Raw genomic sequence first — 40,665 nt, 5'->3', positions numbered from 1 at the left:
TGATCACGACCATGGCGCTCTGGTCGGGGTTGTAGGGTTTGAAACGGGGCTTGGCTTTGGGCATCTGACGACTCCTTGTCCGTTTGCCTGATCCTATCAAAACCTGAGCGAATATCGGGGTTTTTCTACAGCCTCAACGCTGAAATAAGCGGCGCCCGACTAGGGCGTCCGGTGGAGGCCGAAGGCCGGAACGTACTTAATTGACTGGTTATGAGTATCCCCATTTCAGTCTAAACACGACCGCTTGAGTTCCAACGCCCGCTTTGCGATGCGCTGACTACCAGGTGCATCTGGATTTAAGCCCATATATTCGGTCACTTTAGACAAATATCTGGCTATCGGCTCCGGCTCACAGTGATCCAAACAGAGCTGAAAAACCACAGGCAGATAAGAGTAATACTCGTCTCGGCATCCTTCCATTGATGAAACCCCGATTGGGTCCCAATCGAAGAACAAAAGCTCGTCTAGAGACTGGTATAACTTGAGCTGATTTGGCGGAAGCTTCTTACCCATGATTACTCATAACGCTGAGGTAACCGGCGCCGGAGCGACAGCGGAGGGAACCAAAAGCGGTACGCTTTTGGCGTCCGGTTGACCGGATTGTTAAAACCGCTTAGCACCCAGAATACCGTTGAATTATTGAATGGCTGTACCGATTCCTTGAAGGGTGAAACCACCAACCAAGAAAAACAGGCCTATCGCCATGACAATGTGTTTACGCTTCTCCCATTTTCGATACTCCGACGTGAGTACCGGTCTGGAGAAATCCAAATCTTCCATCTTCTGGCTTTGCTCAACTACCTGGCCTTTGAAACGGTTGATCACTTCAAAGGCAACGAGCACGCACCCGATTACATCGCAAACCAAGCCTGCGATGACAACATACTGTGAAACGGATAAATCCATTGGGGGACCACTTTCTCCCTAAAGTTTTAACGCTGAGGTAACCGGCGCCGGAGCGCAGCGGAGGGAACCAAAAGCGCCACGCTTTTGGCGTCCGGTTGACCGACTGGTTAAGGGCCGGTTACCCGATTACTTATTTTGGCACCCAATGCTGAATGCCCACTCCCGACACCTTGCACGAGGCTGACCCATGGCGCCAGGAACCAGAACACCGAATGCGCGAAAACCACCCAATGAATACGCCGGATTGCCCCGCGACCTGAACTCCCGATTGGCCGCTGTCAACACCCTTGCCAGACTGAAGGCGGTTTTCTGCCTGCCGGCAACCACCTAAACCGCGCCCAAACACCAGACCAAAAAGCACCGGAGTAAGGCCTTTAACGCTGAGGTAACCGGCGCCGCAGCGAAGCGGAGGGGACCAAAAGCGCCACGCTTTTGGCGTCCGGTTGACCGACTGGTTAAGGGCCGGTTACCCGTTGTTTTGTATTGGCACCCAATGCTGAATGCCGACTCCCGATACCTTGCACCAGCGCGACCCATGGCGCCAGGAACCAGAACACCGAATGCGCGAAAACCACCCGATGAATACGCCGGATTGCCCCGCGACCTGAACTCCCGATTGGCCGCTGTCAACACCCTTGCCAGACCGAAGGCGGTTTTCTGCCTGCCGGCACCCACTGAAATAGCAGCCAAACACCAAGCCAAAGAGCACCGGAGCCAGGCCTTTAACAGCTAATTCAACGACAAATGACATTTACCCAAAACGCGCCTATTTCCATACACCCCAGATGTCACTGACCATAATTTCTTTTATTTTCAATAAATTAAAATATTCAACAACTGACCAGTCTGAAAATAAGCGTCAATGGCCATATTTTACCCCAGTACGCCTGTTCGCTTATCTGAAATAGATCCTCAACGACTATTTCATATCTTTCATAGAGTTGTCAGCTCATTAGCTAAAAATTTACGTAGTTTTGCGACAATTGTCGTATATCCCCTCTTTTAACCGTGAAACAATCCGATAGCAGGCCTAAAATACTGTACAAACAAACAGCATGGAGGCTGAGCCTATGATTTTGGATGTCCCACCAGAGTTGCCAGACAACCCTACCCGCTTCATGGATCAGCTGCGCACACTGATTCGTAGCCGAAATATGGCTTACAAGACCGAACAGACGTACTGCCACTGGATCAAGCGCTTCATCCGTTTTCATGGTATGCGGCATCCTTCCACTTGTTCGGCAACAGAGGTGGAGCAATTTCTGTCGCACCTCGCAGTGCAGCGTAACAACAGTGTCAGTACGCAGCGGACTGCGCTGAATGCCATCGTTTTTCTCTTCCGCGAGTTTCTGGAGCAGCCCCTGGATGAACTATCGTTTGAAATGGCACGAAAACCCAGACGCTTACCCACCGTTTTTACCCATGATGAAGCCAAAGCCGTTATCAACGGCCTGGAAGGTGCTTCTCAGTTGGTTGCTCGCCTGATGTATGGCTCCGGCCTGCGAATCAACGAAGCCTTGAGACTTAGAGTGAAAGATGTAGATTTCGGGATGCAGCAAATCATCGTGCGCAGTGGAAAAGGCAATAAGGACAGAACAACCTTGCTCCCAAACTCACTGATAGAGCCATTGGCCCTACAAGTTGACGCTTGCTTGGTTCAGCACAAGAAAGACCTGGCTGGCGGTCATGGCGAAGTCTATATGCCCTTTTCTCTGAATCAAAAATACCCCAGCGGAGGCAAAGAACCTGCCTGGCAATATCTGTTTCCAGCCGCCAAGTTATCCATGGATCCGCGTAGCGGCGTCTTACGCCGGCACCATCTTCTGGATCGCGGTGTTCAACGGGCCATCGGTTTAGCTATTCGTGAGGCGGGAGTATACAAGCAGGCAAACAGCCACGCGTTTCGCCATAGCTTTGCCACTCGCCTACTGGAAAACGGATACGATATTCGCACCATTCAGAAGCTGCTGGGCCACGCCGACGTGCGCACCACTGAAATCTACACACATGTGGTTCGCAAGGGAGGCTTTGGAGTACGCAGCCCGATAGACGACGCCGTCTAACTTTCCCAGCGGCTTTCCGGAATACGCTGTACGTGAATATGTCCTATCAGGCGAATGGTGGGGCGAATCAGGAATTGAAAACTGCCGATAATGAACAGCCAGATAGCTGCCTTCTCGTGTTCGGGAAACAGAAACAGGACGCTGCCCACCAGAAACCAGATCGCAATCAGGAAATCATTGATGATGCTGAGCACTTCGTAACGGCGCCGTATAACCAGTTCTTCATGGCCTAACCGAAGGGTTAGTGGGTTATCTGTACGGTCCTCAGCCATTACACATCCTGTTTCCGGTGGGTTTGGTGAATTATTGCATATCTTTGTAGGCTGCGTCGGTGCGCGCCGCCATGATGTAGTCGTTTTTGTGCAGGCCGCCGATCTTGTGGGTCCACCAGCGTACAGTGACTTTACCGTATTCCAGCAGGATGGCGGGGTGGTGTCCTTCCTCTTCGGCCAAATCGCCCACCTTGTTAGTGAATGCCTGGGCCTGGGCGAAATTCTTGAGCTTGAACACTCGCTGTAGCTGTTCTTCCCCATCCAGTTCAACTAACTGCCAGTCTGGTATGTCCTTTCCCAGTGTTTGCTTCTGGTCAGCAGTGGCTTTGGGTGCATCTGTGCTGCAGGCTTCGCAGCTTTGTTTCATCAGTTCACTCATTTCAACCTCCATGGTTGATGGCTGTACTACTAAGCGTGGGTTCGTTCCGCCACATTATCAACCCACTGCTTGAAATCCTGCTTTTTTCAGAATACTGTATATTTAAACAGTATTAAGAGAACTTTCCATGAGCGAGATTTTGAACACGCTGATGCAGGACGCCCGTGTGTGGCAGGGTCAGCATCATATCCGCACCAGGCAGCTGGCGGAATCAACTGGTTACCAGGTGCTGGACAATCAGCTCGGCGGTACTGGCTGGCCCCGCGGGGCATTGAGTGAATGCCTGCTGGATGAGTCCGGCATTGGTGAGCTGCACCTGCTGCTGCCTCTAATACAACGGCTTTCTCAGGCAGGTAAGACTGTCTTCTGGCTGAACCCGCCCCATACACCCTACGCCCCTGCCCTGGCCCGTGAAGAGGTCAATCTGGATCAGGTCATACTGATCAACACCGAAGATGATGGCGACTTCCTGTGGACACTGGAAAACTGCCTGCGCTCACCAGTCACCGGGCTGGTGATGGCCTGGCCCGGAAAACTGGCCGCCCGTGACATACGACGCTTGCAACTGGCCGCGGAGGCCGGTAGCAATGTGTGCGTGCTGTTCCGCGAACGGCGTCATGCCGAACAAAATTCCCCGGCGGCGCTACGCCTGGATCTGACTGCAGGAAGCCAACAGGCGCTCAAGGTCAATGTTCTGAAACGTCGCGGCAGCTGGCCCGGCCAATGTTGCTCAGTAGCCATGGCTCGCCGGGCAGACCTGGCCTTCCGGGAAGCACCCCGGGTGGTCCAGGGCCCCTGGGCCGGGTAAGGCGTATCATGCTCTGGTTGTACCTGCATTTTCCTCACCTGTTGCTGGACCATATTCGCCGCTCCCGCGAAAACCAGGGGGCGCTGGCTGTTGTGGAAGGCTCCGGCCAGAAGATTATCCAGGCCTGCCCGGAAGCTTATGCCCAGGGAGTACGCGCTGGCATGCGTCTGAAAACCGCTATCAGCCTGGTGCCGGAACTGGGTATGCTCAGGGCGGACCACCAACAGGAAGCCCGGATACTGGAAGACCAGGCGCGCTGGCTATACCGGTACGCAGCTCATATCGTATTGGTACCCCCGAATGGCCTGTTGGCGGAAGTGGGCAGTCTGCAGAGACTTTATGGTGGGCTGGCTGCCGTCTGGCAGACTGTGGAACAGGGGCTGGATGAACGCCAGCTTAACGCCTGGATAGCCATTGGCCACACACCATTGGCCGCCCGACTGATTGCCCGGGCCGGCAAAGGCGAATGCACGACAGACAGAGGCCATATCCTGCGCACACTGGGGCAGATGCCCCTGCTGACTGCAGGGTTCGATGGCAAAACCTGTACACGCCTGCAACGAATTGGCCTTAACACCCTGGATGAGGTCTTCGCACTGCCTGCCGGTGAACTGGCCCGCCGCCTGTCGCCGGAAACCCTCGCGTATGTGCAGAAAATCCAGGGTAAACGCGCAGACCCACAAACACCCTGGCAACCGCCCCACTACTTTCGTCAGCAAGCGGATTTTGTGCAGGAGATTGAGCAGTCCCAGGGGCTGCTATTCCCCCTGCAGCGCATTCTGTCAGAGCTGGAGGAAGATCTGTGCTGGCGACAGCAGGATACCGACAGCCTGTTGCTGATCTTGCGGCACCGGCATCAGGAGCCTACCCGCATTCGGGTTCGCACCTCCGGCCCCGAGCATCGGGCCGAAGCATTTCTGAATCTTATCCGCCTACGATTTGAGCAGCACCCGTTAAGGGCTCCGGTGGTCTCATTAGTGCTGTCTGTTAAACGCTTCCTGGGGCGGGAAGCGGCCTCTGGCCAGGACCTCCTGGGTGAAACGCAGGATCTTAACGAAGCCTGGCATACTCTGATCAGTCGCTTGCAGGCACGGCTTGGCGGACATTCATTGCGGCAGTTATCGCCACAGGCGGATCACCGGCCCGAACGGGCATGGTCGGCCTCTGGCGTCCAACGAACAAACCGCGCCCGGCAACCAGAAACCGGCCAGTTACCCCGTCGTCCTTTATGGTTACTCAAAGGGCCACAAACGCTGGCCGAAGCTCCGACTATGTGGTTTTCGGGCCCGGAACGGATCAGTGGGGGCTGGTGGGATGGCCAGCGGGTTCACCGGGATTATTACATTGCCGAGCTGTCCACCGGCCAGCTTGCCTGGGTGTTCCGGGATGTGCGGGATGGCTGGTTTGTGCATGGGTGGTTTGGCTGATGGACGACTTCAGCTATGCCGAACTCTTCTGCTTTAGCAACTTCACTTTCCTGACCGGGGCCTCACACCCTCATGAATTGGCCGAGCGAGCTCTGGAGTCAGGCTATTCAGCGCTGGCAATCACCGATGCCTGTTCGGTGGCTGGCATTCCACGAGCCTGGGCCGCACTGAAGGACAGCCCGGTAAAACTGATCACCGGCAGCTGGTTTGAGCTTGAAGATGCGCCGTCCGGAGCAACCACTCCCCGCTTTATTCTGCTGGCCCGCACCCGCAAGGGTTATGGTCAGCTTTGTCAGTTGATCACCACCGGTCGCCGGCAGGCAGAGAAAGGCCAGTACCGGTTGTTCTTCAGGGATATTGAAACCCATTCACTGGACGATTGTGTGTGCCTGTGGTTGCCGCCCTCTCCCACCGTGGCTAATGCAGACCAGGCCCTGGCCTGTGGCGAATGGTTTCAGCGCCTGTTCGAGCAGAACCTCTGGATAGCCGCAGCCCGAACTCTTGAATCCGGAGAAGAACAGCAACTGGCCCGGGCACGGTGGCTGGCAAGCCATCTGCGTTGCCCGATAGCCGCTACCGGCGAGGTGCATATGCACAGCCGCGAGCGGCAACCATTGCAGGATGTGCTCACGGCCCTGCGCAATCACACCAGCCTGGAGAACGCCGGCCATTGCCTGTTCCAGAACGGGGAGCGCTACCTGCGGCCATTACCGGTTCTGCAGCGCCTGTTCCCGGAGGCCTGGCTCCGGGAGACCCTGGTGATTGCGCAGCAATGCACGTTCCAGCCCGGCAGCCTGCGATACGAATACCCGCCTGACCTGGTACCGGATAACGAATCACCAGCAGCCTACCTGCAACGGCTCACCCGGGAAGGCGAACGCCGGCGTTACCCCGCAGGCACACCGCTGAAGGTTCAGGGGCTGATTCGCAAGGAACTGGCACTGATCTCGGAAATGCAATACGAACACTACTTCCTCACTATTCAAGACATCGTCGCCTTTGCCCGCAGCCAGGGCATCCTGTGCCAGGGCCGGGGCTCCGCCGCCAACTCTGCTGTGTGCTACTGCCTGGGCATCACCGAGGTCAACCCGGCTCGAGTGGAATTGTTGTTCGAACGTTTTATTTCCAAAGACCGTGGCGAGCCACCCGATATCGATGTGGACTTTGAACACGAGCGCCGGGAAGAGGTTATCCAGTACATCTACCAGCGCTACAGCCGTGAACGCGCGGCCCTGGCCGCCACGGTCATCCGCTACCGGCCACGCAGCGCCATCCGGGATGTGGGCAAGGCTCTGGGCTTTGATCCCGCCATGGTGGAACAGCTATTGGAAGGCATCGATTGGCGGGACAAGGCCAGCAACTGGCGCCAGCAGATTCTCGACAAGCACCTCACCCGCAACCCGAAAGTGGCCGACCAGTTCTTTACCCTGGTAAATACCCTGCTCGGCTTTCCACGCCACCTGTCCCAGCATGTGGGCGGATTTGTTATCAGTGCCGGGCCATTGGCCGAACTGGTACCAGTGGAGAATGCCGCCATGGCGGACCGTACCGTCATACAGTGGGATAAAGACGATCTGGAAAGCCTGGGGCTGATGAAAGTGGATGTGCTTGCCCTGGGCATGCTCACGGCCATCCGCAAGGCTCTGGACCTGATCAGTAAGGAAAAGGGTGCCCCTTTTTCCATGCAGGATGTTCCCCTGGAAGATCCTGCCACTTATGCCATGTTGCAAAAAGGCGACAGTATCGGTGTTTTCCAGGTGGAATCCCGTGCCCAGATCAATATGTTGCCGCGCCTGAAACCGGAAACCTATTACGACCTGGTGATTGAGGTGGCCATCGTTCGCCCCGGCCCTATCCAGGGTGACATGGTTCACCCCTATCTGCGTCGCAAGCATGGCCTGGAGCCGGTTGACTATCCCAACGACGCTGTACGGAATGTTCTGGAGCGCACTCTGGGTGTGCCTATCTTCCAGGAGCAGGTGATCAAGCTGGCCATGGTAGCCGCTGGCTTCTCTGCCGGTGAAGCCGACCAGCTCCGCCGCGCTATGGCTGCCTGGAAATCCCACGGCGACCTGACGCCGTTTCGGGACAAGTTGATCAACGGCATGCTGGAACGCGGCCACGATGCCGATTTCGCCGAACGGTTATACCTGCAGATCTGTGGTTTCGGCGGTTATGGCTTTCCGGAATCCCACGCTGCCAGTTTTGCGTTGCTGGTGTATGTGTCCTCGTGGATTAAACGCCACTACCCGGCCGCTTTTTACTGCGCCCTGCTCAACAGCCAGCCCATGGGATTCTACTCACCGTCCCAGCTCGTCCAGGACGCCCGTCGTCATGACGTCACGGTACTATCACCGGATGTAAACCACAGCCAATGGAATCATACTCTGGAGCCGCCCAATCGGCATTTGCGTCTGGGGCTCAGGCTCATACAGGGCCTCTCTGCCAGCAGCGCCGAGAACCTGCACAACAATCGCCCGGCTGAAGGCTACCGATCCACCGCCGAACTACGTCACCTGGCCGGCCTGAACCAACGCGACATGGAACTGCTCGCAGGCGCTAACGCCATGCCAGCGTTTACCACTAACCGCCATCAGGCTTATTGGCAACTGCTTGAGCACGAACGGCCCGCAGAGCTCTTTGCCAAAGAGACAGCCGCTCATTACCAGCCAGAACACTGCTATCAGTTACCCGAACCCACAGAAGGCCAGAACGTACTGGCCGACTACGCCAGCCAGGGCCTGACCCTGCAGCGCCATCCCCTGACCCTGCTCCGGGAACAGGGTCACCTGAAGTTCTGTCTCCGCGCCGAACAACTCAAGAATATCCAGCCTGGCCGACCGGTTCAGGTTGCTGGCCTTGTTACAGGCCGCCAACGCCCCGGCTCCGCCTCCGGGGTCACCTTCGTTACCCTGGAAGACGAAACCGGTAACGTAAACGTAGTGGTCTGGCTGGAAACCGCACGGCGGCAGCGAAAGCCGTTAATAACGGCCCGGTTACTACATGTGAAGGGGGTTCTGGAAAGAGAGGGAGATATTGTTCACGTGATGGCAGGGAGGCTATCGGATTTGAGCCATTTGATTCAGGCGTTACCGGTTAATTCGCGGGATTTTCATTGATGAAGCACCATTGCGGAGGCCCTTTCCAGGAATGTCTCCGGCCATGGACGGCCGGAGTCAAGCGCACATGGATGTGCTCGTAGCGTTTCCTGGAAAGGGCCTCCGCAATGGTGCCACCACCCAAATCACAGGCTATTAAAACAAGAAAGCCCCGCAAAAGCGGGGCCTTCTCTTAGGTGCTGGAGTGAAACAATCAGCTAAGCAGCTTGATCATCACACCCGCAGCCACCGCAGAGCCGATAACGCCGGCCACGTTCGGCCCCATAGCGTGCATCAGCAGGAAGTTCTGCGGGTTGGCCTCAAGGCCGACCTTGTTGGATACCCTTGCAGCCATCGGGACCGCGGATACACCAGCGGAACCAATCAGCGGATTGATAGCCTCCTTGGTGAAGCGGTTCATCAGCTTCGCCATCAGAACGCCACACGCAGTACCCACAGCAAAGGCCACAATACCCAGACCCAGGATACCCAGCGTCTGCGCATCCAGGAACTTGTCAGCCATCAGCTTGGAGCCAACGGACAGGCCCAGGAAAATCGTTGTGATATTGATCAGTGCGTTCTGGGCAGTATCGCTCAGGCGCTCGACCACGCCACACTCGCGCATCAGATTACCAAAGCAGAACATACCCAGAAGCGGCGCAGCGTCCGGCAGGAACAGGACCACGGCAATCAGTACCACCAGCGGGAACACGATCTTCTCTTTCTTGCTCACCGGGCGAAGCTGGGACATCTTGATGGCCCGCTCTTTCTGGCTGGTCAGCGCCTTCATGATCGGCGGCTGAATCATCGGCACCATCGCCATATAAGCGTAGGCCGAAACTGCGATCGCCCCGAGCAGATGCGGTGCCAGAACACTGGACACATAAATGGAGGTAGGACCATCCGCACCACCGATAATACCGACTGCAGCGGCTTCAAGAATGGTGAAGTCCAGGATACCCAGCCAATCGAGCAATGCAGCCCCCAAAACGGTTCCGAAGATACCGAACTGGGCTGCAGCGCCAAGCAGCATTGTCTTGGGGTTCGCCAATAGCGGGCCAAAGTCCGTCATTGCGCCGACACCCATGAAAATCACCAGCGGACCAATGGTGCTACCGATAACCACAGAATAGAAGTTATACAGCATGCCGTTGCCATAGCCGAAGTCCTGGGCAATGGCATTTGCCATCGCCATGTCGGAGTAGCTGGCTTCTTTGACGGCCATCTTGAAGGCTTCTTTCAGCTCAGGGGTGATAGCCTGGCCGGCCTGATAGGCAACATCCAGCGGCGCAGCCAGTGCAGCCAGCACCTGCGTAGTGTCGCTCTTCAGGGCGAAATGAATCGCGTTCTCCGCCGCAGTCAGGGCAAGCCCTGCCTCCGGAATATTCGCCAGAATACCGCCAAACCCGATGGGCACCAGCAGCAGCGGCTCGAACCCCTTGCGAATCGCAAGGAACAGAAGAAGAAGGCCGATGGCGATCATGATCACCTGGCCAAGTTCCATATTGAACAGGCCACTACCTGTCCAGAGTGTCAGTAATTTATCCATGGAATGCTGGCCCTTATGCGATTGTCAGCATTTCATCATCAGGGGAGACGGCATCACCGACCTTGATGAAGACTTCGCCGATGGTACCGGCTTTCGGTGCCCGAACCTCGGTTTCCATTTTCATGGCTTCGAGAATGATCAGCACATCGCCCTCTTCCACGGCGTCGCCGGGAGATACCAGAACCTTGAAGATATTGCCGCCCAGAGGCGCGACCAGGGGCTCACCTTCACCCGCGGCCGGTGCAGGCGCGGAAGAGGAAGCAGCAGGTGCAGATGCAGCACCGCCTTCACCCTGAATCTGGCTGATTTCACCGCCTTCGGACACCGCAACAACATACTTCTTGCCATTAACATCGACAGTGTATGTTTCCGGGCCTCCAGCTTTCTTGGCAGGCGCTGCGTCTTCAGCGGTCGGAACCGGCTCAAACGCATCCGGGTTGTCGCGGTTTTCCAGGAACTTCAGGCCAATCTGCGGGAACAGTGCGTAGGTCAGCACGTCGTCCTCAACATTGTCGGCCAGTTTGATGCCCTTCTCGTCCGCCAGCTTCTTCAGCTCGTCGGTCAGCTTGTCCATTTCCGGCTCAAGCACATCGGCTGGACGACAGGTCATCACTTCCTTGCCATCCAGAACACGCTCCTGCAGTTCCTTGTTCATCGGCGCCGGTGCAGCACCGTACTCGCCTTTGAGGATCGCTGAGGTTTCCTTGGAGATGGATTTGTAACGCTCACCGGTCAGAACATTCAGTACCGCCTGGGTACCTACGATCTGGGAGGTCGGAGTGACGAGCGGGATAAAGCCCAGATCTTCCCGAACCTTGGGAATTTCATCCAGAACCTCGTCGAACTTGTCGCTCGCGTTCTGCTCTCGTAGCTGGTTTTCCATATTGGTCAGCATGCCGCCCGGTACCTGAGCAATCAGGATGCGGGAATCGGTGCCACGCAGGCTGCCTTCAAACTTCGCGTACTTCTTACGCACCTGGCGGAAATAGCTGGCGATTTCCTCGAGCAGGGTCAAGTCCAGGCCGGTGTCGCGGTCTGTGCCTTCCAGAATGGCAACAACCGCCTCGGTGGGCGAGTGGCCATAGGTCATGCTCATGGAGGAAATGGCGGTGTCCACGTTATCGATACCGGCTTCCGCGGCCTTGATGGCAGTAGCGGTAGACATGCCGGTGGTGGCGTGGCACTGCATGTGGATGGGAATATCCAGTTCTTTCTTCAGACGGCTGACCAGATCAAAAGCCACGTAAGGCTTGAGGATACCGGCCATGTCCTTGATGGCGATGGAGTCCGCGCCCATGTCGGCGACTTCTTTCGCCATTTCAACCCACATTTCGATGGTGTGCACGGGGCTGGTGGTGTAGGCGATGGTGCCCTGAGCATGCTTGCCCGTTTTACGAACGGCCTTGATGGCGCGATCCAGGTTACGCGGATCGTTCATGGCGTCGAAAATCCGGAACACGTCTACGCCGTTCTCGGCGGCACGCTCACAGAAACGGTCGACCACATCGTCCGCGTAATGACGGTAACCCAGCAGGTTCTGGCCACGCAGCAGCATTTGCTGTTGGGTGTTGGGCATGGCCTTTTTCAGTTCACGGATGCGTTCCCAGGGATCTTCGCCCAGGTAACGGATGCAGGAGTCGAAGGTAGCTCCGCCCCAGGATTCCAAAGACCAGAAACCAACCTTGTCGAGTTTCTCGGCAATGGGCAGCATGTCGTCAAGCCGCATGCGGGTGGCAAGCAGGGACTGGTGGGCGTCACGCAGGATAACGTCCGTAATCCCCAGCGGTTTCTTTGTGTCAGTCATCGTGTCAGCCTTCTGTTTAAAGGTTCTAATCTATCTGCCAGGTCACTTCTTGTGGCGTGACCGGTATTGTGCAATCGCTTTTTTAATCGCTTCAGCGGTGTCAGGATCAACCGACGATGGCGCCGAAGGCCTTGCACGTGGAGTACGGGCCGGTGCAGCGGGTTCAGGCGGGCCGAACCGATGGACCAGTTTTGACATGAGCAGGGTTGCAAACACCAATATGATCAGGAATACGAAGACAAACCCCATGCCTGCGACCATCAGATCGATGGCTTGTGACATTAGCTCACTCATAACAAATAGCTACCTGTATTGAGTTATTGATTTTCCCGAGCCGCTGGCCAGACCGCGCCAGGAGCGTGGCTTTACCTGCCATTCGGACAGTTCGGGGGGCAAAATCCCGCGTAATTTACCGTTTTCCGACTCACTGAGCAACCTAATTGCAGGTTTCAATAGGTGGTTTCCGAGCTCTCTGGCCCCTACTGACGGGTCTTGAGTGGGCAAAAATCATTCTCATTCATGCATAACGCACACGCATTTTTCGACCTTTTATGCGGCCCTGCTCCAACCTTTTCAGCGCCGTAGCTGCCGATGCCTTCTCCACCGCCACAAAACACTGAAAGTCAAAGAGGTCAATCTTGCCGACAACGTTACCGGGCAAGCCTGCCTCACCGGTCAGTGCGCCGAGTACATCTCCAGGCCTGACCTTGTCTTTGCGGCCGCCCGCAATGCACAGGGTTTTCATCGAAGGCTGCAAGGGGCGCAGCGCTGTTGCCAGTAAGCCGCCCGTGTCGCCCCAGGTCACAGCCTGCTTGCGCCCGGCCTCCAGCCGGTTAATCTTGTGTGCCTGGGATGGCGTACAGAAGGTCACCGCCAGCCCTTGCTCTCCAGCCCGGCCAGTTCGACCGACTCGATGAGTATGTACCTCAGGGTCCCTGGCCGGCTCCACATTGACCACCAACGGCAAAGACTTGATATCCAGCCCGCGGGCCGCCACATCGGTTGCCACAAGCACAGAGCAGCTCTGGTTGCCAAAGCGGACCAGAACACTGTCACGATCCCGCTGCTCCAGATCACCATGAAGCGGCAGCGCCGCAAACCCCAGGCCGTTCAGCTCTTTGGCAACGTCATCACATTGTTGTTTCGTGGTACAGAAAGCAATGCAGGACGCTGGCTGGTGCAACGACAACAACGCCGCAACGGCCTGAACCTGCTGTCCCGGCGCGATCTCGTAGAATCGTTCGGTAATATCAGACTCAACGGCCTGGCTCTCAATCCGGACATCCGCCGGCGCGTGCTGGTATTGCTCGCTCAGCTTGCGGATATTGTCGGGCCAGGTCGCCGAGAACATCAGGGTCTGCCGTTTTGCGGGCGCCTGGCTGATGATGTCTTCCACCGCGTCCTGGAATCCCATATCCAGCATCCGGTCCGCCTCATCCAGGATGAGGGTTGTGAGCTGGTCCAGCTTCAGAGTGCCCTTTCGCAAATGATCCTGAATGCGCCCTGGAGTACCCACCACAATATGAGCGCCATGGCTGAGGGAGCCAATCTGGGGACCAATAGCCACGCCACCACACAGTGACAGAATCTTTACGTTGTCACGGGCCCTTGCCAGCTCACGTAGCGACTTCGCCACTTGGTCCGCCAGTTCACGTGTGGGACAAAGTACCAGCCCCTGAACCATGAACCTGCGCGGTTGCAGCTTTTCCACCAGGGGAATCCCGAAAGCAGCCGTCTTGCCACTACCGGTCTGCGCCATGGCGATCAGGTCCTTACCTGCCAGAGAATGAGGCAAGGCGCCGGACTGAATCGGTGTCGGATTTTCGAAGCCAAGCCTCGACAGGTTCGCGAGCATTGGCTCGGACAGACCCAACTGACTGAATGACGGCATAAAGGAAATTCCCGGGGGTATATGGATAAATAAAGGATGGGTTCGACCAGCAGCGCTGCGGGCGTATACTTGGGGCCAAGTTTACCAGAAATTGCAGACACTCACGGAGCCGTTCATGCCATCACTACAGGATCAGTTGTTGAAAGCCGGCCTGGCCGACGAGAAAAAGGCCAAAGCCATTCGCAACGAGAAGCATAAAAAGCGCAAACAACAGCCCAAGGGAGCGGTTGAGGTCAATGAAGCGGAAATTCGTGCCCGCCAGGCACGGGAAGAGAAAGCAGAACGGGATCGGCAGTTGAACCTTGATCGCCAGAAGCAGGCTGAGAAAAAGGCCGTCCAGGCCCAGATCCGGCAATTGGTAGAAACCAACCGCCTTGATCGCTCGCAGGGTGAAACCTCTTACCAGTTTGTCCACGACAAGAAAATCAAGAAGCTCTTTGTCGACGACACCATGGTGGATCAACTGTCACGGGGAAGGCTGGCTATTGTCTTCGTGAACGACGCCTACGAAATTGTGGCCGAGGGCGTAGCCCGCAAGATCATGGAGCGGGACGAGCGGGCCGTTGTCGTCCTTCACGACCGCAGGAAAGACGATGCCGGTGACGATGACCCCTATGCAGGCTACGAGATCCCGGATGATCTGATGTGGTGATCAAACGACCTTATTTATGATAGCGATCACACTCTGTACTTTGTAATTCTGTGTCAGATCAAAACACGCAGTAATCATCTGTAACTGTAAAGTTCTGGAATATATTGCCGTAAACCGACTTAATATACGTCAAACAATATCCACCTTCGGTCTTCAATGCGTATCAGGAAAGCCTCCCGGCCGTTGACTCGAGCGCATGGATCAAAAGGTGGAGTCGGTACACCCTATATGCCAGAGAATACTAACAATGCGCATTCCAGAACTTTTCACCAACCTGACCATCCGCACCAGGTTGGCGGGCGGATTTACCATCTTACTGTCACTGACCATTCTGGTGGGTGTCGTTGGTGATCAGGCCCTGGACAGCTTCAGCCAGAGATCAAATATCGTTGCGATGCTCGGGCAGGTGAATACCGGCCTTACAGAAGCGCGCGTAGAGGAAAAGAACTTCCTTCTCACAGGCGACGTTGATGCCGTCACGAAAACTCAAGCTCAGGGTGATCGCGTTCTCGAGTTAACCAATGACATTAAACCCTTGCTGGCAATCACTGAGGATATCGACATCCTGGGCCGCATCCAGTCCGACGTAAAGCAGTATCAGCGATTGATGGGGGAAGTCGAGGAAAACATCAGTGAACGGGAAGAGGCCCTGGAACATCTGGAGACCGCCGCGCGCATCCTTGGATCCTCTCTGAAGGCCCATAGCTCCCTGTTTTTCGCCTCAGCTATGTTTGAGGATATGCGTCGGTCGGAACGAAAGTTTCTTATCGAGAGTGATGAAACCAGCGTGAAGACCTACTTTGACGACGCCAAGAGAATCCAGGCCCCACTGAAATCCGCCAGCATCAGCGATGAAGACAAAGCCGGGATCAACCAGGCACTGACCAACTACGTCAATGGTTTCCAGACGGTGGTGACACTGACCGAGTCGGGTAACCGGCTATCGGACGAAATGGTCAGTACTGCCAGAAATGCAATCGCATCAGCAGACCGGCTGCGGACACGTCAGTCTGAAAAAATGGGATCCGAGCGTCAGCGGGCATCCGGACTGATCACCGGTGCAACCGGGATCGCTCTGGCTCTTGGAATATTGATGGCCTATCTGATTACCCGCGCCATCGTCGCTCCAATCAATCAGGCAGTTACAGCAGCATCAGAGGTAGCGTCCGGCAATTTGACCGTCGATATCCGCGCTACGGGAACCAATGAAATCGGCCGCTTGATGGCCGCCCTCGCCACTATGGTAACGAGTCTGCGGGAACTGGTCAGGAGCATAAAATCCGGCTCGTCCGACATCGCGACTTCAGCAGAAGAGCTCTCAACCGTCACCAGCCAATCCAGCGATGGAATCAATCGCCAGAAACAGGAAACGGATCAGGTCGCGACTGCCATGAATGAAATGACTGCGACGGTTACTGAAATTGCGAAAAGCGCCGAGCAGGCACTTGGTGTGGCCACGGATGCTGCCAGCCAGGCAACCGATGGGGAACGGGAGGTGAGAGAAACCGTCGACCAGGTCAACAGTCTCGCCAGAGAAGTCAGCCAGAGCCTGGAAAAGATCGAAGGACTGCAGAAGGAAACGGCAAACATCGGAACGGTCCTGGACGTGATCAAGTCTGTTGCCGAACAAACCAACCTGCTGGCATTGAACGCAGCCATTGAGGCCGCCAGGGCTGGCGAGCAAGGTCGCGGATTCGCTGTGGTCGCCGATGAAGTCCGTTCCCTGGCTCAGCGCACCCAGGCGTCCGCCCAGGAAATCGAAACACTGGTAACTGCACTCCAGAACAGCGCAGGCAACTCAGTGTCTGCAATGAAATCCAGCACGACCATGGCCTCGAATACGCTGGAGAGGGCAGCGGCAACGGGCCAGACCATAGAGCGCATCGCGCTGGCCGTTGAAGACAGCAAGCAGTACAACAATCAGATTGCTACCGCGGCAGAGCAGCAGACATCGGTGGCTGAAGAAATCAGCCAGAACATTACACGCATCCGGGACGTGACAGACCAGTCCGCGACCTCATCGCGCCAGACTGCCAGTTCGAGCAACGAACTGGCCAGGCTTGGCAGTGAACTTCAGAGCCTCGTTTCACGCTTCAGATTATGAGGCGACCGGGCTCTTAAAACAAAAAACCCCGCACAAAGGCGGGGTTTTTTGTTTGATATGGCGCGGCTGGGAGGATTCGAACCTCCGACCGCCTGGTTCGTAGCCAGGTACTCTATCCAGCTGAGCTACAGCCGCTTGAAACCTTGTAGTCTGATCGAGATTGGCGCGGCTGGGAGGATTCGAACCTCCGACCGCCTGGTTCGTAGCCAGGTACTCTATCCAGCTGAGCTACAGCCGCGCATCGCAATATCTCAATTCACACTGTTCTCGATATCTCCGAAAAGAATGGCGGAGAGGGAGGGATTCGAACCCTCGATACGCGCAATGCGTATGGCTCCTTAGCAGGGAGCTGGTTTCAGCCACTCACCCACCTCTCCTTGAGAACGGGGCGTATACTACCATAATTTTTCTGATTTCATAGGGTTGACACGAGTTTTTTCAAACTGTGCTCTCACAGGCAAAAAAAACCGTTCGGGTTTCCCTCGAACGGCTTTTTTCACTCTCAGCTGTTGCCGGGCTCCGGCTCTTCAGAGCCTTTCTCGCTCTGAATTCGCTGATAGATTTCTTCGCGGTGAACCGCCACTTCTTTAGGGGCGTTTACACCAATGCGAACCTGGTTCCCCTTAACCCCCAGGACGGTTACGGTAATCTCATCACCGACCATCAGGGTTTCGCCAACACGGCGGGTCAATATCAACATGTCCTTTACTCCCTTATCCAGAGCTACCTGTTCCGACAAATGTATACTGCTTACTTTTATAGTGGGATCACTTGCCGATCACAAAAGACGCATATTCACTTATACGTACCTGTGAAAGCAGAAGCCTGCAAATGATGCCCTTTTTTATGGAAGTCCCCAGCGAACTGACTTAATAGTCCACGCGCGCTCAGGCCTCCTCTACCCCGGGCTTGTCCAGTTCGAACGCACTATGCAGTGCCCGAACGGCCAGCTCAAGATATTTTTCGTCAATCACCACGGAGATTTTAATCTCGGATGTGGAGATCATCAGAATATTGATTCCTTCGTTGGACAGCGCTGCAAACATTTTAGTTGCAACACCGGCATGAGACCGCATGCCAACACCCACGATACTGACCTTTGCAATCTTGCTGTCACCACTGACTTCGCGGGCACCAAGTTCATCCGAAACAGTCTGGAGAATAGCCTGGGCGCGCTTGAAGTCGTTGCGATGCACTGTAAAGGTGAAGTCCGTGCGGTTGTCCGCACCCACGTTCTGAACAATCATGTCGACTTCGACATTAGCATCACTGACAGGCTGAAGGATGCGCAATGCGCTGCCCGGCGTATCCGGCACACCGGCAATCGTCAGTTTGGCTTCATCACGGTTAAAGGCTATGCCGGAGACAACCGGTTGTTCCATGGCGTTTTCATCCTCAAGTGTGATCAGGGTGCCTTCGCCATCCTGGAAGCTGGAAAGCACCCTTAAAGGAACATTGTATTTACCTGCAAATTCCACAGAACGAATCTGAAGAATCTTGGAGCCCAGGCTGGCCATCTCAATCATTTCTTCAAAGGTAATCCGCTCCAGCCGGCGCGCACTGTCCACTACCCGTGGATCAGTGGTATAGACACCGTCTACATCAGTGTAGATCTGACACTCGTCAGCCTTCAATGCCGCAGCGAGGGCGACGGCGGTGGTGTCAGACCCTCCACGACCAAGGGTGGTGATACTGCCGTTCTCATCGATGCCCTGAAACCCTGCAACTACAACCACGCGACCTGCGTTAAGGTCTTCTCTCATGCGCTGCTCATCAATCTGCCTGATGCGCGCCTTGGTGTGACTGCTATCGGTCAGAATTCGAACCTGAGCACCGGTATAGGAGCGCGCATCGCAGCCGCGCTTTTGCAGCGCCATGGACAGCAGTGCAATCGTCACCTGCTCTCCGGTCGAGACCAGCACGTCCATTTCCCGAGGCGTGGGTTCTTCCATGATGTCATTGGCCAGACCGATAAGACGGTTGGTTTCCCCACTCATGGCAGACACCACAACCACTACATCATGACCTTCCTTGCGGAAGCGGCATACCTTCTCAGCAACCGCTTCAATCCGTTCTGTGGTGCCCACCGAAGTGCCACCAAATTTTTGAACCAAGAGCGCCATTTCTTTCCCGATACCAAACGTGGACAGACCGTGGGGCAGCGCCCCACCTCAGACGACCAAACGGGCGAGATTATATACATCTGCCCATTTTGGATACAGTTATCTATGCAATATTTTTCTCAACCCAGGCAGGAACGCCAGCCAGAGCATCCGCCAACTTTGATGGGTCGTTACCACCACCCTGGGCCATGTCAGGACGACCGCCGCCTTTGCCATCAACCTGGGCGGCCAGGTGCTTCATCAGGTCACCCGCCTTGATTTTGCCGGTCGCTGATTTGGTGACACCAGCCACCAGTGTCACTTTGCCGTCTTCAACACTGGCCAACACGACAACGCCCTCGCCCAGCTTATTCTTGAGTTGGTCGGCCGTTTCCATCAGCGCCTTGCGATCCGCGCCCTCCATTTCAGAGGCCACCACTTTAAGGCCAGCCACATCCACGGCAGAGCCGGCCAGGTCGGTTCCGGCAGAACTCGCCAGCTTCGCCTGAAGGGCACTGATGTCTTTTTCGAGCTGTCGGTTGCGATCCAGAGTCTGCTGAACTTTCTCGACCAGAGACTCACGCGAGCCTTTGACCAACTTTGCCGCCTCTCGCAGCGTTTGCTCCGTTTCCTCAACCCATTCCAGGGCGCCAAATCCGGTCACAGCCTCAATACGTCGAACACCCGAGGAAATGCCACTCTCCGATGTAATGCGAAACAGTCCGATGTCGCCGGTGCGCACGACGTGGGTACCACCACAGAGCTCCACGGAATAGGCATCGGACCCCATGCTCAGCACCCTCACGGTATCACCATACTTTTCACCGAACAGCGCCATGGCGCCTTTGGCCTGGGCCTGCTCCATATCGGTGATTTCGGTTTCGACCGGGGTGTTGTCCAGTATCTGTTCGTTAACCTCGCGCTCGATTTCCCGCAACTGTTCCGGTGTTACCGCCTCAAAATGGGAGAAGTCGAACCGCAACTTGTCGGGATCCACCAGCGAGCCTTTCTGTGTGACGTGCTCTCCCAGCACCTTGCGAAGCGCAGCATGCATCAGATGAGTGGCAGAGTGGTTCTTCTTGGTTCGCTCACGACGGGCGTGGTCGATACGGGCATCCACCTCAAGACCCGGGAACAATTCGCCTTCAATCACAGTACCGATATGCAGGTGATTGCAACCCTCTTTCTGGGTGTCAGTCACCTTGAAGCGGCCACCGCTCCAGGTCAGCAGGCCGGTATCGCCCACCTGACCACCAGACTCCGCGTAAAACGGCGTGCGCTCCAGCACCAGAATCGCTTCGTCCCCTGCCTGGGCGGTCTTCTCTTCACCACCGACGATCACGGTTCGAATGGTTTCATGGCCGTCGATGTGTTCGTAACCGGTAAACTCGGTAGACCCTTCAATGTTCAGGCCGGCTGCGTTGTAATCCATCCCGAACTTGCTGGCCGCGCGGGCGCGCTCGCGCTGACGTTCCATGGCTTTCTCGTAGCCGTCGTAGTCAAGGGTCAGTCCACGCTCACGGGCAATATCGTTGGTCAGGTCGACAGGAAACCCGTAGGTGTCGTAAAGGGTGAAAATGGTGTCGCCCGGAATCTCGGAACTCTTGAGCGCTGCAATGTCCTGCTCCAGCAGGCGCAGGCCTTTGTCCAGAGTCTTGGCAAACTGTTCCTCTTCCTGCAGCAACACTTTTTCAATCTGCTTGCGGCTACTGACCAGTTGGGGGAAGGCGTCGCCCATCAGCTCAACCAATGCGCCAGTCAGTCTGTGGAAGAAAGGCTGTGTGGCACCCAGTTTGTTGCCATGGCGCGCAGCCCGACGAATGATGCGGCGCAGTACAAAGCCACGTCCTTCGTTGGACGGCATCACGCCGTCGGAAATCAGGAAGGCACAGGAACGGATGTGATCCGCCACCACTCGTAATGAGGCCTCTGTTGTTTCAACGCCGCCGAGGATATCGGAGGCGGCACTGAGCAGATCCTGCATCAGGTCGATTTCATAGTTGCTGTGAACACCCTGCAACACCGCCGTGATGCGTTCCAGGCCCATCCCGGTATCCACCGAGGGCTTGGGCAGGGGCAGCATCTCACCGTCCGACTGTCGGTTGTACTGCATGAAAACCACGTTCCAGATTTCGATGTAGCGGTCCCCATCTTCTTCCGGGCTACCGGGAGGACCACCAGCTACATCGGGGCCGTGGTCGTAAAAGATTTCGGTACAGGGACCACAGGGACCGGTGTCACCCATCTGCCAGAAGTTGTCGGATGCGTATGGGGCACCCTTGTTGTCGCCAATCCGCACGATACGATCTGCAGGAACACCAATCTCCTGGTTCCAGATATCAAAGGCTTCGTCATCGGAGGCGTAAACGGTGACCCAAAGCTTTTCCTTAGGCAGCTTCAACCAGTCGTCGCCGGTCAGGAAGGTCCAGGCAAAATTGATGGCTTCACGCTTGAAGTAGTCGCCGAAGCTGAAGTTACCCAACATTTCGAAAAAGGTATGGTGGCGCGCGGTATAGCCTACGTTCTCAAGATCATTGTGCTTACCGCCTGCACGCACGCACTTCTGCGTGGTCGTCGCCCGGCTGTAATCGCGCTCTTCCCGACCCAGGAACAGGTCTTTGAACTGGTTCATTCCTGCGTTGGTAAACAACAGGGTTGGGTCGTCCGCCGGCACCAGTGAACTGCTCGGCACAATGGTATGGCCCTGCTGTTTGAAGTAATCGAGAAACGCCTGTCGCAACTCTGCGGTTTTCATAGCCCTTTGATACCCTTCTATAAACCCGTGCGGGTCCACGTTTAAAGACACATACTTACATGCGCTTGCAAATCCGCTACTCTAGCACACGCCGAGAACAGGAAAAACGTGAAACATCACAGGAGACGCCATGCCCCGCCGCTTTCATACCGCCGAGGAACTCCTTCCTCCCGCTGCATTCATCAAGCGATTGATGGCGGTGATTTACGATTCGTTGATCAGCATCGCGGTGCTACTGGTGACCACTTGGATGTATACCCTGGTGGCGGGTTGGGTCACCGGGTGGGATCAATATGAAGCGATGGCGGAAGCGGGTACCCTGCAGGCAGACCCGCTGCTCACGTTCGTACTGTTCCTGGCGCTGTATCTGTTCTTTGGTTACTTCTGGACCAACAATGGCCAGACATTGGGCATGCAGGTGTGGCGCATTCGCATTGAAAACCTGGATGGCACCTCCGTGTCATGGACACAGGCCCTGAAACGCTATGTGGCCGCTGCGGCGATCCTGTTCGTCGCTCTGCTGGGTGCCTATTACCTGAACGCAGCCACCCTGTTCCTGACCATCCCGGCGATTCTGGCGCTGTTCTACCCGATCAACGGCCTGTCGCTGACCGACCGTGCTTCCGGCAGTATCGTTGCCACGGTCCCCAAAGAGACCAAAAAGAAGTAACTAACCGGCCCTCTTCATCAGCACTGCACCAACCACCGCATTAATCGCGATTGGCAGGACGATTGCCAATACCGGGTTGAAGCCAAACACCAGGCTCATCGGGCCCAGCAGGTCCTGCATGTACTTGAACAACAGTCCCACAATCAGGCCCGTGAAAACCCGGAACCCCATGGTAACGGAGCGAAGCGGGCCGAAAACGAACGAGATGGCGACCAACACCATGACCGCCGTGCCTAGCGGCATCAGCACCTTCTTCCAGAACGCCAGCCAGTAGTTGGCGGCATTCAGCCCCTGCTCTCCCAGATAGCTCGCGTAGGTATAGAGGCCAGAGATCGCCAGGTCCTCCGGTTTTACAATCAGCACACTGAGAACGCTGGGCGACAGACCGGTTTCCCAGCGCAGTGCACGGTGTGTTTCCTGGGTGGTTTTTTCATCGCTCAGCCTGGTGGTGGCCACGTTTTCCAACAGCCAGTGATCGCCCTGATAAATCCCTCTTTCAGCGAAACTGGCGGACACCAGCCAGCGCTCTTCATCGAATCGGAACAGCGACACCCCGTGCAAGACGCCGTTGGGCTGAACGGCATTCAGGTGCATGAACACGTCACCTTCCCGGTGCCAGATACCCGAGGCAGAGGCAATGCTTTCACCCGCGCCCTGTGCCACGGTCTTCTGGCTCTGAGCCATCCGCTCAGCCGGCGGTGCAACGTACTCACCAATCAGCACACCAAGGACCACCACCACCAGTGTCGGCTTCATGGCTGACCAGACAATCCGCTTGAGAGAAACGCCCGCGGCCCTGATAACCGTGAGCTCCGACGAACTCGCCATGGTGCCGAGACCAACCAGGCATCCCATAAAGGCGCCAAGCGGGAGGTAGTCATAGATGCGCCGTGGCAATGTCATGAGCACATAGAGCAACGCCTGGAGCGTCTGGTAATCGTTTTCCGCGTCGTCCAACTCGGCGATAAACGCGAAGATCAGGTCCAGGGACAGCACCACCAACATCACCAGGAACATGGCGCCACCCACCGTGCTCATCACATAGCGATCGATCTTACGCATGCTGCCGTGCCTCCTTCAGCAGGCGCCGGCGGTAGAGCCAGGCAGGCCCGAACTGCAGCCATAATCCGAGGGCCAGAAACAGGGCGTGTACCCATAGCAATCCGATCCACTCGGGCACCTTGCCACCTTCGAGGGCATCACGGGCCACGATGAGCAGGCCAAGGTAAGTGATATAGACCAGCATGGCCGGCAACAAGTGGAAAAACCGCCCCTGCCGGGGATTCACCCGGCTCAGGCGCACGGCCAGGAGGGTGACAATCGGCACGATGAGCGGCAGGGTGAATCGCCAGTGCAGCATGGCGCGGTGCTCCGGATCATCCGACGCCATCAAGGCGGAGGTCGCAAGCCCTTCCTCGAGCTCTTTTTCGCCCGCACTGCCACTGCGGATCTTGAGCCCGTATGCTTCGAACCCGGTAACGTCGTACGCCAACTGCCCCGGCAACCCCTCAAAACGGGCACCATCTTCGAGCACCAGGAAGCGGCTGCCGGTTTCCTCATCAATAAACTGGGAACCTTCCCGGGCGGTAATGATGGTAAGACCCTTGCTGTCCTCACTGTGCTCGGCAATAAACACACCCTCGAGCCGACGCTTGTCTTCACTCAGCGCTTCCGTGTACGTCACACGTTCGCCAGATGACAACGACTGGAACCGACCCGGCGCCAACATTTCAAATTCCGTCGCCTGGCGTTGCTCGTTGAAGATTCCCTCGACCTTCTTCATGCCCCAGGGAGACACATAGAGGCTCATGGCCCCCACCACCAACATCACCGGGATACTGCCAAGAAGTGTTTTCATCAGCAGCTGCTTGTCGCTCACACCGCAGGCAAACAGCACCGTCATTTCACTTTCCAGGTACATGCGCCCGTACGCCAGCAGGATGCCGATGAAAAAGCCAAGCGGCAGGATCAGCTCCAGGAAGCCTGGAAAACGGTAGGCCATAATCTGGAACAATACGTCGCCGGCCAGCTCCCCGGCAGCAGCGTCAGCCAGATACTTGATGAACCGGCCGCTCATGAACACCAGCAGCAGAATGCCGGATACGGCAAGCATGCTGATGATCACCTGGCGGGTAAGGTATCGGAAAACGATGCTCAAATCGGTCTCTCAGAGCCGGATGCGACCGGAGTCGATGGAAATCGGGATTCGCCGTATTCTAAGTAACCTTGGTGCCGAATGACAGTGCACAGGCGTTAACAACCTGTCAGCGCTTGATAATTTACCCCCAAACCCCAATGCTATAGGCATTCGGACATTCAAGCCCGAGGCCGGGTCTGTCCTCCATCAGAATAACCAACGGGAGTTGCTATGAACTTTACTCTGAGCAGTAAGCCCATTTCCGATACCAAAGCGGATTGCCTGGTTGTCGCCCTGCCCGAAAAAGGCGACTGGCCCGCCTCAACCACACAAGCAAACGAAGCCCTGGGCGGACTGATCAAGACCCTTCAGAAGAACGGAGATGCTACCGGTAAGAACGCAACGACCCAACTGATTCCTCTCGAAGGCCAGCCGTGGGCCCGTCTTCTGCTGGTTGGCACCGGAATTGACAAGGACCGCACACCAGCCAATTATCGTAAAGCCCTGATTGCCGTGGCTGGGCAAATCAAGGACGGTCCTTCCAAGCACGTGTTGATTGGCTTGAGCGACACCGTCGTTACTGGCGAAGACGCCACCAGCTCGGAAGCAGCGCGCCTGAACCTGATCGGCCGCACTCTGGAGGAGCAGTTCTACCGTTTCAACGAGTTCAAGAGCGAAAAAGCGTCAGACCGCAAGCTTGGGAAAGTCACCGTTGCCGCTTCATCCGCCGGCAAGACTTTGAAGGATGCCTTCAATCTTGGCCTGGCTACGGGGCGCGGCATGAACTTCACCCGCGACCTGGGCAACACACCACCGAACATCTGCCATCCTACCTGGCTGGCCGAGCAGGCTGAGAAACTGGCCAAAGACAACGACGTTATCAAGACCGAAGTGCTGGACGAAAAGCAGATGCAAAAGCTGGGCATGCACAGCCTGCTGTCCGTGTCTGCGGGTAGCGCCCAACCCGCCAAACTGATCGTGATGGAATACCGTGGCGGTAAGGCGAAAGACAAGCCTTACGTCCTCGTGGGCAAAGGTATTACCTTTGACACCGGCGGCATCAGCCTCAAGCCCGGCGAAGGCATGGATGAAATGAAGTACGACATGGGTGGCGCTGCCGCCGTGTTCGGCGCCATGAAAACCATCGCCGAGACCAAACCGAAGATCAACGTGGTTGCCGTGATCGCCGCCGCCGAGAACATGCCCAGCGGCACTGCGACACGCCCGGGTGACATCGTTACCTCCATGTCTGGCCAGACCATCGAAATCCTCAACACCGACGCCGAAGGCCGTCTCGTACTGTGCGACGCCCTCACCTACGTCAAGAAATTCGACCCGGAAGTGGTCGTCGACATGGCCACGCTTACCGGTGCCTGCATCATTGCCCTGGGTAGCCATGCTACTGGCCTGCTTAGCAACAACGATGACCTGGCCAACGACTTGCTTGCTGCTGGCGAACGAGCGGGTGACCGCGCCTGGCGCTTGCCCCTTTGGGACGAGTACCAAAGCCAGCTGGACAGCAACTTTGCCGACATGCAAAACATCGGTGGTCGCCCGGCCGGCACCATCACGGCTGCCTGCTTCCTGTCCCGGTTCACCAAGGACTACCCCTGGGCCCACCTGGACATTGCCGGCACTGCCTGGCTCTCCGGCAAAGCCAAAGGCTCAACCGGCCGCCCGGTACCCATGCTGGTCGACTACCTGATGTCTCATGCAGGAAAGTAATCCGGGCTCACAGGATGAACGGAACCAGTCCTACTGGTTCCACATCCTCGCCCAGAACACCCCTGCCGCCCGCAATCTCCATACTGCCAAGCTGGTGGACAAAGCACGCCAGCAGGGAGACCGCGTGGGCGTCGTCTGCGACACCATGCAACAGGCTAAGGAACTGGACGACCTGCTCTGGAACTTCAGCCCCGACGCCTTTATCCCCCACAGCATCGTGCCCGACTCCGCCACGACCTGTACCGATCCCGTTGGGATACTGCTTTGCCAGCCAGTGGCGGAAGATTGGGACACCGTGATCATCCTCTCGGCCACCCTGCCGGCGGATGCGGACCGGTTTAAGCGGTTAGCTCTGGTGGCCCACAACGACGAGGCCGTTCTTGGTCAGGCGCGGTCGCATTTCAAGCAGTTGCGGGCGCTGGGAATTGAGCCTCGGGTGCATGACCAGAGGAAACGGTGAGACGTAAAACAGACTCACAATCAAACCCAGGCAAAACCATCGAACACAGTCGAGACAACTCGGACTCCATAAGGGTATGGGGGTGGTTTGAATTTCAGGCGAGAAAAGGTGTCTGAGCAAAACGAGTTCTTTTCCCGCCTGAAATTCAAACCATCCCCGTGCCCCTCCCCCCATGGTTCGCCGAGAACCCAAGGAGCATGTATAATCGAGCGTCTCAATTTTCCCTTGTGAATCAACCAAACGGTCACCAGCAGAAACCCATGGAAAAAACCTACCAGCCAGAAAACATCGAGCGCCAGTGGTACGAAAACTGGGAATCCAAAGGGTATTTCCGCCCGTCCGGCGAAGGCGAATCCTTCAGCATCGCCATCCCGCCACCCAATGTCACCGGCAGCCTCCACATGGGCCATGCGTTCCAGCACACCATCATGGACACGCTCACCCGCTTCAAACGCATGCAGGGCCGCAACGCCCTTTGGCAGGTAGGCACCGACCACGCCGGTATCGCCACCCAGATGGTGGTTGAACGCAAGCTCGCGGCGGAAGAAGACAAAACCCGTCATGACCTGGGTCGGGAAGAATTCATCAAGCGCATCTGGGACTGGAAGACACAATCCGGTGGCACCATCACCGGCCAGATCCGACGCCTGGGTAACTCAGTGGACTGGGACCATGAACGCTTCACCATGGACGACGGCTTCTACAAAGCCGTTCAGGAAGTGTTTATCCGCCTGTACGACGAAGGCCTGGTCTACCGTGGCAAGCGCCTGGTCAACTGGGACCCGAAGCTGCACACCGCCATTTCCGACCTCGAGGTCGAGAACAAGGAAGAGAAAGGCTTCTTCTGGCACCTTCGCTACCCGCTGGCTGACGGCGAAAAGACCCAGGACGGTAAGAGCTATCTGGTAGTAGCGACTACTCGCCCGGAAACCATGCTTGGCGATACCGCCGTTGCCGTGCACCCGGACGATGAGCGCTACCAGCACCTGATTGGCAAATTCGTTGACCTCCCGCTGGTAGGCCGACGCATTCCTATCCTCGCAGACACCCATGCCGACCCCGAGAAAGGCAGCGGTTGCGTCAAGATCACCCCCGCCCACGACTTTAACGACTACGCCGTGGGCAAGCGCAACAACCTGGTGATGATTAACGTCATGACCCAGGATGCCTGCATCCGAGATACGGCCGAAGTGGTCAACGCCGATGGCACTGAAAACACCGATGTGGACGGCAGCCTGCCGGCTGCGTACGCCGGCCTTACCCGCGAACAGGCCCGTAAGCAGATCGTGGCCGACATGGACGCCGAGGGCCTGGTACAGGAAGTGGAAGACCACGTGCTGAGTGTGCCAAGGGGCGATCGCTCCGGGCTGATCATTGAGCCCATGCTCACCGACCAATGGTTCGCCGACGCCAAAACCCTGGCCAAGCCGGCCATCGAAGCGGTGGAAGACGGTCGTATCCAGTTCGTGCCCAAGCAGTACGAGAACATGTACTTCGCCTGGATGCGGGATATCCAGGACTGGTGCATCTCCCGCCAGCTGTGGTGGGGCCATCGAATTCCTGCGTGGTACGACGCCGAAGGCAACATCTATGTCGGTCGCAGCGAGGACGAAGTCCGTCAGAAACACAACCTGGCGGCCGACCTGCAGCTAAATCAGGACGACGACGTGCTCGACACCTGGTTCAGTTCCGCACTGTGGACCTTCGGCACCCTGGGCTGGCCGGAAATCACCGAGCGGCTGAAAACATTCCACCCCACCAACGTTCTGGTGACCGGTTTTGACATCATCTTCTTCTGGGTTGCCCGGATGATCATGATGACCATGCACTTCATGAAAAATGAGGATGGCACGCCTCAGGTGCCTTTCAAGACCGTGTACGTGACCGGTCTGATCCGCGACGAGCATGGCGACAAGATGTCCAAGTCCAAAGGCAATGTCATCGACCCGCTGGACATGATTGACGGCATCGGGCTGGATGACCTGCTGGAGAAACGCACGGGCAACCTCATGCAGCCCAAACTCGCCGAAAAGATCGGCAAGCGTACCCAGAAGGAGTTCCCGGAGGGCATTACCGCTCATGGCACAGATGCCCTGCGCTTCACCCTCTCCGCCATGGCAACCACCGGTCGCGACATCAACTGGGACATGAAGCGCCTTGAAGGCTATCGTAACTTCTGCAACAAGCTGTGGAACGCTGCCCGCTACGTACTGATGAACACTGAGGGCGAGGATTGCGGCGTCAACGGGGAGGCCGTGGAACTGTCGCTGGCGGACCGCTGGATCATCAGCGAGCTGCAAACCTGCGAGCAGGACGTGATCCGCCATCTTGATCAGTACCGGTTCGATCTGGCCGCCTACGCCCTGTATGAGTTCATCTGGAACGAATACTGCGACTGGTACCTGGAACTCTCCAAGCCGGCACTGAACGACGACAACGCCAGTGCGGAAGCCAAACGTGGCACCCGTCGCACCCTGGTCCGGGTGCTGGAGGCGGTTCTGCGCCTGGCGCACCCGATCATGCCGTTTATTACCGAGGAAATCTGGCAGCGCATCGCGCCCCTGGCGGGCAAAACCGGTGACAGCATTATGCTTCAGCCCTTCCCCCAGCCAGACGCCAGCAAGCAGGATTTAGCGGTTGCCGCCGATATCGAGTGGCTGAAAGGCGTGATTGTCGCCGTTCGGAATATCCGTGGCGAGATGAACATCTCTCCGGCAAAAGCCATCCCGGTACTTCTGCGTGGCAAAAGCTCGGACGACAAGCGCCGTTTGGACGAGAATCGGCAGTTCCTGTCATCGCTGGCGCGCCTGGACAGCCTGGAGTGGTTCACCGAAGGCGAAGCCCCCATGTCGGCCACCCAATTGGTTGGCGAGATGGAAGTGCTGGTGCCCATGGCCGGCCTGATCGACAAGGATGCCGAACTCAAGCGACTGGACAAGGAGCTGGAGCGACTGCAAAAAGAAGTCGGCCGGCTGGAAGGAAAGCTTGGCAATGAAAAGTTCACCGCCAAGGCGCCCGCCGAGGTGGTGGAAAAAGAGAAGGAAAAGCTCAGCGATGCCCAGGGCAGCATGAGTCGGCTCAGTGAGCAGCGGGCCGCCATCGAGGCCATGTAAACCGTGGCAGCGCCAGGGAGGAATCAGGGGCTATCCGGGAATGGCACCATCGCCATTCTCGGAGCAGGCTCCATGGGCCAACTCTGGGCGGGCTACCTGCCCACTGGGACGGTTACGTTTGTCCCTCGTCGCGAGGTTACCCCAGAAACAGGTAAATCCGCGCTGAGTTACATGTTTCAGCCATTCGAAGGCCCCGAGGTAGTGGTTACTGTTCCCTACCTGCTCGCCACAGAGGCACGCCCTCCACTGTTGATGGTCACCACGAAAGCGGGCGATACGCTCGATGCCGTTGAATCCAACCTCCATTATGTGTCTCCGGACACCCCCATTGTCCTGTTCCAGAACGGTATGGGCTGCCAGCAAGCAGTCGCCGAACGTTGGCCACAACGACCGATCCTTGCCGCCAGCACCACGGAAGGGGCAAACCGCCCAACACCAGGCTGTACGGTTCACGCCGGCAAAGGCGAAACCTGGGTTGGTCCATTAACCGGGAGTGCGACGACGCATCTGAGGCAAGTCGTAACGGCGCTTGGCACCAGTGGATTAACGGTTCACGCGGCGCAAGACATTCATAGGCGGCTGTGGGACAAACTGATCATCAATGCAGGTATCAATGCCTTTACGGCAATCCTCGATTGTCCGAACGGTGATATCCTCACGGATCCGTTCTACCTGGAACACATCGATGAGCTCTGCGACGAAATTGCAAAGGTGATGAAGGGCGATACCGAGGAAGCCCTACCCTCAATCACGATCCGCGAACGCATTGAAATGATTGCCCGCAAAACGGCGCGGAATACCTCCTCCATGCGTAGCGACAGGCAGCGGGGCCGCCCCACCGAGATTGACTTTATCAATGGGTATATCGTCAGGCGCGGGCATGAGTTGGGCGTTGACGTTCCGACAAACCAGATGCTGACAAATCGTATTAAACAGCTATTGCCGTAGGTGTCAGGAGCACACACCCTTAAGACCCCGAATGTCAGACCCTGAATGCCTCCACGAGGCGCTGCAGGGACGCTGTCAGTTGTGACATTTCCCGCGACGACGCCAGGGTTTCCTCGGCGTTATCTGCCGTTTTCTCACCCAGGACACTGATCTGTTCAACGTTGGTATTGACGTTCTTCGCCACGGCAGACTGCTCCTCAGCCGCCTGTGCGATCTGGTGGCTCATATCAACAATGGTCGAAATACCCTGGGCAATCCGGTCCAGCGCTTCCGTCACTTCCGCCGATTTCTTGACCGTGGTTTCAGTCACGTCGTGGCTATTCGTCATGGCCGTAACGGCCTCTTTAACCCCACTCTGCAACCGAGTGATCATACCCTCGATTTCTTCTGTCGATTTGTGGGTACGCTGTGACAGGGAACGTACTTCGTCCGCCACTACTGCAAAGCCACGTCCCTGCTCGCCAGCGCGTGCAGCTTCGATGGCCGCATTCAATGCCAGGAGATTGGTCTGCTCCGCAATCGCCTTGATTTCGACCAGAACCTGACTGATGTTATCGCTATCGGCGTTTACCCGGTTGATAACCTCGACTGCACCGGATATTTCAGCGGCAAGACGGTTGATGGTGGCAACGGTATCCGCAACCACACCGCGGCCTCTCTCGGTATCCTCTTCAGCCGCGCCGGCGCTGTCAGACACGCGATGAGCACTCTCCGTGACCTCATTGACCGCTTCCACCATCTGGTTCATGGCTTCGTTGATCTGGCCTGACTCCTCCATTTGCCGCGCAACGGCTTCGCTATTCGCAGTGGCGGTATCGTTGACACGCGTGGCCTGCTGGTCCACATCCGAAGTGGTGCTACTCACCGAGCGGATCAATTCCGCAATCCGGTCCGTCATATTGTTGAACTCGGTGGTCAGCTCACCCAGTTCATCACGATTATCCAATTGGATGTGAGTCGTCATATCGCCTTCAGCCACGGATCTTGCTGCCGTGCTGAAACGGTTAATAGCCGTGCGTACCGACATGAAGAAGCCGACATAGAGGTAAACCACCACCAACAGAACAATCACCAGTGCGGCAATAATCAACTGCCGTTGCTGTAGTTCGCCCTCCAGTCGCGAGTTCAGGTTAGCGCCGACGACGTCGAAAATTCCGGCCTCGAGCGCATCGTAATGGGCAAGCTGATTCTCGATGGTACGGTTGAAATCCCGCCAGGGTAACTCCAGGCGCATAGGCGTAATGATATTGACATCCAGCTCGTCACGCACAACCACCAGACTCTCGAGAAGGCCGTCGACCGCGTCACCTGTCGTTTCCTCCAGGGTCGGCGATGCATCCATCGATACCGTTAATGCAGGCCCGAGCAACGAGGCGCGGTTGGTCAACTCATCATAAATCTCATTGAGGCCGTCACTGAGGTTGTACCCCACCTGCCCATCGAGGAGCGCAAATATACCGAAAGTCCTGGCCCGGCCAATGATGCTGCGGGCATCCGGCAACGACTCACGCAAGAGGCCCAGGAGCAGTAGGTTTTCACGTGAGGCGTCCTGCCCCAGGCCGGAAATTTCAATGGTCGCGGACAACAGCGCCCGCACTTTCTGGACGAATTCCTGATAGTACTTGAATTGGGGGTCGATATTGCCCTGATAACTGTCAGTCGATTTGAGCGTTTGCCACTCCTCCAACAGCATCGTTACCTGCCGGGACCAGTTACCGGAAGTATCAAAACGAGCCTCTGCGCTAACAAGCTCCTCAAGCAGCCCATCAATGGCTTCTGACGATTCGGATGATTTTGCAAGTAGCTCATTGTCATCCTTGATCTTGCCGGGTGCACGAAAATCCCGGTACGCCATGGATTCCGCCAGCAGCGTATCCACCTTTTCGAGTTGCTCCAACCCCTCAACGCCCCGGGTCATGGTATCAACCGACCGGTTCAGTTCACTGATGACCAACCAGGAAAGGGCAATAATGGGAAGCAGGAACAACACACTGATCAGGCTGAACTTGTAAAACATGGGCAGCCGATTCATCAGCGCTACTGCAGGCTTGATAAGCTGGTTCACGTGTACCCCCACAGAGAGCGTCGAAAGGATGGAACTTTATTCTATTTGTTTATATTGTCGACTAAAATACTACAAACTTGAGCGTTATTCGGCGTAAAAATGTAACTTTTGTGAAAACGTGGTCAGAGAACACCGGCAATGACCAGCAGCGCAAGGATGCAGATCCAGACCAGCATGCTTCGGTTCAGCAAATCCCGGACGGCCTCCAGGCTGCGACCGCCAAAACTGGCCCACTCTTCTGGATGAATCTTTGAGAACCGTTCCGGCTCCAACGCATAGCCCGTCAGTGCCGCGCTGGCGGCGCCCATCAATAGCTGGTTGGTTTTGAGGGTAAAATCACACAGCATCCGCTTTCCTTCTTTCATCCAGCCAGCGAGGTCACCGGCGACTCCGAACGTGAAGGACAGCAGTCGTGAGGGAAGCCAATTGAGTATTTCCGCCAGCAGAGAAAACCCTGGCCTTGCTGCCGTATGCGGCCAGTGATCCCTCAACGCGATAATCCCCCTCGCAAAGAAGGCTGCCGCAATACCGCCTACGGCATACCAGAAAGCGACCAGAAAAAAGCGCTCAAAGACGTTGACCAGCAGCGTACGTGACAATGCCAGATGCATCTCATCAGGCGACGTTGCCGCGCCCCGCTCCTCAGCCGGCAAACTATCCATAACGTGATGCCACGCGGACTGCATGTCGCCCCTCGCCCAGGATTGACTGTAAACCTCCAGGCGAGCACGCCAACCCGGTGCCCCCATCAACAACACCATCAACAGGAATTCCAGTGGATACGCGGCCATGCGCCAGCCAATGGTGTGCAGATAGTACTCCGCTGCCGCGAGCATCAGCGAGGGCACAAGAACAATAGACAGCCCCTTCCATCGGCCCGCGTCGTTACCAGACACCCCAGCACTTCCCCGCTTAAAAGCGGAACGCCACAATGCCTCCGAAGACCAGGCGCTGACTGCATCCAGCTTGCGTCTGACCAGGTAGGCCAACAGGAAAACCACCAATACCATCAGTTATCCGCTCCGTTGCCATGCCCTGTACCAAGCAGTTGCCGGTATCGGGGCCAGTCAAAAGCCGGGCCAGGATCGGTTTTGCGACCGGGTGCGATATCGCTGTGCCCGGTGATCCTCTCTGGCGTGATGGCTGGCCACGACTTCATGATCAATACCGACAATTCAGCAAGCACCTCATACTGAGCTGCGGTGTATGGAATGTCGTCTGCGCCTTCCAGCTCAATGCCGATTGAATAATCATTGCACTCTTCCAGGCCCTGAAAGCAGGACCGACCGGCATGCCACGCGCGCTCCAACAGGCTGACGAACTGAAGGCATTCGCCATTTCGGCGGATCAGCAGGTGTGACGAAACCTTCATTTCGGCGATGGTCTCGAAATAGGGATGCTCTGTGGGGGACAGTTGGTTGCAGAAAAACCGTTCGATGGCATCACCTCCGAACTGCCCGGGAGGAAGGCTGATGTTATGAACAACCAACAGGGATATCGCCGCACTTTCGGGGCGTTTGCCAAAATTTGGAGACGGACACCAACGGGCGCCAACTACCCGACCGGTCATCCGTAATCCGGCGACGGCCGGTGGCGACAGGTCAATGGAGTTGTGGGAAGGGATGGTTTCAGACAATGTGGTTCCAACAGGCCGGTGGCGAACGGTTCGGACAACCGGTGCGTTCGCCGTTGTTGCTTTGATGCTCCTGATTGAAGCACAAAGTCTCCGGTCTTGCTATACGGTCAGTCCTTGCGGCTGCTGCGAAGATTATCGATGATGGATTCCAGCGCCCGGTCGAATATCAGGCCATCATCCAACATGGAGATCTCTTCCGCTGCGAGAGCCCGTGCCAGGTTTTCACGTTGATATTCAGCCACTTTGGCACCACTGCGATTAACGAAAATGTATTTGCCCGTCGCCTTGATAAACGCCGCCAGCTTGCAGCGGGTTTTGTTGCCATCACGGGTCAGCTCGACCCAGGAACCAACACGAAGGCCGTCAGCCCGCTCCAGCCACTGAAGCTCGACGTTTGCGCCGGAGCTCTCCACCGATGCCTCTACGGCCGGTTCTTCAGGGCTTCCAGGCCCAACCGCAGCAGACGTAGCGACGTCCGAGGACTCTGAGGCGCCTGACACGACACCCTCAAAAGACGGCTCCGCTTTTTCCGGGGCTTTGGGCGCTGCATCTGCATTCGGCAGGCTCTTGGAGACCACAGTCGGTTTCGCCTTCACCTCTTCGGGTTCAGCCTGCGGTTCAGGTTCGGGCGCCACGGCAGGACGTGTCGTGGTGACAAGGCGCTGGAATACATCCACGTGTGCCAGCTCAAGGTCTCTTATGGCGGCGTCGGTCGCAAACGGGTCCCACGAAATCTCCTGCAGAGCATTTCTCAGACCGTCGACGATTCCCGGAATCGACCGTAGCAACGCGCTGCGGGTGTTGTCGTCGACGGGCCTGGGATCAACACTCCAGATGAGTTGCCGGGTAAGGTCACATGCCTGATCCCAGCGTTCACTGTCTTCACCCTCACGCAGCACGATCCACTGCAGATACTTGGACCACGCTTCATTCAATAGCGTGACAACCGGTGGAGACAGATCCCGACCGGTAATCTGTTCGTTCAGCAGGTTCTCAGATGCCTTGGATGCCCTCTCCTGCTTGGCCCTGCCTTCCTCGGCATCACGCAGACGCTGTTCTACAAGCTCCCTGCGACGCCGGTCCAGATCCATGAAATGGCCGAAATCGCTGAGTAGCTCACTGAAAATATCGACGTTGTCGGTGAATTCATTAAGCACGCGATCGACCACCGATTCGATCTTGTCTCGTAGCGGATCACGTTGGCCGGCTTTTTTCTCAGTCCAACCGATAGCAGACATGGCCAACTCATTCAGCAGCTTCCGTACCGGATGCCCACCCCGGTTAAAAAAATTGTTGTCGCTAAGAGCCACCTTGAGCACGGGAATCTGAAGGCGCCCAATCACGGCCTTCATTACCGGGTGTAGCTGACGGTCCTCCAGGATGAAATCAAACAACATGGACACCAGATTGATAACGTCGCTATCCACCTGGCCGACGTCATGTTTTCTCCCGGCGTCCGACCGGAATACCTGCTGTAGTTGTTCTGACAGAGGCACAACCTCACTCTGCCCCCAATGGACAGACTGGGACTGGATTTCGTGAAGCCGCGCCATCAGTGTGCGGGTATCGAGCGCGCCGGCGCTGGGCGGCCCACTGTTCTCTGTGCCGTACTCCGTCGAACTCTGTCCCTGGTGCAACAGGGCACTTAATTCAGAAAACGTTGCACGCACATCGTCAGACGGTGCAGTGAGCGGCCCCGACGCATCCGATTCCGAATGTGCTGACAGTGTCCCGGCGGTTCGCCCCCTGGCCGGGGTAGATATGCCAGATGCGCCCTGACCACCGACTGGCGGGCGACGCATATCGGGCAGTACCCCTTCGGCGATCAGTGTTTTGTTGGCATCCTTGTAAAAGTCGCCCAGCACACCCACCAACAAACGGTCGAACAGTTTAAGCACCACCAGCTTGGCACGGATATCGATATCCAGGTCGGAGCAGGCTTCCGCAACCCCTCCGCAAATCACCTCCGGGCTCAAGGGCATCTGGCTATCCTCCAGACGCATCGAGGGCAGCAAGTGAGTAACCCGCACATTCAACAGGCGTATAACCTCCGAATGCTGGTTTCGCAGCTTGTTGATCAGGTTGTCGATGGCGACCTGCTGCTCCAGATCGGAATGATCCAGCAACGCCAGCGAATCCTGGTCCACTTCGTCCAGGGTGCCACTGCCACCCCCTGGCTTGAACGAGCCAATGTCATTGAAAGCGCGGCTGACGTACTGCAGCACCGACACAGTCATGTTCTTGCGCCGCAGCCTCAACTCACGCATGGCGTCAAAGTAGGCGGTCTGATCCTGATTGGTTCCGGCTTTGTCAGCCAGCTCAAAAAGCGCGTCATCCGCCTTGTCAAAAAAACCGGACAGTACAGATTTCAGCGACTGACCCGATACGTCACGCAGGCGTACCAGAGAGCCCGGCAGGGAAAACCTGTCAGGAAGCTTCTGGCCTTTGAGACTTACAACCTTGTTATCCTGCGCCATTCGGCTGCTCCGGGTGGTAGCTGGAGAAATGTGTTATTGCACATCTTAGGCTTTACCCACGTCACCTTGTGTCAGAATTTGTCACCTTTTGTGATTAAGTGATGGTTGTCACAGTTTAGCAGCCCACCCTTCCACGTTTGGCGAATCTGGCTAAGGCCTATAGAATCACATCCGCACACCCAATGTGCCTCAAAACCGCCACTGAACGACCGGAACCTCTGCCATGATCCCAGCCGAACTGCTTCGTCAGTCCCGCATCGAAACTGTTGCACAAAGCCTGCGTGAAGACATTGGAGATGGCGACATTACTGCCATGCTGATTCCGCAGGCGCGCATCAGTCGCGGACATGTCATTACCCGTGATGCCGCAACCATTGCTGGGCGCGCATGGGTTGAGGAGGTGTTCAGGCAGGTAGATCCTGAGGTCACCCTGAACTGGCAGGTGCAGGACGGAGACGAGGCAAGCCCTGGGCAGTCGCTGTTTTCCATGGAAGGCCCAGCCCGCAGCCTGCTCACCGCCGAGCGCTCAGCCCTGAACTGGCTGCAGTTGCTGTCCGGCGTTGCCACCACGTGTGCTGGCCATGCCCGCCGTGTCGCCCATACTGGTGTCCAACTACTGGATACCCGCAAGACCCTGCCGGGCCTGCGGCTGGCGCAGAAATACGCGGTTACCTGTGGTGGCTGCCATAACCATCGCATTGGTCTGTGGGATGCCTTCCTGATCAAGGAAAACCACATTGCCGCCTGTGGCTCTATTGCCAATGCAGTCAGCGAGGCCCGCCGCATTGCCCCTGGCCGACCGGTGGAAGTGGAAACCGAAAACCTGGACGAACTGGATCAGGCCCTGGTCGCAGGCGCGGATATCATTATGCTGGATGAGTTCTCACTGGCGGACATGCGTCAGGCGGTTATCCACACGGCTGGCGCCGCAAAGCTGGAAGCGTCCGGCGGCATCAACAGCGAAACGCTGGTACCCATTGCCGAGACCGGTGTTGACTATATTTCTATCGGTGCATTGACCAAGGATGTCCGGGCGGTGGACCTGTCCATGCGCCTCGACTCCCACGACTGATTCGGTCAGAGCCCCGTTTGTGCGCCTAGGGCCGACCGGACAGCAGACGGTCCATTTCTTCCAGCTCGCTAATCAGGCCAGTCCCGGACTCTTCCCTGCCCCGAAAGTGCTCCTCTGCCATCGGTGCCATACCTGACACCTGAGGCAGGGGGTGACCGCCCTCAATTAACTCCTTCATCCGGCTGACAAAGACGAACTGCAACCACTGGGTAAACTCCAGCGTGTCCACGGCAAATGGCTGGGCGCTCTGCAGCGCCTCTGGCGATGGCGGCTCACTCTCCCATGCATCGATTCGACGCAACTCAATCTCTATCTGAAGCAGGCTGTCCGCAACACGGGTGGTATGGTCGGACGAATTCGCCATAGTTACGCTCACTCTCAATCTGCCAGGGGTTCCAGTTCAACGGTCTCGCCGTGAAGCACTCGGTAGAGGTCTTCATATTGCCGTGTAAGCGGGTGTTTTGGTGCCATATGAATCAACGGTTGCCGGCTCTGGTGCGACTCCTTCATCTTCACCGAACTGGACAACCTCACCGGTAATACCGGCAGACCCTCATCCATCAGCTCGCGCACCAGCTTCTTTGGCAGACTGGCGCGGGGCTGGAACTGGTTCGCGACAATACCTTCGACCACGAGGTCTTCGTTGTGGTCTTCCTGCAGCTCCTGGATCTCGTGAAGAATGCTGTAGAGGGCCTGACGGGAAAAATCATCGCAATCGAAAGGGATCAGGCAGCGCTGCGCCGCAATCAGTGCCGACCGGGTGTAGAAATTGAGTGCCGGCGCCGTATCTATGTAGATTTCGTCAAACGACTCTCCAAGTTTCTTCAGCGCTTCCCTCAGCTTGTAAATCTTGTGCTTGGCTTCCAGTTTGCGCTCCAGAAAATCCAGTTCCGGGCTGGAGGGCATAACAAACAGGTTGTCGAAGGGAGAGGCGTGGACAAATTCGTCAGCGCGCCGATTGAACACGGTAAACGCCACCGTCTGCTCAAGGTAGTCGGCGATGGTATCCTTAAGCTCGCCCGCAGGCTTGCCCAGCAGGTAGTGGGTGGAATTACCCTGGGGATCAAGATCGACAACCAGTGTTCGTTTGCCCCGGGCGGCGCTGATCGCGGCCAGGTTACAGGTGATACTGGACTTGCCGACGCCACCTTTCTGGTTAAACACTACTCGTCTCATGCTGCTTCCTCTGACAGTTTCCCTGCGAATATAACGCCCTACCAGCCCAACACCGACTTGACGAACGGGATCGTCAGCCGCCGCTGGGCGCGTAATGAGTTTTCATCCAGGCGATCCAGAATCGCCAGTAGATCAGCCAGTTTCCGGGGTGCTCGCCTGAGTATGAACACAGCTACATCGTCACTGAGGACAAGGCCACGCTGTTCCGCCCTCGCCATCAGTATCCTCAGGCGATCATCGTCGCGATGAATACCCAACTGAATGGTCAGACCATGACTCAACCGGGACACCAGGTCCTGCAACCCGAACGGCAGCGACGCCGGCAGCTCTGACAGGCTGACGACCATCAGATGGCCATGGTCATTCACCCGATTGTACAGATGGAAGATGGCCTCTTCCCAGTTTTCCTGGCCCGCAATGAGATCCAGGTCGTCCAGGCAGATGACGGACTGACCCTCAAGCCCTGAGAGCGAGTCAGGCCCCAGGGGCAACAGCTCCTCCATGCTGACACAAACCGCGCTCTGTTGGTTCTGCTCCGCCAGATGACAGGCCGCCTGCAACAGGTGGCTTTTGCCAGTATCAGCGTCTCCGCAGACGGCGATGACGGGCACAGCGACGGCCTGTTCACAGGCGGACTTAAGCCTCGCCGCGGCATCAGCATTCCGGCTACCATGAAAATTGTCAAAACGGGCGTCATCCCGAAGCTTTACCCCCAACACCAGCTGTGACGCACTCACTGCCTTTTTGCCCTCCATGCTCTCAGACTCCATACGCCGATATAGTGCGCACCACTGAAAATGGCTGACGCCGCCACCAGCAGAATGCCAACGTCCATAACCCACGGCTGCATCGGCAACTCCGCCAGTAGAATGATGATCGCGAGGGCGACCAGAATCTGAATCAGGGTGTTGAGTTTCCCGGGCAGGCTTGGCTGCATCTCAAAGCGACCGACACCATAATGAAACGCCAGCCCACCACAGACGATCAGAAGATCCCGGCCCAGCACCAACCAGAACAGCCAGGCTGGAAGTACGCCAGTCAGAACCAGCATCAGATACGCGGTGATCAGCAGTGCTTTGTCCGCTAATGGGTCGGCAATGGCGCCAAGCCGGGTTCGCCAGTTGTAATGACGAGCCAGGAACCCGTCAAAGGCATCCGTTGCGGATGCCAGAAAAAATATCACCAGGGCGAAACGATATTCCTTGGCCATCAGGGCTGCAGCAAAAGGAGCAATCAGTAAAATGCGCAGAAACGTCAGCGCATTTGGAATCCAGCGCCAGCGGTGCGTCATGACGTGACTCCCCAAATACCGAACACCGCGATATTATTCCCCGTCTTCCGACTCGACGATGGAGGCAGGCTGCCAGCGGTAATGA

Annotated in this window: 34 protein-coding genes and 3 tRNA genes (1 of these 37 cut by a window edge); 12 read left to right on the top strand and 25 right to left on the bottom strand. The window is 56.7% G+C overall.

Annotation, left to right across the window (positions count from 1 at the left end):
* Positions 1-225: 225 nt before the first annotated feature.
* Positions 226-513, bottom strand: coding sequence for a hypothetical protein (locus AC13D2_RS04590; RefSeq protein ID WP_482938268.1), 288 nt, complete (start codon positions 511-513; stop codon positions 226-228).
* A gap of 123 nt (positions 514-636) precedes the next feature.
* Positions 637-906 carry a hypothetical protein gene (locus AC13D2_RS04585; RefSeq protein ID WP_482938267.1) on the bottom strand — a complete coding sequence of 90 codons (270 nt, stop codon included), beginning with the start codon at positions 904-906 and terminating at the stop codon, positions 637-639.
* A 1,070-nt stretch (positions 907-1,976) separates the two neighbouring features.
* Here AC13D2_RS04585 and AC13D2_RS04580 point away from each other — a divergent pair.
* Complete coding sequence (locus tag AC13D2_RS04580) at positions 1,977-2,969, top strand: integron integrase (RefSeq protein WP_300500002.1); 993 nt, start codon at positions 1,977-1,979, stop codon at positions 2,967-2,969.
* Here the strand turns inward: AC13D2_RS04580 and AC13D2_RS04575 are convergent.
* A complete protein-coding gene (locus AC13D2_RS04575) occupies positions 2,966-3,241 on the bottom strand; it encodes a YrhK family protein (RefSeq protein WP_036206757.1) in 276 nt (91 codons plus the stop codon). The genes AC13D2_RS04580 and AC13D2_RS04575 overlap by 4 nt on opposite strands.
* 31 nt (positions 3,242-3,272) lie before the next feature.
* Positions 3,273-3,620 (bottom strand): 4a-hydroxytetrahydrobiopterin dehydratase, encoded by a 348-nt coding sequence (locus AC13D2_RS04570; protein WP_420390978.1) that lies wholly within the window; start codon positions 3,618-3,620, stop codon positions 3,273-3,275.
* Between the two features lie 127 nt (positions 3,621-3,747).
* On the opposite strand from AC13D2_RS04570, the gene imuA reads away from it, so the two are divergent.
* From imuA to AC13D2_RS04555, 3 genes are read left to right on the top strand one after another with little or no spacing between them, the layout of a single operon-like run.
* Entirely contained in the window at positions 3,748-4,428 is a 681-nt protein-coding gene (imuA, locus tag AC13D2_RS04565; protein WP_300499993.1) for a translesion DNA synthesis-associated protein ImuA, read from the top strand.
* An 8-nt stretch (positions 4,429-4,436) separates the two neighbouring features.
* Entirely contained in the window at positions 4,437-5,855 is a 1,419-nt protein-coding gene (locus AC13D2_RS04560) for a Y-family DNA polymerase (protein WP_482938266.1), read from the top strand.
* Positions 5,855-8,974, top strand: a complete 3,120-nt coding sequence (locus AC13D2_RS04555) for an error-prone DNA polymerase (RefSeq protein WP_482938265.1) — start codon at positions 5,855-5,857, stop codon at positions 8,972-8,974. Before AC13D2_RS04560 ends, AC13D2_RS04555 begins: the two co-directional genes overlap by 1 nt.
* Before the next feature lie 193 nt (positions 8,975-9,167).
* Here the strand turns inward: AC13D2_RS04555 and AC13D2_RS04550 are convergent, their stop codons facing one another.
* The 4 genes from AC13D2_RS04550 to dbpA all read right to left on the bottom strand — a co-directional run bounded on the left by AC13D2_RS04550 (position 9,168) and on the right by dbpA (position 14,197).
* Positions 9,168-10,502: a sodium ion-translocating decarboxylase subunit beta gene (locus AC13D2_RS04550; RefSeq protein ID WP_292047332.1), complete on the bottom strand. Its 1,335-nt coding sequence runs from the start codon at positions 10,500-10,502 to the stop codon at positions 9,168-9,170.
* A 13-nt stretch (positions 10,503-10,515) separates the two neighbouring features.
* Positions 10,516-12,306, bottom strand: coding sequence for a sodium-extruding oxaloacetate decarboxylase subunit alpha (oadA, locus tag AC13D2_RS04545; protein ID WP_292047668.1), 1,791 nt, complete (start codon positions 12,304-12,306; stop codon positions 10,516-10,518).
* A gap of 42 nt (positions 12,307-12,348) precedes the next feature.
* On the bottom strand, positions 12,349-12,600 hold the full coding sequence (locus AC13D2_RS04540; RefSeq protein WP_300499986.1) for an OadG family protein: 252 nt from the start codon (positions 12,598-12,600) through the stop codon (positions 12,349-12,351).
* 223 nt (positions 12,601-12,823) lie between these two features.
* Positions 12,824-14,197 (bottom strand): ATP-dependent RNA helicase DbpA, encoded by a 1,374-nt coding sequence (gene dbpA, locus AC13D2_RS04535; protein WP_482938264.1) that lies wholly within the window; start codon positions 14,195-14,197, stop codon positions 12,824-12,826.
* 115 nt (positions 14,198-14,312) lie between these two features.
* Between dbpA and AC13D2_RS04530 the strand changes: the two genes are divergently transcribed.
* Together AC13D2_RS04530 and AC13D2_RS04525 are read left to right on the top strand one after the other, a co-directional pair.
* The gene (locus AC13D2_RS04530) at positions 14,313-14,849 is read left to right on the top strand and encodes a DUF2058 domain-containing protein (RefSeq protein ID WP_482938263.1); all 537 of its coding nucleotides are present in this window, start codon (positions 14,313-14,315) and stop codon (positions 14,847-14,849) included.
* A gap of 247 nt (positions 14,850-15,096) precedes the next feature.
* Complete coding sequence (locus tag AC13D2_RS04525; RefSeq protein WP_482938262.1) at positions 15,097-16,953, top strand: HAMP domain-containing methyl-accepting chemotaxis protein; 1,857 nt, start codon at positions 15,097-15,099, stop codon at positions 16,951-16,953.
* A gap of 58 nt (positions 16,954-17,011) precedes the next feature.
* On the opposite strand, the gene AC13D2_RS04520 is transcribed toward AC13D2_RS04525, so the two are convergent.
* From AC13D2_RS04520 to alaS, 6 genes are all read right to left on the bottom strand, one after another.
* Positions 17,012-17,088: transfer RNA gene (locus AC13D2_RS04520), tRNA-Arg, on the bottom strand.
* A 26-nt stretch (positions 17,089-17,114) separates the two neighbouring features.
* Positions 17,115-17,191 (bottom strand) — tRNA-Arg (locus tag AC13D2_RS04515).
* A gap of 48 nt (positions 17,192-17,239) precedes the next feature.
* Positions 17,240-17,330 (bottom strand) — tRNA-Ser (locus AC13D2_RS04510).
* A 125-nt stretch (positions 17,331-17,455) separates the two neighbouring features.
* Positions 17,456-17,653, bottom strand: coding sequence for a carbon storage regulator CsrA (gene csrA, locus AC13D2_RS04505; protein ID WP_007155535.1), 198 nt, complete (start codon positions 17,651-17,653; stop codon positions 17,456-17,458).
* A 187-nt stretch (positions 17,654-17,840) separates the two neighbouring features.
* A complete protein-coding gene (locus AC13D2_RS04500; RefSeq protein ID WP_421910606.1) occupies positions 17,841-19,076 on the bottom strand; it encodes an aspartate kinase in 1,236 nt (411 codons plus the stop codon).
* Between the two features lie 103 nt (positions 19,077-19,179).
* The gene (gene alaS / locus AC13D2_RS04495) at positions 19,180-21,810 is read right to left on the bottom strand and encodes an alanine--tRNA ligase (protein WP_482938261.1); all 2,631 of its coding nucleotides are present in this window, start codon (positions 21,808-21,810) and stop codon (positions 19,180-19,182) included.
* Positions 21,811-21,940: 130 nt separating this feature from the next.
* Between alaS and AC13D2_RS04490 the strand changes: the two genes are divergently transcribed.
* Positions 21,941-22,480, top strand: coding sequence for an RDD family protein (locus AC13D2_RS04490; protein ID WP_292049427.1), 540 nt, complete (start codon positions 21,941-21,943; stop codon positions 22,478-22,480).
* Here AC13D2_RS04490 and lptG read toward each other — a convergent pair whose 3' ends face one another.
* Both lptG and lptF read right to left on the bottom strand, forming a co-directional pair.
* Positions 22,481-23,542: an LPS export ABC transporter permease LptG gene (gene lptG, locus AC13D2_RS04485; RefSeq protein ID WP_292049428.1), complete on the bottom strand. Its 1,062-nt coding sequence runs from the start codon at positions 23,540-23,542 to the stop codon at positions 22,481-22,483. It lies immediately after the preceding gene.
* Positions 23,535-24,638: an LPS export ABC transporter permease LptF gene (gene lptF, locus AC13D2_RS04480; protein WP_292049429.1), complete on the bottom strand. Its 1,104-nt coding sequence runs from the start codon at positions 24,636-24,638 to the stop codon at positions 23,535-23,537. The genes lptG and lptF overlap by 8 nt, the downstream gene beginning before the upstream one ends.
* 210 nt (positions 24,639-24,848) lie before the next feature.
* Here lptF and AC13D2_RS04475 point away from each other — a divergent pair, with 210 nt between their 5' ends.
* From AC13D2_RS04475 to AC13D2_RS04460, 4 genes are all read left to right on the top strand, one after another.
* Complete coding sequence (locus AC13D2_RS04475) at positions 24,849-26,342, top strand: leucyl aminopeptidase (RefSeq protein WP_292049431.1); 1,494 nt, start codon at positions 24,849-24,851, stop codon at positions 26,340-26,342.
* Positions 26,329-26,802, top strand: a complete 474-nt coding sequence (locus AC13D2_RS04470; protein ID WP_482938260.1) for a DNA polymerase III subunit chi — start codon at positions 26,329-26,331, stop codon at positions 26,800-26,802. The genes AC13D2_RS04475 and AC13D2_RS04470 overlap by 14 nt, the downstream gene beginning before the upstream one ends.
* A gap of 260 nt (positions 26,803-27,062) precedes the next feature.
* Positions 27,063-29,915: a valine--tRNA ligase gene (locus tag AC13D2_RS04465; RefSeq protein ID WP_292049433.1), complete on the top strand. Its 2,853-nt coding sequence runs from the start codon at positions 27,063-27,065 to the stop codon at positions 29,913-29,915.
* 3 nt (positions 29,916-29,918) lie between these two features.
* Positions 29,919-30,863, top strand: coding sequence for a ketopantoate reductase family protein (locus tag AC13D2_RS04460; RefSeq protein WP_482938259.1), 945 nt, complete (start codon positions 29,919-29,921; stop codon positions 30,861-30,863).
* 34 nt (positions 30,864-30,897) lie between these two features.
* On the opposite strand, the gene AC13D2_RS04455 is transcribed toward AC13D2_RS04460, so the two are convergent.
* From AC13D2_RS04455 to AC13D2_RS04440, 4 genes are all read right to left on the bottom strand, one after another.
* The gene (locus AC13D2_RS04455) at positions 30,898-32,928 is read right to left on the bottom strand and encodes a methyl-accepting chemotaxis protein (protein ID WP_292049434.1); all 2,031 of its coding nucleotides are present in this window, start codon (positions 32,926-32,928) and stop codon (positions 30,898-30,900) included.
* 122 nt (positions 32,929-33,050) lie between these two features.
* A complete protein-coding gene (locus AC13D2_RS04450; RefSeq protein WP_292049435.1) occupies positions 33,051-33,938 on the bottom strand; it encodes a histidine kinase in 888 nt (295 codons plus the stop codon).
* On the bottom strand, positions 33,938-34,498 hold the full coding sequence (gene ampD, locus AC13D2_RS04445; RefSeq protein ID WP_292049508.1) for a 1,6-anhydro-N-acetylmuramyl-L-alanine amidase AmpD: 561 nt from the start codon (positions 34,496-34,498) through the stop codon (positions 33,938-33,940). Before ampD ends, AC13D2_RS04450 begins: the two co-directional genes overlap by 1 nt.
* 173 nt (positions 34,499-34,671) lie before the next feature.
* Positions 34,672-37,041 carry a DUF1631 domain-containing protein gene (locus tag AC13D2_RS04440; RefSeq protein ID WP_482938258.1) on the bottom strand — a complete coding sequence of 790 codons (2,370 nt, stop codon included), beginning with the start codon at positions 37,039-37,041 and terminating at the stop codon, positions 34,672-34,674.
* A 223-nt stretch (positions 37,042-37,264) separates the two neighbouring features.
* Here AC13D2_RS04440 and nadC point away from each other — a divergent pair, with 223 nt between their 5' ends.
* Positions 37,265-38,113 carry a carboxylating nicotinate-nucleotide diphosphorylase gene (nadC, locus tag AC13D2_RS04435; RefSeq protein WP_292049437.1) on the top strand — a complete coding sequence of 283 codons (849 nt, stop codon included), beginning with the start codon at positions 37,265-37,267 and terminating at the stop codon, positions 38,111-38,113.
* 25 nt (positions 38,114-38,138) lie between these two features.
* Here the strand turns inward: nadC and AC13D2_RS04430 are convergent, their stop codons facing one another.
* The 5 genes in view from AC13D2_RS04430 to AC13D2_RS04410 are tightly spaced (at most 38 nt apart) and all read right to left on the bottom strand, a layout consistent with a single transcriptional unit that may run on beyond the window.
* Positions 38,139-38,477: a YqcC family protein gene (locus tag AC13D2_RS04430; RefSeq protein WP_292049438.1), complete on the bottom strand. Its 339-nt coding sequence runs from the start codon at positions 38,475-38,477 to the stop codon at positions 38,139-38,141.
* Between the two features lie 14 nt (positions 38,478-38,491).
* On the bottom strand, positions 38,492-39,289 hold the full coding sequence (locus AC13D2_RS04425; RefSeq protein ID WP_040474789.1) for a ParA family protein: 798 nt from the start codon (positions 39,287-39,289) through the stop codon (positions 38,492-38,494).
* Positions 39,290-39,327: 38 nt separating this feature from the next.
* On the bottom strand, positions 39,328-40,044 hold the full coding sequence (gene hda / locus AC13D2_RS04420; protein ID WP_292049440.1) for a DnaA regulatory inactivator Hda: 717 nt from the start codon (positions 40,042-40,044) through the stop codon (positions 39,328-39,330).
* A complete protein-coding gene (locus AC13D2_RS04415; protein ID WP_300495667.1) occupies positions 40,023-40,580 on the bottom strand; it encodes a CDP-alcohol phosphatidyltransferase family protein in 558 nt (185 codons plus the stop codon). The genes hda and AC13D2_RS04415 overlap by 22 nt, the downstream gene beginning before the upstream one ends.
* Before the next feature lie 33 nt (positions 40,581-40,613).
* Positions 40,614-40,665, bottom strand: partial view of a DUF2066 domain-containing protein gene (locus tag AC13D2_RS04410; RefSeq protein WP_421910593.1) — the 3' portion only. It continues 1,274 nt past the right edge of the window; the window shows 52 of its 1,326 coding nt (coding positions 1,275-1,326); its start codon lies beyond the right edge, outside the window; the stop codon is at positions 40,614-40,616.

This window comes from Marinobacter sp. B-12 (genome assembly GCF_056857915.1).
This window is presented reverse-complemented; position numbering and strand designations above follow the sequence as displayed.

Bases quoted from the DNA above. Each gene is read 5' to 3' on its own strand.
- AC13D2_RS04560 (WP_482938266.1), top strand. From the start codon at position 4,437: ATGCTCTGGTTGTACCTGCATTTTCCTCACCTGTTGCTGGACCATATT.
- ampD (WP_292049508.1), bottom strand. From the start codon at position 34,498: ATGACCGGTCGGGTAGTTGGCGCCCGTTGGTGTCCGTCTCCAAATTTT.
- imuA (WP_300499993.1), top strand. From the start codon at position 3,748: ATGAGCGAGATTTTGAACACGCTGATGCAGGACGCCCGTGTGTGGCAG.
- lptG (WP_292049428.1), bottom strand. From the start codon at position 23,542: ATGCGTAAGATCGATCGCTATGTGATGAGCACGGTGGGTGGCGCCATG.
- nadC (WP_292049437.1), top strand. From the start codon at position 37,265: ATGATCCCAGCCGAACTGCTTCGTCAGTCCCGCATCGAAACTGTTGCA.
- dbpA (WP_482938264.1), bottom strand. From the start codon at position 14,197: ATGCCGTCATTCAGTCAGTTGGGTCTGTCCGAGCCAATGCTCGCGAAC.
- AC13D2_RS04530 (WP_482938263.1), top strand. From the start codon at position 14,313: ATGCCATCACTACAGGATCAGTTGTTGAAAGCCGGCCTGGCCGACGAG.
- AC13D2_RS04590 (WP_482938268.1), bottom strand. From the start codon at position 513: ATGGGTAAGAAGCTTCCGCCAAATCAGCTCAAGTTATACCAGTCTCTA.
- AC13D2_RS04555 (WP_482938265.1), top strand. From the start codon at position 5,855: ATGGACGACTTCAGCTATGCCGAACTCTTCTGCTTTAGCAACTTCACT.
- AC13D2_RS04490 (WP_292049427.1), top strand. From the start codon at position 21,941: ATGCCCCGCCGCTTTCATACCGCCGAGGAACTCCTTCCTCCCGCTGCA.
- AC13D2_RS04585 (WP_482938267.1), bottom strand. From the start codon at position 906: ATGGATTTATCCGTTTCACAGTATGTTGTCATCGCAGGCTTGGTTTGC.
- AC13D2_RS04425 (WP_040474789.1), bottom strand. From the start codon at position 39,289: ATGAGACGAGTAGTGTTTAACCAGAAAGGTGGCGTCGGCAAGTCCAGT.
- hda (WP_292049440.1), bottom strand. From the start codon at position 40,044: ATGGAGGGCAAAAAGGCAGTGAGTGCGTCACAGCTGGTGTTGGGGGTA.
- AC13D2_RS04440 (WP_482938258.1), bottom strand. From the start codon at position 37,041: ATGGCGCAGGATAACAAGGTTGTAAGTCTCAAAGGCCAGAAGCTTCCT.
- AC13D2_RS04580 (WP_300500002.1), top strand. From the start codon at position 1,977: ATGATTTTGGATGTCCCACCAGAGTTGCCAGACAACCCTACCCGCTTC.
- AC13D2_RS04500 (WP_421910606.1), bottom strand. From the start codon at position 19,076: ATGGCGCTCTTGGTTCAAAAATTTGGTGGCACTTCGGTGGGCACCACA.
- alaS (WP_482938261.1), bottom strand. From the start codon at position 21,810: ATGAAAACCGCAGAGTTGCGACAGGCGTTTCTCGATTACTTCAAACAG.
- AC13D2_RS04430 (WP_292049438.1), bottom strand. From the start codon at position 38,477: ATGGCGAATTCGTCCGACCATACCACCCGTGTTGCGGACAGCCTGCTT.
- AC13D2_RS04525 (WP_482938262.1), top strand. From the start codon at position 15,097: ATGCGCATTCCAGAACTTTTCACCAACCTGACCATCCGCACCAGGTTG.
- csrA (WP_007155535.1), bottom strand. From the start codon at position 17,653: ATGTTGATATTGACCCGCCGTGTTGGCGAAACCCTGATGGTCGGTGAT.
- oadA (WP_292047668.1), bottom strand. From the start codon at position 12,306: ATGACTGACACAAAGAAACCGCTGGGGATTACGGACGTTATCCTGCGT.
- AC13D2_RS04470 (WP_482938260.1), top strand. From the start codon at position 26,329: ATGCAGGAAAGTAATCCGGGCTCACAGGATGAACGGAACCAGTCCTAC.
- AC13D2_RS04415 (WP_300495667.1), bottom strand. From the start codon at position 40,580: ATGACGCACCGCTGGCGCTGGATTCCAAATGCGCTGACGTTTCTGCGC.
- AC13D2_RS04475 (WP_292049431.1), top strand. From the start codon at position 24,849: ATGAACTTTACTCTGAGCAGTAAGCCCATTTCCGATACCAAAGCGGAT.
- AC13D2_RS04540 (WP_300499986.1), bottom strand. From the start codon at position 12,600: ATGAGTGAGCTAATGTCACAAGCCATCGATCTGATGGTCGCAGGCATG.
- AC13D2_RS04550 (WP_292047332.1), bottom strand. From the start codon at position 10,502: ATGGATAAATTACTGACACTCTGGACAGGTAGTGGCCTGTTCAATATG.
- AC13D2_RS04465 (WP_292049433.1), top strand. From the start codon at position 27,063: ATGGAAAAAACCTACCAGCCAGAAAACATCGAGCGCCAGTGGTACGAA.
- AC13D2_RS04570 (WP_420390978.1), bottom strand. From the start codon at position 3,620: ATGAGTGAACTGATGAAACAAAGCTGCGAAGCCTGCAGCACAGATGCA.
- AC13D2_RS04575 (WP_036206757.1), bottom strand. From the start codon at position 3,241: ATGGCTGAGGACCGTACAGATAACCCACTAACCCTTCGGTTAGGCCAT.
- AC13D2_RS04450 (WP_292049435.1), bottom strand. From the start codon at position 33,938: ATGGTATTGGTGGTTTTCCTGTTGGCCTACCTGGTCAGACGCAAGCTG.